Origin of the sequence: Microcoleus sp. A6-C6, assembly GCF_036705955.1 — a bacterium.
GTDB lineage: Bacteria > Cyanobacteriota > Cyanobacteriia > Cyanobacteriales > Microcoleaceae > Microcoleus.
On record NZ_JAUBVR010000011.1, the window covers coordinates 1 to 57,671 of the forward strand.

Sequence of the window (57,671 nt, forward strand, 5' to 3'; positions counted from 1 at the left end):
TATAATCTACCCATCCAGGGCAGACTTGATTGCCTCTTCTATCATACATTCCCCCCTGACAATTAATCCACCCTGCCTAGCCCCCCTTCAGAAGGGGGGGGCAAGATTCTGATCAAAGTCAACCCCTACTCCCTTCTTAAGGGGGATTTAGGGGGATCTAGACTTGGCAATCAGCGAGATTAATCAAAGGTTTTAGGTAATTGTTGAAACTACTGTCAACTGTCAACTGTCAACTGTCAACTGTCAACTGACTAATAACTACAAGATTTTTTCCAATCCGTAAACGAGCGATCGCAATTCCAGCACTTTACGTATAGATAACAGAACTCCCGGCATATAACAAGCGCGATCGCTCGTATCGTGTCGTAAAGTATAAACTTGACCTGCACCTCCAAAAATTACCTCTTGGTGAGCAATTAAACCGGGTAAACGGATGCTGTGAATCCGAATCCCTTCATCCGCCACAGATCCCCGTGCTCCGGGTATTTTTTCCGTTTCCTCAACTTCGGGGACATTGAAAGTTTTTCCCATTTCTGCTAACATTTGGGCAGTTTGAATCGCTGTGCCGCTGGGAGCGTCGGCTTTTTGATTGTGGTGCAACTCGATAATTTCTACGTGTTCAAAATACTGAGATGCCGTCACGGCGGCTTGTTGCAGCAAAACCATGCCGATCGAGAAATTGGGTATAATCAAACAGCCGATGCTGGCTTTGTCCGCGAATTCAGCTAAGTTTTCAATTTGCTTGCTGCTCAAGCCAGTAGTGCCGACTACCGGCCGTATACCATAAGCTATAGCCGATCGCACATTTTCATAAACCGACTTCGGGTGTGTAAAATCTACCATCACGCCTAACTGCTTTTCCTGAGCAGCCAATACCAGCATTCCTTGCAAGTCGTCAGTCACGGGAACTTCTAACGGGCCGCATCCGGCTAATTCCCCCGCATCGACGTGGAGGCACTCAGGAGAGCGGTCTACAGCCCCAAATAAGGTCATGTCATCAGCATTGGCGATCGCCTTAATTACTTCGCGGCCCATCTTGCCGCCAGCACCGTTAACAATCACCGGAATCGGAAGTTGATTCGTCATAATCTCAAATATATCCTGAAAGTTCGATCGACTAAATTTTAACGCTTCTGGGAATTTGGGGAAACAGGCGAATAAAAAACACGACTTGTCGGCAAATCTTCAACAAACCGGTTTCCCATCCAGAAATACTTGACAAAATCGAGTAATTAGCTTGAATAAACTCGGTTTCGGCACAACTTCTACATAAATTACTCAATATCATAATAAGCTCAATTCTGTAAGAACCGACTTGTCAGAAGCGAATTTGCACCCATATATTTTTTCTGTGACTGCCAAATTCTCTCGAAATCTTCGTTCTGTACTGTCTGTCGCCACTGGCCTCAACTTGAGTTCTCCAGGCCAGCGGGTCAGGATTTTGCCTGCTTTGTTGGCGGGCGTGACTGTAACGCTGCTGAATCTGGGAGTTCAGCGGTTGGGATGGCTGCAAAGCTGGGAATTGGGCAGTTTTGACTCGTTAGTGCGCTTGCAGCCCGATGCTGACCCCGATCCGCGACTGCTGATCGTGGGAATTTCCGAGGCAGATATTCAAGCTTTGGGGAGATTTCCGGTTTCCGATGGCGCGATCGCCCAAACCTTGACAAAACTGCAAAAATACCAGCCAAAAGTCATCGGTTTGGACTTATACCGGGATTTGCCTCAAGCACCGGGACACCAAGAATTGCTGACTCAACTGAAAGCGCCGAATGTGGTGGCGATCAACAAATTGAGCGATTCAGATAGTCCGGGAGTGCCTGCGCCTCCGGGGATACCGCCGGATCGGGTCGGTTTTAACGACTTCGTACTCGACACTGACGGCGTTGTGCGCCGCAATTTGCTCTCAGTCTCGCAACCAGACAAGAAAACTGCTTCCTCGTTTTCTTTGCAAGTAGCTTTGCTGTATCTCAAAGACAGAGTGCAGCAGAAAAATAGCCCTGTCAATCCCCACCAAATCAACTGGGGAAAAGCAGAATTTGTGCCTTTAAAATCTGACAGCGGCGGCTATGCAAATCTCGATACCAGAGGCTACCAAATTCTGCTCAAATACCGTTCTGGGAAACAGGTGGCGCGACAAGTCAGTATCACGCAGGTATTGAACGGGGAAATTGATCCAAGCTGGGTAAAGGACAAAATCGTGCTGATTGGGACGACGGCACAGAGTAGCAGAGACGTGTTTCTCACGCCCTACAGCCCAGTGAAAAAGCAAAGTCCGAAAATACCGGGGGTATTGCTGCACGCACAAATGCTCAGCCAAATATTGAGTGCGGTTTTGCAGGGGCGATCGCTCTTTTGGATGTGGCCACAATGGGCAGAAATTTTGTGGAACGGTGGTTGGGCGGTACTTGGCGGGGTTGTGGCTTGGCGGATTGTGCACCCGGCGAGGGCGGGATTGGTTGGGGGTGTGGCATTGATCGGGCTGTTCGGGATGAGTTTTGTGATTTTTATGGGCGGTGGATGGGTGCCACTGGTGTCGCCGGCTTTGGGTTTGGTGGTGACTGGTGTGGGTGTCAGCGCTTACAGGAAGCTTTACGATGCTTTTCACGACTCTCTGACGGGTTTGCCGAATCGGGATTTGTTTGTAGAGTCTTTGGGGCGGGCGATCGCCAATACTAAGGGCCGTCGCAGCTATCTGTTTGCGGTGCTATTTTTGGATTTAGACAGGTTTAAGGTGATTAATGATTCTTTGGGTCATTTGGTGGGGGATGAACTGCTGAGGGCAGTAGTGCTGCGGTTGAGGGCAAGTATTGGTCGTGCGGATACTGTGGCGCGGGTGGGGGGCGACGATTTTGCCATTTTGGCGAGGAATGTTGATGTTGAGAGTGCGGTGGATTTGACCGATCGCATTCACCAAGCTTTAATTGTGCCTTTTGAGTTAAGAGGGCAGGAAGTATTTGTCACCGCCAGCATCGGGATTGCGGTGGGTGGCGAACCAACTGCTGCCAGCCGGGAACAGCCGGAACACTTGCTCAGGGACGCTCACACGGCGATGTACCGGGCGAAGGCTTTGGGAACGGGAAGGTATCAGGTATTTAATGCTTCGATGCACGATTTGGCTGTGGAGAGGTTGCGGTTGGAGACGGATTTGCGGATGGCTGTCAAGCGTCGGGAGTTTTTGCTGTACTACCAGCCCTTTGTGTGTTTAGCCAGCGGGAGGATTATTGGATTTGAGGCTTTGGTGCGCTGGCAGCACCCGCAGCGGGGCTTGATTTCGCCGGTTAAGTTTATTCCCGTGGCTGAGGAAACGGGGGCAATTGTGCCACTGGGTGAGTGGGTGTTGGAGGAGGCTTGCCGGCAGTTGCGGCTGTGGGAGGGAATGTTTGATTTCGATCAACCTTTGATTATGAGTGTAAATTTATCTGGGAAGCAGTTTGCTCAACCGGATTTGGTCGATCGCATTCAGGCTATTTTGCGGGCAACGGGTTTGAGTGCCGAGAGTCTGAAGCTGGAGATTACTGAGAGTGTGGTGATGGATGATGTGGAGTCGGCGATCGCGGTTTTGAAGCAGATGAAAGCGTTAAATGTCAAGTTGGGAATTGATGATTTTGGCACTGGTTATTCGTCGTTGAGTTATTTGAGTCGGTTTCCTACGGATACTTTGAAGGTTGATAAGTCGTTTGTGGGGCTAATGGAGTTGGGCGAGGGAGAGAATGTGGCGATCGTGCGGACGATTGTGGCGCTGGCGCACGCTTTGGGGATGGATGTGATTGCTGAGGGTGTGGAGACGGCGGCACAATTAGCTCGGTTAAGGGCGATCGGCTGCGAGTACGGCCAAGGTTATTTTTTTGCTAAGCCCTTACCAAGCGAGGCTGCGACTGCCTTGATGGCTTCGGAGCCACAGTGGTAGTTATTGGTTATTAGTTATTGGTTATTGGTTGTTGGTTATTGGTTATTAGTCAATACCATCGCCCGCAAGCATTGTTATCGCAGACGATCGCACTTTTGATGCCAACCGTCATCGATCTATCCAGTGCGATCGGCTAGTTTTATGCGAAACGCGGCTTAATTCCAATAAAACTTTACGCAATCATGTAGTGTTGGGAGCGATCGCTCTTAGGGATCTCGCCATTCCCTGAAAAAAAGCAGTAAACGGATCTCGCCCTTACCTACCTCAGCTTAAACAGCAGTTGACAAAAATTGACAATATTTGCCATACTTGAATAGTTAGAGATGTAAAAGTTTACAAACTATGACAACACTCAACATATCGCTACCCGAATCGATGCGGGATTTTATCAGCGAACAGGTTGCCAAAGGTGGCTACAGTACCACCAGCGAATACATCCGACACTTGATTCGCCAAGAATTAGAACGAGTCGCAAAAATACAACTTGAGACATTACTATTGGAAGGTTTAGATAGCGGTGAATCTATTGAAATTACGGATGAGTGGTGGGAACAAAAACGCACTGAACTTGTTGAAAAAGTCCGCAAACAGAAGACATGACCAGACGAATTGTAATTAGACCAATGGCTAGTTTTGACATTGATGAACAGTTTGCCTATATCGCTACCAATAATTTTGATGCGGCATTGAGATTTTTTGATGCGGCCAGGCAAACTTTCTCCCAATTAGCACAAATGCCTGCTATTGGTAGCCTTTATAGTATTGAAAATCCGCGTCTGGTTGGTTTGCGGAAGTGGGCTGTCAGGGGATTTGACAAGCATCTAATTTTTTATGTAGAAAGGGATGAATATATTGAGATTGTGAGGCTACTCCATGCTGCGCGCGATCTTCCAGAGATTTTAGGAGAGGAAGAATAGTTATTAGAAATTGCGATCGACCTTTCGATACCAAAAAGTGTGATCGCCCTTCGCGCGTGAAAAAGTTGTCAAGGGCGATCGACCGGCACGATGAAAAAAGAGCGATCGCTCCTAATCTCAAAGATGCTATCATAGATGAACAGTTACTATGTCTTGATGGGTAAATGACATGAACGCTAAAGAATTGCTGCTTCAAGAAGTGGATAATATTCCAGATTTTATATTAGAAGAAGTTTGGGATTTTCTGCAATTTCTAAAAGTAAAATATGATAAAAACAAGTTAGAGTCAAGCCTGCTAAGTGAATCTGCTTTGCAAAAAGACTGGTTAAAGTCAGAGGAGGATGAAGCATGGCAGAATTTGTAAAAGGTGATGTGGTAGTTGTTCCATTCCCATTTTCAGATTTAACACAAGCCAAGCGCCGACCGGCTTTAGTTATAGCAACTTTGACAGGAGACGATCTAATTCTTTGTCAAATTACTAGCCAGAGAATAGCCGATCGCTATGCTATTACTCTTGAAAGTAGTGATTTTAGTGAGGGCCGACTTAAACCTTACGAGCAACATTAGACCTAATCGCTTGTTTACGGCTGACCGAGAAATTATACTTTATAAAGCTGGTAAGCTTAAGCCTGATAAGTTGAACGAGGCGATCGCTAAAATCGTTGAAATTATTCAGCAGTAATTGCCTGTTGTCAAGCGTTCCGTCTGTTCAAAATGCTGTTTGACTGCGTTGTGTTGTGCGATCGACCTTTCGATGTCAAAAAGAGCGATCGCCCGCCGCCCGTGAAAAAGTAGTAAAGGGCGATCGACCTTTGGATACTAAAAGAGCGTTAGCGAAGCCCTCGAAGAGGATCGCCCTTCGCCCGTGAAAAAGTAGTAAAAGGCGATCGACCTTTCGATGCTAAAAGTGCGATCGCCCTCCCATCCCAGAAAAGCGATATTAATGCTAAACTGGGAAATCGGGAAACTTAATTGATAATTATGTAAATGAAGTAAGAGCCTATATGCCAAGGAAAATTCGGGACTATAAGGCTGAATTGATTAGATTAGGGTTTGTGCAGCGGCGTGGGAAGGGGAGTCATCAGAACTGGAAGCATTCGCAACTACAACTGTTAATTACTATTGCCTTCAAAGACGGTGAAGATACACCGTTATATTTGGAGAAATTGTTAAAACAAGCAATTCAAGAGTTAGAAACAATTGCAGCAGAGGAATCAGAGGAATGAATTACCGCTATAGTTTATTAATTCAATGGTCACAAGAGGATCAACTGTATTTGGTAACACTACCAGAGTTTGCTAAACTGGCGATGCAGCCTTGCACTTATGGGAAAACTTATGAAGAAGCGATAGCCAATGCTCAAGAAGCGATCGCCAGCTACCTTGACTATTGCGAAGAAGAAGGTTTAGTACCTCCAAGTCGGATGACCGTTGCAGCTTAAATAAAAGGCGATCGCCCTTTCCATCCCAAAAAGCGATCACCCCTCCATCCCCAAAAAAGCGATCGCCCTTCGCGCGTGAAAAAGTAGTCAAGGGCGATCGACCGGCACGATGCAAAAAAGAGCGATCGCCCGTCGCCCGTGAAAAAGTTGTAAAGGGCGATCGACCGGCACGATACCAAAAGAGCGATCGCCCGCCGCCCGTGAAAAAGTCGTAAAGGGATCTCGACCTTTCGATGTCAAAAGTGCGATCGCTGGAAATTCCTTCTCTCTCAAGTGTCATTGTGCCCTTAGATTGGCTAAAATAATCCTCATATCGTCTAGAAAAGCTTTATGCCAGAAGTTGCACGATTTTACGGAATCATCATCAAAATTTTATTTCTAAACTAGACGAGTTTAGTGTTTTAGCTGATGTTTCGTATGAGTGTTACTATTATTCAAGTATCTTCACTATTAACGGGGACATAGTATGATGAATAGCGATCGCCTCGAAACCTTAAAGAACCAAGCTGAAAAACTCATACAGGCAGGTGATTATAAGGGAGCGATCGGCATATTCCAGGAAGCTTTGCAAATAGCTCCCAATAATACAGAATTTTTGAGAAAGTATGGTGAAGTATTGGGCAAAAATAAGCAATGTCAAGAAGCATTTAAAATCTTTGAAAAAGCTAAGAGGATTGACCCTACAAATGTAAAAATGTTAAGTTCCTATACTAAGGTATTAAAGGAGGGAGGTAGGCTAGATGAATGCTTAGAAAATTTGAAGATTCTAGTAGACATTGAGCCGAATAGACCGAGAACTCTCAGTAGTTATGCCAAGGAGTTGACTTTGGCTGGTCAGCATGAGAAGGCTTTACCATTTTTTAAGCGATCGCTAGAGAAGGATCCTAAGAATGTGAAAACATTATCTAGTTATGCCTATGCTTTGAATGGAACTGGCCAGCATGAAAAAGCTTTGGAAGTCTTGGAAAAATTAGTTGACCTTGAACCTGACAAGTTGATAACTATTAGGTATTATGCCCATACTTTAATTAAAATTAATCAGTATAAGAAAGCTTTTCAGTTCTTTGATAAAGCGCTTAAAATCAAATCTAATGATCATCTAATAACTCTAAATAATTATGCTAATGCTTTGACGGCAAATAATCAGTATGACAAGGCTTTTCAGTTGTTTGAGCAAGCACTTCAACTTGACCCGAAGGATCCGACAACTCTCAGTAATTATGCCAATACTTTGACGGCAACTAATCAGTATGATAAGGCTTTTCAGTTGTTTGACCGCTTGCTTAAAATTGAACCTAATCTGAAAAATATTAGTAGTTATACCCATGCTTTGACGGCAACGAATCAGTATGAGAAAGCTTTTCAGTTGTTTGAGCAAGCACTTCAACTTTACCCGAATAATCCGAGAACTATTAGTAGTTATACCCGTGCTCTCAATAGTTATGCCAAGAGTTTGATTTCGATGGGTCAGTATGAGAAAGCTTTACCCTTCTTTGAACAAGCCCTAAAAATTGGATTGCAAAATCCTAATACAAGAAACAATTTTATCTATTTTCAATACGCCCCTGCACTAGAAAGACTAGGTAAGTATCAAGAGGCAATCAACCAATTAGCAGCAATCAGAATGGAGGCGCTGAGTCAATATGAAGCCAATATAATTCTACTCAACTTAGGTAGGCTATACTACTTGATCAAGAAACCAGAGAAAGGTAATGAATATTTCGAGGCAGCAATTGCCAAATCGGATGACATAGAGAGAACGCTGCTTTACAGTGCTAGAAGTATTTTTGCTGAGAATCCCCACAACGAAACAGCCATTGCAATGCTACAAAAAATTGAAAAAGATTCTCCACGTTATGCTCAAGCAAAGGAAATGCTGACTCTTAACCTTAGTGGGGAAGACTACTTTGAAATGGTCAAAACTGATGTCCCAAGCGAATTAAGCGACACGGAAATGCTCAATCGGGCGATGTATCACAAAATCGCCAATGAGATCAGCATCCTTAAAGCAATTGCTTATCGAATTTCACATCGCTCCGATCGCGAAGATCCTTTATTAAACGGTATTATTCAAGCGATTGAAGATGTCTTCAAAGAGATTGACAAACGCAAGGAAGCACAAAAATCTGAGATTGAAACTATTTCTAATGACGACTATCGGAGGATTTTGACGGTCATTTCCAAAACTGCCCATGATATCTCTGACTTTGTGAATAACGAATTGGCTGTGATCAAGTCGAAGACTATACGATCCATCCGAAAGTTATCACCTAATGACGAGCATTACGCCCAGTTTGATAAATTGCTGACACAACTGGAACTAACCCAGAGTGCTCTCAATGACTTGAAAGCTATCAACGAAGGTATTTCGATCAAAAATCACCGTTTTCAGGTCAAGGAACTATTTGAAAAGTGGGAAATAACTTGCCATATTGATAATGCTTGGATTCTGCTAGACATAAGAAACGGTGACTCTCCGTTCTATGGAGATCAGGAAAAAATAAAGAGTGCATTGAATGAACTGGTCGAAAATTCTCTGAAGCACAATGCTGACCAGCCGAAATTGACCATTCGTATCACATCCCAAGATGTGGTCAACCCATCATCAGGAATTCGGGGAACGAATGTCCCTGGAGAGCAAAAATATCTGTTTCTTGAATTTGCTGATGATGGTAAGGGCGTTCCAGAGTATCATAAAGATTGGATCTTTCAACCCCTAAAAACCACTTCTCAGGAGGGTAAAGGTAGCGGATTAGGGCTGTTCATTATCCGTAAAACCCTGACCCAGATGAAGGGCTATATTCGGGAAACGGGACAAGATGGAGCTAGATTTGAAATTTATATTCCTTATCTTTAGGAAGAGGTGTAAGATAATATGCAAACTAAAAATGTTCATTTGCTGTTGGTAGAAGACAATCCTCGATATTTGAATGAGTTACTGGAATGGCTTGGGGACTATGGCTATGAGCAGATTGAAACGGCTACCAATGTTGCTCAAGCTAAAGAGAAGTTGGGAACTCCCTTTGACGTAATTATTGCAGATATGCGAATGGAGCAGGATGACAGTGGATTTGCTGTTATTGACGAAGTGAAAGCCCGAAATCTTTCTTCTGTAGTTATTATCTTGACAGCCAATGATACAGTTTCAGATTGCCGCAAAGTTTTCAAGATGGGCGCATGGGACTATATTTCTAAAACTATGCCAGGTAATATTTTCGATATACTTGATGAATCGATTCAGGATGCGATCGCCTATTTCAACCGTTGGGGTAACGTTCAGAATGAGCAGTGGATTAACGAGAATATAGAAACCTTGGATCAAACATATTTTGGTCAGTACATTGCCGTGATTAACAAAACGGTAATCGATGCAGCAGATACAGAAGAAATATTGAAAGGACGGATTGAGGCACGACAAATACGCCGCTTTTTAACAACGATCAGAAAAATTGGCGAACTGCGCCCAATTTCTGAGTTGATCAAACTCCCTGAAAGCGATCGCTTGGAATATAAGAGTACCTTTCAGTGGGATGTTCGGCGCGATTGTGAGAATAAAGACTTAAGATTTAGCACTCTTAAGACAATTGCTGCATTTCTTAATTCTGAAGGTGGAACTCTCATTATCGGCATCGAAGATAATGGTAATATTTTCGGGCTAGAAAAGGATTTATCTTTACTATCAAATGGAAATATAGATAAGCTAGAGCGGACAATTATTGATTCAATTTGTCAATATATTGGCAGCAACTTTACTCAGCAGATTAAAATTAGGTTTGAAAAAATTGATGGCAAAGATGTCTGCGCGATTGATATAAAAAAATCGGCGAAAAAAGCTTGGCTACAGAAAACGAACGAAAAGAAACTTGAATTTTATATTCGGATGTCGAACAGCTCTCAACCTCTTGATATTCCAGATATCTACGAACACCTATAATGGGACTATGCGGTACGTGAGAATAGCCTCATCGTTGGTAGTTGAAGATTTCTCGTTCTCACGCACCCTCCAAAGCTACTACGGTTAGCGCAGTTTATGAGTATGAACCTTTCGCTGCTGCTGATGCTGCTGTACCGGAACCGATGACGGCGATGGCTACAATGGTGGCTGCTGGAATGGGTTTGTTGTGGAAGAAAAGACGCACAAAAAGATAAGAAGACAGGGCGGTTAAAATTACGTTATTTTCTTCAGTCTGCGGAGGCAGACTTTGTTTGTGTAGACGCGGTTTCAACCGCCGTCTGCATCTCGCCCCGCCTAGATACCGCGTTTTTTACCGGGATTAAAGGCTATAGCCCAGTTTTGGCGAAAAAAACCCGGTTTCCCAGTCATCGACGCATTATGACGGTGTAGCAAGGCTTTGAGATTGCTTCACTACCTTCGCAATGACAGAAATACGTTAATCTAAAATCTAAAATCTAAAATCTAAAATCGGTTATCCCGTACAATAAACAAGCAATTGTTATATTTTGAGTTATCCTGTGAGTCCTACTGCCGAAGTCAGCAATAACGTAAATGCGGGCGCTCTGCCAACCGTTACCGCTACCCCAGCCCGCCGCGCTGTTTTTCCCTTCACCGCGATTGTTGGCCAGGAGGAGATGAAACTGGCGCTGCTGTTGAATGTCATCGATCCGAAAATTGGTGGCGTGATGATTATGGGCGATCGCGGTACGGGCAAATCTACCACAATCCGCGCCCTCACAGATTTACTGCCAGAAATTGAAGTGGTGGCTGACGATCCTTTTAACAGTCATCCCACCGATCCCGATTTGATGAGCGATGAAGTGCGCGATCGCACTTTGCATCACGGTACAATGCCGATCGCCCGCAAAAAAGTCCAAATGGTAGACTTGCCGCTCGGTGCCACCGAAGACCGAGTGTGCGGTACGATCGACATTGAGAAAGCTTTGTCCGAAGGTGTGAAAGCTTTTGAACCAGGCCTGTTAGCCAAAGCTAACCGCGGCATTCTTTACGTCGATGAAGTCAATTTGCTCGACGATCACTTAGTCGATGTTTTACTCGACTCCGCCGCCAGCGGTTGGAATACTGTCGAAAGAGAAGGCATTTCGATCCGCCACCCGGCTAAGTTTATTTTAATCGGTTCCGGCAATCCCGAAGAAGGAGAATTGCGGCCGCAATTGCTCGATAGATTCGGAATGCACGCCGAAATTCGGACTGTAAAAGACCCGAATCTGAGAGTAGAAATTGTTGAACAGCGATCGAGTTTCGATCAAAATCCCCCCGAATTTCTCGCCAAATATCAGCACGAACAAGATGATATGCAGCAGAAATTGGTGGAAGCCCAGGAAAGGCTGAAATCCGTAACTATCGATCGCGATTTGCGAGTCAAAATCTCCCAAGTCTGCGCCGAATTGGACGTAGACGGACTGCGGGGAGATTTAGTCACAAATCGGGCCGCCAAAGCTTTCACCGCCCTAGAATGCCGCACAGAAGTCACTGTGGACGACATTCGCAAGGTAATGACTCTGTGTTTGCGGCACCGATTGCGGAAAGACCCGTTAGAATCAATAGATTCCGGCTATAAAGTGACTAAAGTGTTCGATCGCGTATTCGGCCTAGAAACAACCGAAAGTTAGAGCCTAAATGGCCAAGAGCAGTATCTTCACAAATGGAACCTCTGCGAGTCGGCTTTAAAGTCTGATAAATCCGATCAACTGTTCCCCTCTTGGCCATAGGCTTGCCAAGCCAAATCCACCAAACCGTTAACAATCGCCACAGCCACCACCGCCGAGCCCTTGCGCCCCTCAATCCGAATATGAGGAACCATCGAATCGTGCAGTCGCGACTTAGCCACGTCAACCCCGACAAACCCAGAAGGTGTTCCAATCACCAAAGCCGGCCGAATTTCCTCAGTTTCAATCAAATCTACGATCGCCGACAAAGAAGTTTGAGCCTCGCCAACCACAAAAATCCCTTCAGGATAGCGCCTTGCCAAAGTTTCAATCCCCCAAGCAGCGCGCGTCCGTTCCTTTTGAGGGCGTGTCAAAGCGTCCATCGAACAGTAAACCGGATTCGCAAAGGTACTTTGGATCAGCGGCGTAATGCCCACCTGCACCATCGGCACATCTACCACGATCGTAGTTCGAGCAGCCAAAGCAGCCGCCCCGGCTTGCAAAGCCTGATCGGAAAAACTAATTAAAGACTTGTACTCAAAATCAGCAGTCGCATAGATCACACGGCGGACTATTTCGTACTCCGCCGCAGAAAAACTGTGATCGCCAATTTCGTTATCAATTAATCCCAGACTCTGGGCATCGCTTACGTGCCATTCCATTTGTTGGATAGCTGTCGCCTGTGAATTGTCAGGTATTAGCTTACCAGCTTTTAGTCATAACAGAAGGAAGAAGGAAGAAGGAAGAAGGAAGAAGGGAAGAAGGGAAGACGGAAGAAACAGTCTAATCAAGGGTTTCAGAAATTATCTATGGTGTCTAGAAACCAGGTTTTTTCACAAAAATACTTGATTGCAGCCCGCAGATTCGGAAAAAAGCCCGGTTTCTTTGAACTTGCGCGCGGGGCTGAGAAACCGGTTTTTTTCACAACAATACTTGATTGCAGCCCGCAGATTCTCGTGAAAAATCAGCTTTCTAAGAGTCGCCACCCGATCGCGAACTAAACCTAAACAGCCCGCCCTGACTACTGCCAACTGCCAACTGCTAACTGCCAACTGTCAACTGTCAACTGTCAACTGCTAACTGCCAACTGTCAACTGCTAACTGCCAACTGTCAACTGTCAACTGCCAACTGACTCTTAAAAAAACTAACTTTCCTCCGAAGGAGACTTGCCCAAAACCGGAGTCAAGAATGCCACCAAAGCCCCGATCGCAAAACCGGCCACATTCCGAGCCAAAGGCAACCAATCCGAAGTCCGACTCACCACAGGCCCGACTCCGAAAGCCAAAAACAGAATCCCCCACAGCGGCGAAAAAATCAGCGCCCACTGCCAAGCCACACCCTGTCCAGGTTTCCGCGGCTGAGCCGCAAACCCGCAGATTACACCGCCAACGATCGAACTAATTAGCGTCAGCACCCACTGTTCCCTCGGCAAACCGGGAACCACGCGGCATCCGCCCTGACGCAAACAGCCTTGTATCGACTCCAAAGATTCAATAATCGATCGATCTTCCCCATTGTCCCGCACAAAAAATTGATTACCATAGCGGGTTTGCAGTTCCACCCAAAAAGTACGCGGCAGCAGCGGATACAGCGAGTCGCCGACATTAAAATTGAGCAAATTGCCACCGCGGGGGTCAGCAACTAGCAATACACTCTTTTTATCTAAGCCCCAATAACTTTTGACAGCCAAACCGGGCGTGCGATCGTACTGAGTCAGCACTCGCAGCTTCCAACCGGTTTCGGCTTCAAAGGCGTTTAATTGTTTTGCTAAATCCTCTTCTTCAATATCCGTAAGGGCTTTAGCCAAATCAATGATTGGTGTCTGAACTTGGGGTAACAAATCGGGATTGTTGAAAGCGTGGGCCGCAGGTGCGATCGCCCACACCGACAAAGCCAGAAAAAAGGCAGCAGCAGATGCTAGGAATTTGCGCGGGAAAAGCTGTGACATAGGAACTTCTAATTCGGGTCTTAATTGTGAATGTTAGGTGGCGGTCTTAACCAGAGGATAAGATAAAACTCATTTTTCTTTACAATTATTTACTTTACAGGAAGCTGAGAGCAAGCGGAAGGCTTCAGAGAAGGAAAGTTGGGAATTGCGTTACATAATCCCTCTTCCGTCTTCCTTCTTCCGTCTTCCGTCTTCCTTCTTCCGTCTTCCTTCTTCCCTCTTCCTTCAGATTAAAACTGAGATTTTGCCGCCACCCCATCACAGAGACGCCGATCGCGCGAGCTCACATTAGGATTAGTTCTCAGATAATCCCCCACCCAATCGCAGCCCCGAACCAGCAAATCATCAAGATCCAAATTCCACAAAATCACCCGATTATCCTTGCTAGCAGAAGCCAGAATTTTCCCATCCGGGCTAAAACTCACACTCATCACACTATCCTTGTGACCAGTCAAAGTTTTCAGCAACGTCCCGCTGCGGCTCCACAACTTCACCTTATGATCATAACTACCCGAAGCAACCAACAAACCATCCGGGCTAAAACCCACGCTAGTCACGCTGTCACTAGAACCCTTCAGCAGCGTCGCCACCAAAGTCCCGTCCACCTTCCACAGTTTCACCGAATTATCGTAACCAGCCGAAGCCAGCATTTTGCTATCAGGGCTAAAAGCCACCCCCAACACAAAACTGTTGTGAGCCCCTTCAAAAGTCCTCAGCAAACGACCGTCCCGATTCCACACTTTGACAGTACCGTCATCACTTGCAGAAGCCAGCATCGAACCGTCAGGACTGAATGTCACCCCAGTCACCCAGCCTTTGTGTCCCGTCAAAGTCTTAATCAACCTGCCGTGTCTCGTCCAGAGTTTCACAGTTTTGTCCTTGCTAGCCGAAGCGACAATCTCGCTGTCGGGGCTAAAACTCACGCTCATCACGCTGTCGGCGTGCCCTTCGAGAGTGAACAGCACAGAAGGCGAACACGGGAATAGCGGCGCCGAAGGACAAGGAAGATTATTACTCATCCCATCTTCTTTCAGACTCCAGACTTTCACCGTTTTGTCGTAACTCCCAGAAGCAAGTAGCTGTCCGTCAGGGCTGAAACTGACGCTGGAGACTCTCTGAGTGTGTCCTTCCAAAGTTTCGAGCAAAACTCCCGTGCGGCTCCAGAGTTTGATAGTTTTGTCCGTAGAAGCAGAAGCCAGCTTTTGGCCGTCGGGGCTGAAAGTAACGCTTTGCACCCGGTTTTGGTGTCCGTCGAGGGTTTTGAGAGGCACATCATCGAGTCGCCAAAGTCTGACAGTTTTGTCAAAACTTGCCGAAGCCAGAGTTTTGCCATCCGGGCTAAAACTTACCTGAGTAACTCGATCGGCGTGTCCCTCAAAAGTTCTCAGCAAGCGACTTTCTGGTTTAATATTGCTAGCATCCGTTGGGCGTTTGTCGCCAATACCCGCCAGACTCCAGAGTTTGACAGTCCCGTCGGCGCTTCCAGAAGCAAGTGTTTTACCGTCGGGGGAGAAACTGACACCAAATACCCACTTGCTGTGTCCCCGCAAAGTTGTTAGCAGTTCGCCGTCCCGCGCCTTGGTTGAATTTTTTCGGGCTGGGTATTTTAGTGCAGCGATGCTCCAGATTTTGACTATTTTGTCTTCACCGGCACTGGCGAGTGTTTCACCGTCGGGGGAAAAACTGACCGTGTAAATTTTCAAGGGTTTTTTGTTTTCGCTGTGCCACAAATTAGCGATTAACCTGCCGTCAATACTCCACAGTTTCACAGTACCGTCATCGCTCGCCACGGCGATGATTTTACCGTCGCGGCTGAAGCTGAGCCAATTTATGGAAGCTTTTTGTGCGATCGTTCGCAGCAGCGTACCATCGGTTTTCCAAAGTTTAATCGTTTTGTCTGTAGATGCGCTGGCGATCGTTTGGCTATCGGGGCTAAAAGCAACGCTGCTCACGCTATTAGTATGGCCAGTTAAAGTAGCCAGCAAAGTGCCGTCAGGTTGCCAAATTTTGACAGTTTTATCTAAACTTGCCGAGGCGATCGTTTTATTGTCAGGACTAAACGCCACACAGGAAACGCTGTTAGTGTGTCCTTTAAAAGTAGCTAGCAAACTGCCATCGCGCCGCCAAAGTTTCACGGTTTTATCTACGCTGGCCGAAGCTATTGTTTGCCCGTCTGGACTGAAACTGAGACCCCAAACTACGTCACCGTGTCCCTCCAAGCGGTTCAGTTCTTTGACGCCATAAACTGCCTGCTGGAGGGCCGCAGAAATCAGAATTTCGGTATCCTTGAGAGTGTGCATTTCTTGGGAGTGTTCAATCTGTTTCCACTTTTTACCCGCTCTCAAACTTTCCATCATGGCGTCAAATTTGTTGTTTGAGAAATAAAGGGCTTCAGAAGCTGCGGTTAAGGTACTGATTTCGGCTCGCTGAGTTTGAGCGACAGCTAGCTGTTTTTGACCGACTGCCCGCCACCAAAAATTTACGGCGGCGATGGTGGAACTTGTTAACAGTAGTACGCCGATTACTGCTACTCCCAGCATCTGTTTGAGAAAAGTATTGGCTCGATAGAGCTGTGCTTGACTCATCTTTTTGTCAGCTTCTGCTTTGTGCAGTCTGGCTTCTAAGCCGAATCTTTGGCGGATCGGTCGCACTAAATAGTCGTGTACTAATTGATAGCGGTCTTCTGGCGCTTCCCGCAGCAGAAATAGCAAACCGTGACCGACTAAAATGTCTAAAATTAAGTCGAGGTTGTCGGTTTTCTTTTGTCCGCTTTCTGGTTCTTTCGCGAACTGTAGTTGTAGGGGAATTCTGCCAGTGCTGCCGATCGCCAATAATTCCTTTTCTGCGACATCTGCTGGTTGCTGACCTGTGACCAATGATAGTTCGTGTTTGGTTTTAATCAACCGAACGCCTCTTTCATCTGTCAGGGAAAACAAGATTTTCCAAGCTGCGTCTTCGTTAACCGGCCCGCAGTCAGAGATGACTCCTTCGAGCGATCGCTTGACTAACTCTGCTTTAGGATTGTCGCCCAATTGCTGGTATTGTGCTAGAGTCGTAATATCTTCTTCTTGAAGTTGCGCTCCCACTACCTGCAATTCGATCGGTCGCACTTCTTGCAGTTCGTCTGCTAAATCTTCCACAAAAGCATCAATCAGTGCCGGTTCTAAATAATATTCCGCCCGTTTCGTTAAGTGTCCGATCACAGCCCGCGCATCTTTAATCGAAAAACTCCGCAGTTGGTAGCGGATGCTTTTGTCGAGAATATTATTGTTAATAGCGTCGAGGTCGGGAAAGCGATCGCAGTCGAGCAAATAGTGCAAGTAATCTTCGCGCAAGCACAGAATTATCTTAACATAAGGCAGATTCAAAAACAAGCGCAAAAAATTATAAAAAACTTGTCTTTGTGCCACTGAAGTCGAAACAAAGAAAAACTCTTCAAATTGATCGAAAATCAGCACAGTCAACAAATTATTAGTGGCATTCTCGCGCAACTGCTCTATAATAAAAGAAGAAGTTTCCGAGCTGCTATCGGGGAGAATCGAGCAACTTTTTTTCTGGATTTCCTGTACTCCTTTGGCGATTAATTTCCTTTCCTCTTCGGCTTGTTTGTCGTACAGCGCGTCGTTCAAAGCATTTTCTAATTCCACCAGCCAGTCGGTGTAAACTTTGACTACTACGGACAATGTATCCCGCGCGCCCGGAGTAATATTTTTCAAAGCTGGCACTAAACCTGCGTTGACTAGAGAGCTTTTCCCGACTCCGCTGGGCCCGTGAATAATAGTTAATTTATGGTCGTCCCTGCTAATTCTTTCGAGCAATCTATTGATATCTTTTTGGCGGGAGTAAGCTGTCATTGACGCTGCGATCGCAGCTTGATTTTGGGCTGAGGGACTCGAAGGATTTACAGCTTGGCGCTGCTGCTGCAATTGGCTGGCTCCGATAAAAGCCCTAAATCCGTATTGATACTCGATCGATCGCTGGGTCTTTTTAATCCGAAAAGCTTTCAGATACTCTCCCTGATCGAAATAAACCGCTTGGAGTTCGGTCAAAATATCAATGTAAAGTCGGGGATCGTACTTCGGCTCACTTTGAGTTTGAGCCAACTCCAAAGAATGCACCGCCGCTTCCCACTGGCCCAGTTGCCGCAAACTTTGGGCTAATAGTAACAGATAGGAACTTCTGTCAGATTTGGGATGTTGGATTTTAGATCTGGGATCGTTACTTGACTCGTTAGTGCCCACAAATTCTGGATAATTTCCCGCAAATCCCAATCTCAAATCTTCAATCAGCAATCTCAAATCGTTAGGCGTTTGATCCAAAATCGCCAAAGCCAATTCGGCTAGCTGGCGGGCTTGACTCCACCTCGACTGTTGCAGGGCAACTTCAGCCAAAAAGCCGTAATCTTGAGCTAGTTGGCTGGGAGTACCGTAAGTGAAGTGCAACTGCAAAGAATTTTCCGCTAATGCTTGCAACTCTCCCCAAGCTTTCAGGCGTTGCAGCACTTGTCCCAGGTGTGCTGTCACCTCTGCTACCAATTCCGGGCGATCGGCAAGAGAGAAAGCATTTCTAGATTGTTCCAGGCTAATCCAAGCTTGTTCCCAGTGGTGGCGGTTGGCTACCGGGTTTCTGGCTGCTTGCAAGCGGTGACACAGGGCTATATGAAACAGCACTATGCCTTCTCTCTCTAAAAATAAGATGTTGGGGACAGGATTCAATAAGGATGAGGGGAGGGTTTGTCGATTTTCGGCATATTCCCAGTTAGCGAGTTCCCAGTTGCCGGTTTGCTGTTGCCAAAATATTAAGCTTTCTTGGTAGTGGATTAATGCTGTTTCGGTTTGGTCGCTGACATAGTAATCTCGACCGAGAACGAATTGCAGGCTGGCTTTCAGGGCGGGTTCTAATTCTTGACCGCGATTTTGTAAATCTCTTAAAGCTAATTCTAGTTCTCGGCGGGACAAAGAGCCGATCGCCAAATCGAGGGTATTGCCCGGACTCAAGGGCGAATAGGAGTGGACATCTGATTGTCGTCCGTTTTGGGGCCCTGAGTTAAAGGTGAGAAAGCGTTCTTCGGAGTTGATTTCACGCTCCAAGGCTGGTTTTTCCCAGTCGGTTTCGCAGCTACCAAAACCTGGTCTGGTGCCGGCGGTGCTGCTGCCGATTTCTTGATTGAGTTCGCCTACTTTAAATATCGTATCGGCCCGCCCAGCCAGAAAATCAATTAATTCGTCAACGGCCATTTCAAATTTTATCGTGGCGGCGGCCCAACTTTTGAAGTCCGGGGCCAGACGAATCATTTTGGTCACGATGTCATCTGTTACCCACAAAATCACCGGACAGGAAAAATTTTTGCGAAATTCGTCTCGCACTTGATTGGTAGAGGCCATCAGTTCGTCGATCGCCACTACTGTTTCTAAACCGAATACCATCAAAGCCGAGGCGGAACCGACAGCCGAAGACTCACTCTGGAGTGTGTTTGCCACCAGGTTAGTGTAGAGGGTTTTGACGGATGCTGGCAGAACAATATCTTGAATTGGCACTGGGGACATTTCTCGTAGCCGCTGCGCTATTTGCTTTCGCAACTGCTCGTAGTTGCAGCGCACCAAAATTAGCGAAAATTGCTGCTGAGACATGGCGATGGCTCTTACCAGAGTTTTGAGCGATCGCTCGTTGTAGCTAGCAGTTTCTTGTAGTTTAAGTAGATCGGTCATGCGTGCACCCCTGTTGCAGAAATCAATTACTTAACGATTGCCGATCGTGACTGAAACCGTATCTACTTAGAGATGCTCGTTCCTGTCTGGCGCTTTATATCTGTAGGAATACGTAGTTTTTCGTACTTCTTCTATGAAAACTTACACATTCTTTATGTTCTATCTAAACACATCATACATCTGTATCTCCGAGAATGCGAAACTTGACAGTAAAAATTCAAGTTAGCTTAATTTGATTTTTGTCGGCTACAGATAAACTACTACATACCGTAAATATCCCCCCTCAATTTATGAACAATACCGACGACTAATTATTAGCAAGCAACTCCGGTCTATCTGTAGCACGAATTTAGAAATAAAACCTATAAAAATTGTAGTCCGCGATGGGATTAGTTGCGACTAAGAGCAACAGATAAAAATAGATATAGGGGGTCTGGTCTTGCAGATATGAGAGTAGAGATTGGAGAAAGTCCTTGGTGGTGGTAATTGTTTTTGGATCGTTAAAGTCGTGACGCGCACCCAGCAATCAACAAAAATTAGCCAGTGGCACAAACCGCTGACTGGATGCTTTATTCAATTGCAAAAGTTGGGAGTTTTGAACGGTGAATGAGAAGTTAAAAACTTGATAAGCTGTTGTGCATTTAAATTGTATATTTCGACGATCAATCAAAAATCTTCTCCCTCTCTCCCCCTCTCCCTCTCTCCCCCTCTCCCTCTCTCCCCCTCTTCCCCTCAATCACCATACACAATTGGGATGCAAAACAGCTTAGCTCCCTCGCCGGGGAGGGCTTGGAGATTTGGGAAGCAATCTCCAAAATCCCAACTATGTTTGGCGATCGCGCTCCTGCCATTCTTGATATTTTCTGGTTTCTGCTAAGGCTGGATTGATGCCAAACCAACGACCTTCTTGATCGCGGTATTCAAAGACAAACATACTGCGCAACAAAATTTGAGATTCTTCTTCGCCGGTTACACTTTGTCGCTTGACGACTTGAAACAGCAGTTCCCATTCCATGTCATTGATGGCTCCCAAAAGATCATCGCGATATTCTTGAATAACGCTTTCGAGGCATTCGCGAGAGAAGGGGGGGTCTTCGTGCTGCAAACAGCTATACAAAAGCATCAGTAGATTGCGAACATGACCACCGCTAATCCGGCAGAGCCTGTCTAAAGTTTCGGGAGAGTCAAAGACTTTGGAAATTAAATCGATGCGTTGAAGGGGAGTAACTGTGGGGAAAGCTCTAGCTAATACTAGCTGCCGCAGTAGTGCCATTCCTTCGATGTGATCGTCGCCCGATCGCATTTGCACCGGTACCATCGGCATCACCTTGGGTTTGACTCCAAAGCGACTGGCGAGACGGCCAAAGTCGTTGGAAAATATCAAAGTCAGGGGAATTGTGTAGACGACATGACAATTGAGTTTTTTCAACTGTTCGCCGCGGTCTAAAAATAGGTATTCTGGCTGGGTGCGTCCGCTGGGTTTGAGAGATGCGTCGAGACGATCGAGGTTGTCAACGATGACTGCGAGACCTTTTTTGCCTTGTTGCTTGAGTTCGGCGTTAGCTCTGTCGAGGAGTTCTTCGTTGATCGACTGTAAGATGCTGTTGGTGCGGGGTTCGAGATATTGCCGAAGTTGCGATCGTAGTTTGGGAGAGTCTTTAGTTTTAGCAGTAACTCTAGCAATGCCTACAGATAACTCGGCTTCCGCTGACAAATCTATGGGAGTCTGCAAAAATTCTGCCACTTCTGCAAACAGATTGGTAAAATAGCTCGGTCTGAGTTTGATTTTGGCCGCTTCCATAGTTTCGCTAACTTGGCGGGCAATGCTGAGCAAAATATCGCTGATGTCTACATCGCCCATGTCTAAGTCTTGAGAAGACTCGAAGTAGACGACGCAAAAACCCTCTTGCTCTAGCTCAGCTTTGAGTCGAAACAATTCCGTAGATTTGCCACACCCGATATGTCCTGTAAATAGCTGACAAGTTGGCTCGTCGGGGGAGATGCGGGTGATGGTTCGCTGTAAAGATTCAATGATTTTGCCGCCCCGCACGGAACCAAAATCGATGTAGTATTGATAATCTCCAGGGTCTCCCGCAACAAGGGTCTTGCTCGGGTTGCAGGCTTTATAGAATCTGTCTAATTCGAGTGCGATCACAATTGAAGCCGAATAAAAGTTAAAAAAGTTAATCGAAAGTCTAAACTTTCTTGCCTTGAGTTTAGTTTGATTTGTCACCCTTTGCCCTGTGGGGTAATGCCCTAAATACCCAAAGAACCTTTATCTGCTAATCAACTTTCCCGACGCGGAAATTTGAAATTTTTAATTAAGAAATTTTAATTACCTAGCTGGATCAGTAATTTTACTGATCTTGGCAGGAGTCTGGGTAATTTTGCGGGGATCTGGTTAAATGGTAGGGAAGAAAGGGTCTGGGGTGTGCGAGATTAAACAGTTTTGAATTTGTGCTAATCCTTAATTATTAAATTGTCAAGAGGTAGATGGCTAGTTTTGGAGCGGTTTCTCAAACAGAGTTAGGGCGCAGACGTGAAGAGTTGCGGCGGCAGCGTCGTGCTCGATCGGCGGCTGTGCTGTGGCAAACAGTGGCAGCGAGCGCGATCGCTGGGGGTTTGCTGTGGTGGATTGCGCAGCCGGCTTGGTTGATTGTTCGATCGGAACAAGTGAAGGTGGAGGGCAATCAGTGGCTGTCGGACAAGGCGGTGCGCTCTTTGGTGCCGCTGTCTTACCCGCAGTCGCTGTGGGGAATTCAACCGCAGGCGCTGGCCGAAAAGCTGGAGTCAACGGGGCCGATCGCCAAAGCGAAGGTGACTCGCAACTTGTTTCCGCCTTCTTTGACTATAGAAGTGGCAGAACGGCTTCCTGTGGCGGTGGCGCAGCCGACTGCGGTGTTGAAATCTAGCGATAAGGAAAAGGTGGGGTGGCTGGATGCTCGCGGAGGTTGGATGCCGTCGGAGAGCTATACTGCGGTGCGATCGCAGAATAGTTCGATCGGGCAAAGCAGCACTCAGGGAACGCAGCCTCAGCATTCTTTGCCAACTTTAAAAGTCATCGGGCCTTTGGAACAGTATCGCACCTCTTGGCCGAAGTTTTACCAAGGACTCAGCGGCTTGACAGTGAAAGTATTTGAGATAGATTGGCAAGACCCAAATAACTTGATCTTGAAAACAGAGATCGGTACGGTACACTTAGGGCCGTACAGTTCCAAGACGGCTTCGCAACTTCAGGTTTTAGACCGAATGCGACAATTGCCAAAACAGCTAGATTCAAGCCTCATATCCTACATTGACTTAAAAAATCCTGCTGCGCCGATCGTTCATTTACCAGAACCCCCGCCTAGTTTGGAGAGTTCAACTCCCGCACCAACTCCGGCCCCGAATTGAGCCTGTGTATTGGTTAAGGTAGAAGGTATCGTCGATGGGCGAGCAGAATTTTCACCTCTAGGCATCAATACGCAAGACTGGAAATCAAGACTGTTTTTTGATACCGATCCGCATCGGCAAAAAAAACATAATTTTTCGATCTATCCGATGCGTTAGGTGCTATAATTCATTTTTTTCATTTTGCCTTGCGTAGAAATGCCTTCTGCACAAGCACCTAGATGGGGTATGCAAGCTATGGGCGAGCAACATCGGCCAAATTCGAGATTGCTAACATTGAGCCTCGACCAGTGTTAGTTTTTCGCGCAACATAGCCTATAGTGATTGTGAATTGGCGTTTAGTTAACAAGCTGTAATCTAATATCCCCGACTCTAATGAATCTTAATAATAGTCAGGGGTCTGACCAAAACAGTCCCCCTTCGGAAGTGAAAAATTTTCCGGTGGCCCTCGATTCCGCCAATCCGTTTAGACGCAAGTCTGATTATGTAAATGTAGACAGTATTGATATCGATCCTATGGTCAATCCCAAAGACATAATGCCCAGCAGTGCCGCGAGAATCAAAGTAATTGGCGTCGGCGGGGGTGGCGGCAACGCCGTTAACCGGATGATTGCTAGCGAGGTTTCTGGCGTAGAGTTTTGGTGCGTGAATACAGATTCCCAAGCTCTGGTGCTCTCAAATGCTCCGAAACGCTTGCAAGTCGGACAAAAGTTGACGCGCGGTTTGGGTGCGGGGGGCAATCCGGCGATCGGACAAAAGGCTGCCGAAGAGTCTCGCGACGAAGTTGCTAATGCTTTGAATCACGCCGATTTGGTGTTTATCACAGCCGGCATGGGTGGCGGTACAGGCACGGGCGCGGCTCCGATTGTCGCGGAAGTGGCGAAGGAAATGGGCGCTTTGACTGTGGGCATAGTAACGCGGCCTTTCACCTTTGAGGGACGGCGGCGCACTAGCCAAGCTGAAGAAGGAATCGCCGCTTTGCAAAGCCGGGTGGATACGCTGATCGTGATTCCTAACGACAAGCTGCTGTCGGTGATTTCGGAACAAATGCCGGTTCAAGAGGCTTTCCGAGTTGCTGATGATATCCTGCGCCAAGGGGTTCAGGGTATTTCTGACATTATTACGATTCCCGGTTTGGTGAATGTTGACTTTGCTGACGTGCGGGCTGTAATGGCAGATGCGGGTTCGGCTTTGATGGGCATCGGCGTGGGATCTGGCAAGTCGCGGGCTAGGGAAGCTGCAATGCAGGCGATTTCTTCGCCTCTGCTTGAGGCTTCATCGATCGAGGGCGCTAGAGGTGTGGTGTTTAACATCACTGGTGGTACTGACATGACGCTGCATGAAGTAAACGCGGCGGCTGAGACGATTTACGAAGTTGTCGATCCGAATGCCAATATTATTTTTGGAGCGGTGATTGACGAGCGACTTCAGGGCGAAATTAAGATTACTGTGATCGCCACTGGTTTTTCGGGGGAAATGATCTCATCGTCTCAGGCTTCGCGGACACAAAATGTGAATGCTCCTTGGCGGGCTGCAACTGTTCCTGTGACTCCTGCTCAACAAACCCAGGATACGAAAACGAAACCGCCACAGGATTTCGGATTGGATATTCCTGAGTTTCTGCGCAACCGTCGCCCACCCAAATAATTTTAGATTTGAGATTTTGGATTGGGGATTAAGTCTAAAATCTCAAATCTTAAATCTCAAATCTCTAGGGTTTCTCCGGGTTCGGGTTCGAGGAGTTGGGTGGATAGCCCCGATTTTGCGAGTAAATCTCGAAATTCGGGGATGCTGCCGATCGACTTGACGAACATTGGTAAAATACCAGTGGCTCGGATATCTCCTGTGGTTGTAGGTACAAAAAACTTAGGTTTCAGGGTTTGGGCAAGTTTCAGGGCTTCTTGTGGGCCCATGATGATTTGTCCGAGGAAAGGGAAGATTTGACCGATGACGGGGGCGATGGCTACGTCTACGGTGTCTATTTTCTGTTTGACTTTAGCTAATGGTGGCAGATGCGGTTCGTAATAAAGCGTCTCGCCGCTGTTTAAATCTTTGAGTAAATAGCCGTTTTCTTCCTGTCCGGGCTGGATTTCGGCTCCGGGTACGGCGGTGATTTGTAATATTTCTTTAAATTTAGACTCTTGCCAATTTGCTAAAGTTATGATATTGGTGTAGCCTAAACTGCTGAGGACTTTGGCGGCGGTGGGGGAGGCGATCGCGGGAATTGTCCGATCAAGCTTTTCGAGTGTTGGTCTGTGACAGTGGTCGTCTAAGCCTTGGGAAATGAGTAAAAGGTCGATCGGCGGTAAGGTACTGGGAGTAAAGGCGACAGGCGTGTTGTGGTAGGCGGTGAACAGCCAGGGTTGACCGTAAAATACGAGGGGATCGACTAACCAGGGATCGACGAGGATGGTTTGGCCGGCGATGTGGAAAATCCAGGAGTTGAGGTCGATTCGGGTGAGTTTCATAGTTGTTTGCAATAATTCTTTACATTTAGTTTAATCATAGCTTGTGCCAAGATAGCCGCCGAATGGAATTCGGGTCTACACAAACAAAGTCCGCCTTCGCGGACTGGAAGATTCCGAAGAATAACTACGCCAGAGGAATGTTATATTCAGAATAATTGAATCATTAACAATGCAAGCTGGAACATGGAAATTAACCTGAATCCGCTCGAATTTATAACGCTCAAAGTACAAGAAACTGTTGCCGAGATCCAAAATTTAGATAACGAAATATCAGGTAAAGTTCAAGAAAATGCAACCGCAGTAACGGCTTGGCTACAATCAGCACCAAGTTCAATTGTTAGTGCTGGGACGATCGCCGCTCAAGAAGCTTTCAAAGTCTCGCACAACATCCGTTTTGAAAACTTGCCAAAAAATCTGCAATTCAAATTTGCTAGGGCGGGCGTGCGTGACGGAATGCGAAATGTTTTAGAAACCGCAAAAGTATTTGAATCCATCCCCGCCCAAATTCGCGCGCGAGGCCCGGAAGCAGTTCGCGAATTTTGTCAAGATAAAGATTGGAGTCACATTCAAGCCCGCGTCAATGGAGGGGGAAACGAAGCTGCTAACGGGATTTTTGAATATTTTTGGGTGAATCGCGCCCGTGGTGGTAAAGACATGACGGCGCAAGAATTAGCAGCCGCCAAGCAAGTTTTAACGGCTGCTGCTTTTAAGGCGGCGGTTGCTGAAATCGTTGGGGCAGTAGCAAAAGGGGCGATCGCAGCAGCAGTAATTGAATTAGTATTTTCGATCTTAGAAAACTCGCTGTTGTGTGTTGAAGGCAAAATTACTCAGTCCCAATTAATCGAACAAGTGGCTGCTGATACTGCTAAAGCTGGTATTGCTGGCGGTGCAATTACGGGAATTTTGTTAGCGCTTTGCATGATATTTCCTCCCATTGCAGGAGTTTTAGGCGCTGCTGCGGTGCCGTTGGCAGTTGCTGGTATTGGTTTTATGGGAATTCGTGCTTGGGAAATTTTTTGTCATGGCGATCGCCTATTTGGGATAACTGAACAAGCACAAAAATTTCTGGGATTGACTGAGCCGGTAATTGAAATAAAACCGTAACAATAAAATCTGATTTAGGATTTCTATGGGTTGTTAATTTTTGAGATCATTATGCCGGAAATCAAGAAATCAAGAATACCAGTTGCAATGACGATCGCCGGATCTGACAGCGGCGGCGGGGCCGGGATTCAGGCAGATTTGCGGACTTTTGCGTTTCACTGCGTGCATGGTACGAGTGCTCTGACTTGCGTGACGGCTCAAAATACTTTGGGGGTGATGCGGGTCGATGCAATGGCTGCGGAGGCTGTGGCGGCTCAAATTGAGGCGGTGGTTGGGGATATTGGGGTGGATGCTGTGAAGACTGGGATGCTGCTGAACCGGGAAATTATGGCGGTGGTGGCTTCGCAGGTGGAGAGTTTGAAGATGGGGAATTTGGTTGTAGATCCGGTGATGGTTTCTCGATCGGGCGATCGACTGATTGACGACGGGGCGATCGCATTTTTGCGAAATAATTTGATTCCTTTGGCGGCTGTCGTGACTCCGAATCGGTTTGAGGCTCAGATTTTGAGCGGTTTAGAGATTTTTTCTCTAGACGATATGATGGCGGCGGCGCAACAGATTTATCGATCGGGCGCAAAGGCTGTTTTGGTAAAAGGTGGCGGGATGGCGGGAGATTTGCGGGGGATGGATGTTTGGTTTGACGGTACGCGGTTAGAGACTTTGAAGGTTGAGACAGTTGATACTACGAATACTCACGGGACTGGTTGTACTTTGAGTGCTGCGATCGCCGCTAATCTAGCATTAGGTAAAGATTTGTTTACATCGGTGACATTGGCTAAAAATTATGTTACTAATGCTCTGAAATATGCTTTAGAGATTGGGGAAGGACAAGGCCCAGTAGGGCATTTTTTCCCGCTGTTACTCAAGTAAGAAGTTATTTGTTACTTGTTTGAGGCTGCGAATAATATCAAATCCGCGCTTCATCAGAATTATTCATCTCTCTCTTCTCTTCCTCTGTGTTCTCTGCGTACTCTGTGGTTAAATCATTCCGATCCAACCGGAATTGATATAACCAATAACATTAGTCAACCGCAAACAGTTAACAGCGAGTTAATTTCTTAATTTTTCAGGCGAAAGAGCGATCGCCACCAAATCTTCAATTTTCTTAATATTCGGATCGCCAGCTAAATAGCCAATACCTCGATGCAAGTGTAGGCGAAACTGCTTAGCTAGAGTTTCTTTTTCCGTACCCAAATTGTCTTGGTAACACCGCTGTGTGAGGGCAATTATTAGGATATCAGCCATGTCACCACCAAAGACATCCCAGGTTAATTCGACATTGCTGTCGCTGGGAATTGGCACTGGGGATGGTATGCTGGGCTCGGCGAGCGATCGGCAAAATCCCCACCTGCATAGAATATTCCATTGATCGATTTTAGTCGATCGTTTGAGTTTTGATAGTTGGTCTTTGCCTGTTTGGGAGAGGCGGATGCGATCGACTGGTGGTTCCATAGGTTGAGAGTTTTGGATTTATTGTAAACAGTGTTAATATTTGGAAGGCTGAACCTCTAAATTTACGTTTTCTGACCGAGTTGGAAAACGAAAGTTAACAAATTTTTACAGGGCGCGGGCTTGATTAATTTAGCGGTTTTTGGTATTCTAATTCTAATAAGATATATCCTAGTATAATGGGATGGTTGCAAAAATAAAATTTTCGCAACCATCCCATTATGATATAGATCATACCGCAGCTCCCAGGCAAAAGTCAAGGGGGTTGCGGAAAATTTTGGCGCGATTTTTTAGTCCCAGAAATAGCCGGGTTCGACGGTGGTTTGCCGTTTGGCTGAGTCGTATTTCAGCAGGTAGCTGTGGGCGATCGCCTCTAATTCTTGGAGCTTATCATATTCTACTTTGCTAATCTCCGTGTCGGTAGAAAGCAGGATTACTTGGTGGCTGGCTGAGGGAAAATACCGTTCGACTAGGTTGTTTCTGTGGGATGAGTCGAGGCGGCCCAGGGGAGTGTCGATCGCCACTGGTAATTCTCTCCCTGATACTCTGGCTAATCCCCACAAAAAGGCGATCGCCAATAATTGTTTTTCGCCGGCAGAAAGTCTGTGTTTGGGTACTTGTTTCCCTTCGGAATCGTAAATGGAGAGGCTAAATGTTTGAGTGTCGATCGCAACTCTATGCACCAGGTCGGTTTTGTGCAACAGGTAGCGAAAACAGTCGGTAATTTGCATTTCTAGTTTGTTGAGTTTTTTGAGGGTAAGTTTTTCTTTAAATAGTTTGAGGGTTGCTTGGGCTTTGGCGATGGAAGTGATGACGTGTTGGCTGTTTCTGATGGTGATGTATTCGCTACTGTAGCTTTCTAGTTCTTTCTGGGTTTTGGCTAATTCTTTGTCTAATTCGTCGATTCGGCGATCGGTTGCTTCCAAGGCTGCGGCTGCGATTGCGACTGCTTTTTGAGCATTCCTGACCTCGGATTCTAGTTTCTCGTAGGCTTCGGGGGAAGCTGCGCCAGCGAGTTGTCTGTCTGTGAAGTCGATTTCTGTTTCGATGTTGGTGATTTCTGCTATTTGTTCGACTGCTAGAGTTTGCTGGGCTGGTATTTGGTATCCCAGCAGGTTTTCTAGTTGCTGGATGTTGTTGTGATCGGCGTTAATCCAGGGCGGGGTTTCGGTTCCGGCTTGCTGTTCAAGTTCTCGATCTTCTTGGCGGATGAAGTCTTGAATTTTATCTAGCTGTTGGGCATTTAATGAGATTTCGGCGATATAGTTGAGGAGGCGATCGCTTCTTTGTTTGACAACATTTTGGGCAATCTTTGCTTGCTGCTGGCTGGCCTCGGTTTCTGCTTGGGTTTTCGCAGCGCTTAGCAAGGGTGAAATAAGCGCTAGTGGCAGCATATTTGATGCTAGTTCCATCATTGATTGACGGGTTTTGTCTGCCTGATTTCTGTAGTCGTTTAGCTGTCTGTCTAGTTGACTGCGATCGGCCGCAATTTTCCCGCCTTGATAAATAAATTTGTCTGATGCTTGTCGCTGATTTGTTTCAGCTTTATCGAATTCATTTTTAAGGCTACCTCGTTTTTCCATCGCCAATTCTTTCTGATCAGTAATTTCCTGAAAAGTTTGTTCAATTTTTTCTAAAGCTGCCAAGTCTGTTTTGCCAGCAATTTCTTTGCGCTTGCGACCGGCTAATATTTCTAAATCGACGGCGAGGCGTTCTGCTAATTCTAAACCCAACAAAGATTTAATCGCGCCGACGACAAACTCCGGTGGTGTTTCGAGTTCTGCGAGTTCTTTTACTTGTTCACCATCAAACAGGAATAGGTTGGATATTCCGACTGGTAGCAGGGTTTCGATGTATTCGTCCCAGGTGTTAGTAATTGCTTTGTCTGACCACCAATCGCTGACAATATCGCTGTATATGAGAATGCTTAAGGTATCTTTGATTTCTGGTTTCTTCCAGTATCTAACTATTTTAAATTGACTTAATTTGTCGTCTTGGACTTGTTCAAAGGTTAGTTCGACGCGGGTTTCTTCTAATGGGGGAGTATGACGGTTGATGGATTGATTGAGGAAGTCGCTGTAGCTTAAATTGCCTCTGGTGGAACATTGGGCGCGGCCGCCGTAGAGGGCGAGGCGAATGGCGTCTAGGAGGGTGGTTTTGCCGCCGCCGTTCATGCCACCAAATAGGATGACTGGGCAGGGATTTCCGTCTTTTTCGGGGCGGAGATTGATGGTTTGGGTGCCTGCGTAGGGGCCGAAGTTTTTGAGGACGAGTTCGAGGAATTGCATTGTAGATGTTGTCGATGGTTGCTGATTAGTTTGGTAGGTGCGTCAGTGATTAGGCTATCAATTAGGTATAGAATAATGCTGGCTGACGCACGCTACGCAGGGGAAGTTTTGATTTAACAGATTTAATCTTTGGTATTTCCTTCTCCTACCTCTGGAGTAGAATATTTGATATCGGCCCAAGATAGCTGCTTACTTTGACTGCTGCTTTCAAGTTCTTCTTTGAGTTTGGCAATATCAACGGTATCGTTTTTTGCAGAACTGTTGGTTTGGGCGATCGCACTTTTGACTTGCTGAATGTTCTCAGTCGGATTTGCTTTAACAGCTTCCACCGCTGTTTTTAAGTTGCGTTGATAGTGGGCGTTACCAATGGCTTCATCCTGCGATCGCGAACTGGTTTCAAAACACTTGTCCAAATCCGCATAAATGCCTGTACGGCGGGGTTTTGTGTAGTATTGGCGTTCTGTGTCGAGGAGTTTTGCCATCAATTCCAGGTGCATTTCGTCCTCGCTGCAAATTTCTTCGATCGCAGTCCATTCGTCGCTACCTAGGAGTTTCCTTTCGGCGGCGGGACGGGAATCTTCAAACCGTTCGCCCGTGACTTCTTCATAAATCCGGGGTAAACTATCGTCAAATTCGTGCTTTTGTTCCAACCAAATGCGGCGGATTTCGCTAAGTTCTTCCGGGGTAATTAAGGTGATGTCGCGCATTTCTTCTGGTGCGGTTTTGCGGATGTGGGTTTGTGCTTCCAAGACTCGCCTCAGCCAGTGTTCTCGCCAGAATTTGGTGTAGGGGCCTGGGATGGGTTCGACGGAGGTTTTGTCGTCGCCCATGTTGCGTTCAAACAGTTCTACTCTACCGTAGATGCGGCGGAAGTCTCTTTTTGGGCGATCGTCTTCAACATCTAATTCGTTGCGAATATCGAGGAGAGGCTGCATCCATTCTTTTTCCTCATCATTTTGAATCATTGCCTCCATAGATTTATCTTGGCTTACCATTGTGCAAACCCAGCAGCCAAAGCGAGAATTTCCGCAACTAGGAGTAGAAGTATCAACAACTAAAGGACACTCATTGTCTGCTGTTGCACCTCGATACATACTGAGTAAATCTTTATTGTTATTTCCCCAAGGATTATCCCACTGCATCAAGTAAAGCCAAACTTCATCTGTTCGCCAGTCTTCAATGGGAAGGTAAATATAAGAGTTAGGGCGAGTGGGATTAGCATTGAGGCGTTCGCTTACCCGCCATTCCCTATGTTTTGCCATATTTGCGGCGCGTTTTGTACTTTCTGCTTTGCGAGTCCCTAGAACAAGAATTACCTCACCGCTAGTTCTAATTATTTCACGAATAAAAGAACCTGTTGGTTGTATTTTCAATCGTTCCGTACACCACCTAAATCGGTTTCTAGGTGCTGGGTATCCTTTGCCTATTAAGCATACCCAAAAGGTATCTTGAACGGCTGGATAAGTTAAGTGAGTTTCGATGGGCATTCCCTGTTCTAGGGCTGCAATTTTCATTCGTTTTAAAGAATTATGTACTCCAGCAGATACTATAGGGTTTTCTACCAGCGTATCGTTTGTAAGAACATGAATTTTTTTGTGGCGTTTCTCAATTGGAAGTTCTGCAATCGCATACCATATAAGCTGTAAGACTGCGGAACTATCTTTGCCACCACTCCAGCCGATTACAAGTGGGAGTTCGTCTTGACAATAAAGTTCTTGAATTTCTTTTTTTAAGATATCTATGTCTGCAATTAAATCGCCAATATTCCGTTGCGGAAATAGTGATGTTTGTTGTAGATCGTTCATTTTGTAGAGTTCCCTTTTGATTTCAAAGTAAACACATTTTTACGATGCCACTGAATGGCATCGATTCTCGGATAATGTTTGTTCAAGCTTGGCAAAAGAATCATTTCTCCGTCAAAGTCTTTCATAGATCTAGAGTCTCGTGGTGATTCCTCTTCTAAATCACTAGCAACTATAATTTGATAACGGTCGTCAATAGCAAACCATCCTCGATCGAATGCCCAATGATGATTTTTACAGAGTGAGAGTCCATTATCTATTCCATTATCATCATAAAACTGGGAGAAGGGCTTGATGTGTGCGCCATCTACAATAGTTTGACTAAGTGAACGTTTGACTTTCAATCGACAGAAAGCACATCGATAATCATACAAGTGCACGATTTTTTTACGAAACAAAGCCTCTCTAACCAAAGATTTTCTTAAATACACCTTTGGTTGTCTATCTGTATTACCAGATTCAATACTATCTAATTCATTCAAAGGAGAATCTTGGAGAGACTGGTTGATGGTTAAAATATCTTCTATTGGTTTTTGGTTAGATGAAAACCAGGTAGATATCAATACATCTATTAACTCTTTTGCTGCACCAGTATCTTGCAATAAATCAAATAGTTCATCGTCAAGTTTTACACTGTCAACATCTATTATTAAGGTATTGATTGTTTGAGCACGCCGTCCTGCATATTGTTCGCTAAATGTAACGTGCCAAAATTTAGTTTTATTTTTATTCAAATGAAAAAATGGTAGAGCAAAATTCTCCGGCTTCCAAGAATCAGAAGTCAAAGCCGACCAATTTTTTTTGAATGTATTAATTAATTCCTCGGAAATAGTAATGTGGTTGTCCTTAAGCAAACCTTGTGTAATTAAATCAATTACAGACAGTAACAGTATTGGCTGATTTGGGGAACGGTCTTGTGAATTCTTCTTATTGCCCACATTAAGATTTTCAAAACGTTGGCGATAATAAGCTAAATTTTTATTTTCATACTCTTCTCCCCTAGTCATTTCGTTCTCCAGTGATAATTAAATATAATCGACCTCATATCTTACACTATTTGCAACAGAGGGTTAAGCACCGCAAGGCACAATCATAACGCATAAACTAGACAATTTAAGCAGTGTCAGCAGAGTAAAAAGTAATTGTCTAGCCTAAATAGGAGATAATTATATCACTATTCGGGCTTATCCGCGTGCATCTGCGGCTTCCAAACCCAATCGATTTTTCAAATAATCAGTCATCCAACTAACACTAGCCCTCGACTTAGAAATCCCCCCTCTCAACAAAATCCCTCCCTCCCAATCAGGATTAGAAATCGACCAATCAACCTGCAGTAAAAAACTCAAACGTTCCTCCCAACTCTCAGGAAAAACCGACAACAAAGCGGCCCCAACTTCCCCCAAACTCTCCAACACAACACTGTGACAGTGCACGCAATTCCGGCGCATTTCCCCCGCCGCAACTTGCTTTTGCAGAACTAATTGCCAATCGGGCATAAAACTGCTAACCGCATTCCAATAATTAACCGCCTGTTGTATTTGTTCAGCAAGTTCTTCCTCTTTTTCCTGTTTTGTAGTGCGAGAATGAAAGGGTTTTGTTTGTTTGCTGCTGTGGATGTTGGACAGCAAAGCCATAATAGCACGATCGATCGCACTTAGCGTAAACAATTTGGGCGATCGCCCATTCAGACTTCCCTTCTCCATCTCCGTCAAACACCGGAACACCTCAACCTGCTTAACAACCGCTTTTAGCACCAAAGCCGAATCGCCCCGGTGATTGTAAAGTACCCTTAGCGACGACTCCAAAGGAACTTGAAAACCGTTCAAATCAGCAAACTTTTGCTGCGAATTTTCCAACCCAATATCCAGAAACAAAATCAGCGCCACCGTCTCGTATCCCAACTGCGGATTTTCCCTCAAAGCCATCTCAAAAGCAGCCCTGCGATGCTGTCCGTCATTAATCGTAAACTTAGCATCCATCGGCACTCGCAAGCGACCGATTTTGCGTTCCTCCGCCTCATTTCCCACCGCTTCAAAAGTAATATCCGCATCAATCGAAGCGGCGATTGCCCCACAAGTGTAATTTCCCGAATTCTTGACAAAATAATCAGCAATTTCGGGAATTCTAGCATGATTAAGCGCGCGTTTCGCCCGCAGAGACGGCGGCAATTCTTCAGAATCTAAGGGAAACAATTTCGGCAAAAAACGCACCGGACACATGGATACGTAATATTCGCGGCCCGCTTGAATTCCCCGGATCACGGGCAAAATGTATTCAAAGGAAGGAGTAGACATATTTTAGAATTGGGAATTGGGAATTGGGCATCGGGCATCGGGCATCGGGCATCGGGCATCGAGAATGGGAATTAAGATTTATTGACTTTTTGTTTGGCTTGTGGTATGTGTCCGGGCTATAGAAAGATAAGTCAAGTATTTCACAAATATTTTTAAAAAACAAGGCTTGACATCAATTTTAACTTATGATATTTTTGAAAAAATAGCCTAATTATATAAAAATCGCCAATGAATACTAACCCAGCGGCTGACCTCGCTAGCCAATTTTTGGAAAAAGAAAATCGCGAAAGACAGGAAATCGCACTCTTATTAGACAATTATTTAGGAAAGGACGATCGCATTTTCGTACAAAAAACCCAGATGGGAAACACCGAAGCCTACATCGGTTCTGTCACCCTAGAATGGTTAGATTCCCGCGTCCGTTTCGCCTCACAAATGCCGCTTTTCCGCCAAAAATTCGACCTCCAAACGAACAACATCGTCCGCGACGACGAAACCATTGACGAAATTATCCAGCGTCCCTTAGATTGGTCGCGCCAAGCCGCCCTCACTCAATATTTAGCCGCCCGAAAATCGCACAAATTCCCCGCAGTTTTAGTAGTCGTCAGTCCCCCCTGGGTAGACAATCCTCACGCGGAAGAATGGGATGAAAACGGCGTAGCAACTAAATCCGCCGCTGAATTTATATCCTTTGATAAAAACGGGAATTTAGGGCTGTTGGATGTTTCTCAAAAAGTCTCAATTTTTGCCTTAGACGGCCAGCATCGGCTGATGGGAGTTCAAGGTTTAATGAGTTTAATTAAAACCGGAATCCTGCAAAGATACAACAAAAATAAAAAACCTGTCGGCGCTGCAATTACTCTCGAAGATTTAGCGGAAGAGTATCAAATTGACCCCGAAACAGTGTATAAATTAGCTCACGAAAAAATCGGGATTGAGTTTATTCCGGCGGCTGTGGCGGGGGAAACTCGGCAGCAAGCACAACGGCGCGTGCGATCGATCTTTGTGCACGTTAACCTCATGGCGGTAACGCTGAGTCAGGGACAACTAGCATTATTGAACGAAGATAACGGATTTGCGATTTGCGCCCGCAAAATTGCCGTCACCCATCCCTTATTAAAAGAACAAGAAGATAGAAATCCCCGCGTCAATTGGGACAGCGCCACAGTCGCAGCAAAATCAACAGTGTTAACCACATTGCAAGCGCTGCAAGATATGTCGGAACGGTATTTAGAATACAAATTCCCCCATTGGAAGCCAGAAAAAAAAGGTTTAATTCCCATGCGTCCAGAAGATGAGGAACTGAAAGAGGGAATAGAAGAGTTTAATAAATTGTTCGATAATTTAGCAACTTTGCCCAGCTATCAAAGAATTGAAAGCGGCGAAGAAACAGCCGAATTGCGCCGATTTAGTTTTGAAAAGCCGGGGGGCGAGGGAAATATTTTGTTTCGTCCAGTCGGTCAAATTGCTTTAGCTAATGCTTTGGGAATTCTAGTATTTAGAAAGAAATTTTCGCTGAAATCTATTTTCGACAAACTCCGCAGGTACGATGTGGATGAAGGATTTAGCCACATGGACAATCCTGAGTCTGCGTGGTACGGGATTTTGTACGATCCGAACAAAAAGCGAATGCTAGTTTCTGGAAGGGATTTAGCCGCGAAGTTAATTGTATATTTGGTCGCGGGAATTAACGATGATATGGATCGGGCTCATTTGCGGCAAGCGGTGGCCCAAGCGAGGACTTTTGAGGATAAAGCTGTTAGTTTTAATAGCAGGTTTGTGCATCCGAAAGAGGTGGGATTACCGCCAGTTCTTACCTAGATAATGTCAAGATAGTATGCAACTGCTTGCAATTCAAGGCTATTGTTAGATAGCTAACTGCTACCATTTCTTGCAGCTTCTAACTTTTGCCGAATTGCGGCTTGAACTTTCTGATCAAAATCAGGATCGCCGGGACTTGCAATAATCCTCAGCGGATGCTGATTGATTCTGTCTAAGTACGCTTGAAATGCGGCTCTATCTCCTCGATGTCTAAGAAAATACATTTTCAATTCAGCATTCAACATTGCGTTAGAGTTAACTTGGCTCATCCGCAAACTCTCCTTTATTTTAACAAAATAAGTTCTGCTCCCACGGGCAAATGATCGGACTCGGTGGCCTCCAAAACCGAACTCGATTTAGCACCCCAATGCTTTGAATACCAAATATAATCAATCCGACAAACGGGATAATTTAATCTCAAATTCGAGCTTTTCAACAAGAACTTAAGTTCCCAACCGTGAGGCCAAGTAAAACCAAACCCAAACCCCGATTTTCGGAAAGAATCTTGCATAACTTTCTGCACATTATAGTAGTCTTGAGTTTCGTCTGTCATGTTAAAGTCGCCCGCGACAATTACGGGTAGAGTTTCTTGCTCAACTCGCTGGACTAAATCTTGAATTTCCGGCCCTCGTTGTCCATATTTGTAAACTGGAATTTTGAGAAAAGGCAAGATGTTATATCTCTTAAACCACGGCCCGGTAGCTTGCATATTATAAATCACTACTTCTTGTTCGTTAAATTTAATAATTGCTCGCTGCTGCGTTTCTGCATGACCGGCTAAGTGCAGTATTTCGCTGGAGACAATGGGATATTTACTGAGAATTCCTACCGGAGGAATCCCAATTTGATATGGGTAGTCTATTTTTAACCATGCGAAAGCTCTTTCGGTATGTTTTTTAACGATTTCTTGTAAAAAGATAATATCGGGTTTTTCGCGTTCAATTAGTTTAAATAAAGTTGGTGATTGTGTTGTATACCAGCCGACGTTATGGGATAATATTTTGAGGTGGGGTTGGGAATTTGTGATGTTGATTGGTGAGGGGTAAAAGTATTTTATGTGCAGCCAACTTATGAGGAGAATGCAGGATATCGCAGAAATAATCGAGAACCATCTTTTTTTGATAATTGAGAATCCGACGATGGGAAGTAGGAAAATTGGAAATAAAATTAATGGCAGAAAAGTGCTAATTAAAGCAATAATTGATATTCGCTCCCAAAAGATGAATCTGAGCAGGAAATAGCAGATAATAAATAGTGAGTAGCTGTAAGTGAGAATTGTTACAGATTTCAGGAAAACTCTTTTGATGATATCTGTTAGTTTGTGCTGCATTGGAAATTTATTAAAATAAGAACTTGCTTAAGTCGAATTCTTCGTTTGACTCATGTTTATTGTCCCTTTCGGAGATTAAAAACAACAAAAGGCGATCGGTATAATCAGCGGCACCCCGAAACTCTTCTCGCAAAATTTCCAGGCCGCCATTAGCATATTCTTCAAAAATTTGCAAGCGTTCTGCTTCCGATTTTTGATCAAGATGGGAGAGAATTTGAGGATTTTTGGTTTCGGCGATCGCAATTAACTTAATCGCCATATCATAACCCCTTGATACAAAAATATCAACATCAATCGCACCGGGTTCTCGCTTGGAAATTTCCCCCAAGGGCGATCGCTTTTTCCGCTTATTTCCCAAGGATGCAGCAAACACAATCACATCGGCGTAAGTCTGAAAAGGGCCGGAGTTGTTATCCGATAAAGTTAAGGATTTAACTAAATCAGCTTTGTCTTTAGCAATTCTAATTTTGTTAGCAGCCATTGGGATTAATATGTAATTTTTAATTTTATAGAACAACCGCAGATGTGAAGCAGATTAACACAGATTAACGCCGATAATTTTCAGAATGTCCGTAATAACATAATTTTTTGGGCAAAACTTCCTCTGACTTCCCGGCGCTTGGTTTTTTCGGCTAAAAGTCGATCGCCCGAAACGCCAAAACTCAGCATCAGCGCATCCATCACCTCAGACAAATCAGCCAATTCCGCCACCAAATCATCCTCATCAGCCGCCGCAGCTTCTGTCGCTTCCTCAATCAATTTCTGGCGCAAAGCTTGACGGTATTCGCGATCGGACAAAATGACAAACTCGCATTCATTGCCACTTTTGCGAATAATTTCAGGAATGCGATCGCGCACCAACTTATGATACTCTTTTTCCATGTCAAACTCCCTTCAACCTTGACTAAAAGTTTGAATCAACCAGCGAGTAATTTCGCCATCATCTTGAGTTTGACTCCGATTCAAAGCTTCCTCAACTAACGCAATTTCCAGCCCAGGTAAAACCCGCGACTCTTGAATTCTACCGCTACCACCGCCATTAATCGCAAAGGCAAAAACCTCCTGCCTATTCGCACGATCCACCCAATATTCGCTAATTCCTGCGTCTTCATAAAGCAACCGCTTGCTGCCTAAATCATCATCAAAAGAAGATGCACCAATTTCAATTACCAAATTCGGCGGATCATATTCATTTAAATCAACAGGTGAATTGCTGTCATTAGGAGGAACTCTCAAATCTGAACCAATGTAGTAAGCTAGATCGGGTTGAAACTCGTGAATACCTGTTTTCCGAAAACTGGCATTAATCAACTGCACTACTCGGATATTTTTCAATGTAGCAAACAGACTGACTACAGATGAAAGGATTGAATGTTGATGCCCGTGCAATGGCCCTACTGGTGACATTTCTACCCTTATTTGTTCTTGATAATAATAAAATTTTCCCTTTTCCCAAGTTACATCCTCAGCAAAGTTTAGAAACTCTTTCCATGTCGCCTTCACCCAAATATCCGTTTCCAAAACCTGCGTAATTACCGAACTAGAAGACATCATCCACCTCTACTATTTCTGTATATTCAAATTCATTCGGACTGCGCTTAACTAAAGGATAGCGCATCCCAGCCAGTTCGATCGCATCTTCTTCACAATCAGCCTTCGGAGAATTGTACACCAGCACGTATTCCTTACCGATGCAGCTTTCCATTTCTTGAGCAACTTCTCCGCGCCACTGAGTTTTCGTCACCAAAACTACCAATTGATTCGCCAATTTGGGCAGCTTATTCGCGATTTGCTTGCGATAAATCTCGTCCAAACTGCCAAAGGGAGAATCCATCACGATCGGAAAGGTACTGCTATCCGGGCCCATCAAAGTATTTTTTTGACTCCACTCGCGCACGCCCTCAATAATTCCGCCAATAAACGACAAACTAAGGATTTGATTTTCTCCCGTCGAAGCAGCGACTAAAGATTCTTTTCCCGACGTATTTTCTACTAGCGTGAGTTCGTATTTATCGCTCAATTTGGGGATGTAAGGAGTAAAAGAAATTTGGCTAAAAATATCTTGTACACGTTTTTCTAATTGAGAACAAAACTGTTTTTCTAAGCGCGATCGCACTTCCGTTAGGCGATCGATCGCATCCTGAGTCGCCGCAATCCGGCGCTGGGCCAAAACTTGCCTTTGCTCATTCAGTTGCTGCTTGTCGATTTGCTTATCCAAAGCCGCAACCTGGGCATTCAAACTCTCAATCTGCTGCTGGTTAGAGCCTGTTTCACGGTGCAACTCGCCAATTTTTGCCTCAATCTCATCCAAGCGCTTTTGCAAGCGGCTGACATCGCCGTCAGGGAAGTTTTTCAGCTTGCTGTGAATATCGTCTAACTGGGATTCCACGCGGGAAAGTTCGGCTCTAGCGCGGCTGACATTGCCTTGTTGGCGATCGATTTCGTCCCAAAAATCAGCAATTTGGCGATCGATTTCATTGATGCGATCACTGATCCGAATAGTAGTTTCTTCCACATCGCCAGCACCCGCTTTATTGATCCAACCGCTAACATTTTCGCAAGCTTCAGAACCCTCCACCAATTGGGCACCGCAAATACACCGCTGCTGCGCTAATAACTCTTCCAAAAACGGCCGTCCAATCCCCGAAAGCAACTCGCCTTTTTCCCGCAAATTCCCAAAAATCAAGTTAAATTCAGCCGCAGCATCCGAAAGAAATACCGTGTAAGCGCGCCCAGAAATTGCTCGTTTCATCGCATCAGAAGCCAAAGCAATTTGTTCCTTAAATAAAGTCCGCTGCTTTTCCAATTCGTCTCGTAATTTTTGCCACTCAGCAGCACCGCTTAGTTCCAAGAAATCACCGTTAACTACTTTTTTTAATTCACCTTGATTCGTCAATTCTTGCTCAATCTCTACTTGTCTTTGTGAAAGTAAATCTACCTCTTTTTGACAAGTTTGCTTGTTTTTTAAAAGTTTTTTGATTTCAGAACTACCAATCACGCTCAAATCTGTTTCTAGAGACTTTCTGGCATCTATCAAATGTTTAATCGATCGACTCAATACCTCTACTCCTAGCAATTCCTTAGTAGCTTCAGCAATTTCTGCTTTCTTGTCGTGGCGAACAATTTGCTCGATTCGTTCCCCATCAAAAAAGAAATATTGATGCAAACTTGCAGGCAATATCCGTCCGATAATATCATCGGGATGCTGCGCTGTCGCAATCCAGCGACCGTCATCTTTTGCTACTTGTAGGAACAATTCGTCTTTGATGTATTCTACAGTATTTGCATTTTTGTAAGCACGGCAAACACGCCTTGCTTGATAGCGCTTGCTGTCGTGTTCAAACACAAGTTCCGCCCAACAACCCACGGCTTTTCCCATTTCCGCCTCAGCAAGGGCGCGCTTGTTTACCAATTGTTCTTCCGCAGCAAAAGCAGGGCTAAATTTTCCGTAAAGTACCCACGTAAAGGCATTAATTAATGCTGTTTTTCCAGAACCGTTATTACCATGAATGACTGTGATATTATGCTCGCCACAGGCTAGCTTGATTTCGGGACTTTTGCCGTAAAATTGCCGAAAATTGCACAGAGTAATTGAAATTAACTTCATACAATTGCTTCCTTAATGATTTTCAAAATGTCATCGCTAATATAGCGGGGAGATTTCATGTAGAGTTTATCTTTTTCAATTTCTAATACCTGCTCGATAATTTGTCGGACTTCCGGCGGCGCGCTAGTAATTGGTTGCTGTACGTCGCTCAAATCTTTGTCCGTGTGATAACTAGAACGCTTTTCTGCTAAAGTGCCGATCGCTACAGGTGCGATCGCGCTATCTGCATATCTAAAAGCCATAACCAGATTTTCATTCAGATTTTTAGTCATAATTAGAAGGAAGAAGGGAGAAGGAAGAAGGAAGAAGGAAGAATGCTTATATAGTTAGCTTTTTAGTCATCTCTATTTGACGCTTAATTAAGTGGATTTACTTATTTTATTGCAAAAATCAAAAACTACAGGGTTACGTATGGGGTGAGAAACCGGGTTTCTACGAGTTTGGCTCTCGCGTCACGAGAAATCTACAAAGAAACCCGGTTTCTAGGATTTTTGTGACTAAAAACGAGAAATTTACGAAGAAACCGGGTTTCTGAGTTCGTAAGTGCGATCGCTAACGAAACTAGCAACTCAAACTGCAATAAAATAATTCTATCTTTTTAAGATAAACCGAACCTGAATAAATGTCAAATATCTAACAATCCGTAACGCCTCTGAATTTGCAGCAATTTCACCCTAGCTTCCCCAGCATTGTCAGCCAAATCAGCAAATTCCAAAAACCGCTTCAACTCTTTTCGCAGCAGATTGCGCTCAACTTCTAAGCTTTCTCGACCCAAATCTGGAGGTAAAACAATCATATCAAATAAAGTTGCCCTTTCCTTCCCCGGATGCGGCCGCAAAATACGTCCTCGGCGCTGAATAAACTGGCGCGGATTGCTGCTACTTGCTAAAATTACAGCATGGCGAATTGCTGGAATATCAACGCCTTCATCCAAACACCGAATCGCGACTAAACCTTGCAATTCTCCACTCTCAAATTGTTGGCGCAATCGTTCTCTTTCTGCTAAAGGAGTCGCCGCCGTATAAGTATTGACTCGATAGCCTAATTCTGAACCCAATAATTTCGCGGTTTCTGTTAGTTGGCGGTTGTTACTTCGGCGCACACCTGCTTCGATCGCACCATCGCCGCAGTAAAATAATGTATGGGCTGTGTCGAGACGGTGGATCATTAGTTCTCGCAAAGCTGTTAATTTATTAGCCGCCGCCCCAATTAACCTGGCCCGCTGCATTAATAAAGTTGTTAAAGCATCGTTTGGTTCTACTTTTTCATCGCCCCACAGCGCCCAGCCAATTTTTTTAGTTAAGTAGGAATATTTGCGGGTTTCTGATTCGGTTAATTCTACTAAAATCGGATAGTATAAATAATGTACTAATGCTTTTTGGCGGATGGCATCGGCTAAGGTGAGTTCGGGTTGCAACACTGGGCCGAAATAATCTAAAATAGACTCGGTTCCCTCTTCGTCAAAGTGTCTTTCTGGGGTAGCAGAAAGGGCGAGGCGTAGTCCAATATTCCGCGGCAAACTTTGTCCTAAACGGGGTGCACCTAAGTTGTGAACTTCGTCTCCAATAATTAGGGTTTTTTCTGGGAAATAGCGCAGTTGAGACTGCAAACTATCGGACATTAGTGTAGCGTTTGTAGTTATAATTGTCAGAAATATTCCCTCGCCCGCTCGCACTTTATACAAACCCCGATCCAGCTTATTTTGCCAACTACTGGCGTTTTCAAAAGCCAAAATAGGTTTCAAACAAAATTTTTCCGATTCGCGCGCCCACTGATTCACCAGGTGGCAGTAGGGGCAAATTACGAGGAGGACTTGCAGGTTAATTTTATTGTATAATTCAGTGGCGATCGCAAGTGCAGTAATCGTCTTGCCACTACCCGTCGCCATCTTCAGCGTACCGCGTCCCTGATTTGCAAACCAATTATCAACCGCCGCTTGCTGATACGGCCGCAATTGCAGCGATGGCGGTATCCTCGGAAACCCAAATTGCGAATTATTGGCTGTGGAGTGATTCACCTTTAAATGCCGTTAGATGCAAAATTACCCTGATTCAACTGTAACTCATATTCAACTAAAACTTAACAGCTCAAACAAATTTGCCGCCGACAATTGCAAACCAAACAACGCATCCAGCACTGGTAAAACATCTTCATTTTCTTTAATCTCAGGTTCCTGCTGCGGTTTAAAAACAATGACTAATCTTTCTTCCGGGTCAATCAGCCAACCCAATTTAGTCTTATTTTTGAGGCAAAATAGAATTTTATTAATCACGCGAGTTGAACTTTGATCCGGCGATAAAATCTCAATTATCCAATCGGGCGCAAGTTCAAACCTATTTTCTATTTCTCCCTGAGAATTTAGAGGAATGCGCTGCCACTCGAATACTGCGATATCTGGAACAATAGAACGTCCACCAAAAGAGCAGCGCAATTCTGGAAACGCATAAGCCAACTTCTGCGGTTTTCCAATTCGATTAATTACAGATGGGAACTCAAATTGTAATGTACTATGTTTTCCTTGCGGCATAGCTTTTTGATAAATTTGACCAGCAAAATACTCGCTAGCCGGCTTAGTTTCTGGAAGCAGCAGAAACTCTTCCAGAGAAATTTTTGACGGAGACTGAATTGACGTTAACATAAGCGATTAAACCCTCAAAAACTCTTATAAATTCACGTCGCTGTCACCTTCCCAATCCTGACAACTCTCCGATTCCACACCAGTAGGGTGCATCGCACAAACCAACAAATTTCCGCCGTAAACTTGACCGTGATAGTTAGTACAACCGCGACAAACCGGATGCTGAGTCGGCGAAGGGTCTACATAAGTCACCATCGACAAATCTATCTCATCAAACTCCGGGTCAAAGTCCCGGCAAATTTCAATTATCGGTTCGAGAAATTCATTTAAATAACCATCGAATTCATTTAAATAACCGTCAACTTCACTAATCAGGTTATTTTGTACTTGTTCTGTAAACTCTTCCGAAATATGAGCCAAAATGTCCAGCATTTCGACAAACTCTTCGCTCATGTCGGTGAAAAAATGCTCTACTTCAGAGACAGCATTTTCCATTACTTCAAAAAAATCTTTAGACCAATCTTCCATGAATTTGACAGCTTGCTATTACAAAATATTTTACAGACAGGTGCAGCCAGCCTCATGTGAAGTGCTTGCACCTACTCTCAATTCTATTACCTATTGCGGTATATCCGTCCACATCTGACAGAGGAGATATTCAAAAAGGGAACTCAAGAGTATTATCCTGAGTTCCCTTTGTGCTTTGCGAGCTTTTTGTAGCTTAATCTTGCTTCAGACGCCGCAATTCGTCTTGTAAATTCTGCACTTGTTCGCGGAGCTTGTCTACGCCACCAGTTTCTTTAGTTTCTTTTGCAGAAACATCTTCTTCCTCAGAAACAATTTCAATCCGCCGAGGTTCAGCCGGTTTTTCTTCCCTAGCCGATTCTACGGGTGGCTGCTGCTGAGCTTGTTGCACCATATCATCAACAAAGCGACGTGCTTCTTCCGTTGACATTTCGCCACGCTTGACTAATTCATCTGCCAGCTTTTGGGCTTCAGTGCGTAATTCAGTTAACTTGCTGCCTGCTTTTTCTCCAGCGTAGGAAGCTAGCCCGACACCAAGGTAAACTGCTTTCTGTAAAATATCTCCGAAACCAGGCATAGGAGCTATACCTCATAAAACTGGGTGAACCGGAGACCACGCCTATTACAAGCATCCCGTGTTGCTGCTACCTTCCGGTCCTGACAAAATTTGGGCGTTGGAATCGCGTGGGGCCAGTTCATTTATGAGTATAACACAGTTATTTATTCTTCAACCACACACCAGTGATAAATTTCATAAATAACGCAACCGTTCTTCACCAGCGGGTCTTCAGCGACGATCGCCTTTGCTTCATCCATAGAACCCGCCTCAAACATCAACATACCGCCGCCCCGCCTCGCCCAGTAGCCAGTTTTCGCTCGGTGTCCTTTAGAAATCAACTCTCGGACATAAGCTCTGTGAGCTGGCACATATTGGTCAAAGACAGGCTTTTCCACAATTCCTTGTTCAATTTTGACAAACCAAGGCATTTTTTATTTTGGATTTTAGATTTTAGATTTTAGATTGGGGATTGTAGATTGGGAATGGAGGTTTTGGTACCGAGCATTGAGCAAATACTCGATCGCCCGTACTCCGCCATTCCTTCCTCACTGCGATGTTATCCTATGAACCAGTCAAAACAGCGATTTTTTATTGCTTTAGTGCCACCTCTCGATATTGAACAGCAGATTACTGAGATCAAACTGTATTTTGCGGAACACTACAATACTCGCGGTGCATTGAATTCGCCACCCCACGTCACGCTGCAACCTCCTTTTGAATGGCTGGCGGCGGATGTACCGAAGTTGGAGGAAAGTTTAAAGGCCTTTGCTGCAAATCGGCTGCCAATTCTCGTTACTCTATCCGGTTTTGCGGCTTTCGATCCCCGCGTCATTTATGTTGATGTTGTCAAATCGCCGGCATTGCTGGAGATGCAACAAGATTTGATGAGTTATTTGGAGGCAAATTTGGGAATTGTCGATCGACTTTCTCAGACTCGCCCATTTGTACCGCACATGACTGTAGCATTTCGCGATTTAACTCAGGAGAATTTTCAAGCGGCTTGGTTGGAATTTGCAGGGCGTGAGATCCACTTTGAGTTTACCGCTGCGGCCTTAACTTTGTTGCTGCACGACGGCAGCCGCTGGAATATCAGAAGATCCGGCGGTTAGAAACCGCGTCTATAGAAACAAAACCCGGATGGTGCGCGGGTTAAATACCTGGCGGTTAATGTGTTATTTTTTTTAGTCCCTCGCTCGCTCGGACATCGTTTGACAAGAAGCGGTTGAAACCGTACGTCTTTTCTTACCAGAAAGAATTGGTTTAAAGCCGGAACCCCTAAAGGTGAGAAATTAAAATCAGACTATTCATTGCTTCAATCCTCGGACGTAAAGTAAAGTGCTGTCAACTGTCAACTGTCAACTGTCAACTGAATGAACGATCGCTCTTATTCGGACTTGCAAGTGCCACAGTTCCATAAACCGAAATTCCCGACTGTTTCAATATTTGAATTGCCGACTTCACGGTAGTACCGCTAGTGTAAATATCATCAACTAACAAAACTCGATCGCGCGGGAGACGGCGGCGAAAATCTTTGCCCAAACTTAAAGCATCTTTCATTTCAGCTTTTCGTTGCTGTGGTGTCAGAGCGAATAAAGCCTGAGTATTTTTCACACGCTCCAAACCGTGCCGCTGCAAAGGCAAACCAGTCAACTCGCAAAAACTTTCAGCCAAAAGTTCCGCCTGGTTAAAACCACGCTCCTTGAGCTTTTCTTTGTGCAGAGGAATTGGTACAACTGTTAAATTGTCAATAGCTAATTCGGGAAAACTTAGCCAAGATTCTGCCAGCCAGCCGCCGAGGGGTTTCGCTAATTGTGGATTACCGTCATATTTCAAAGCTGCGATCGCCCGTTTGAGAGTCCCGCCGTACTCGCCCCACACAAAAACCCGCTGCTCTGAATCCCAAAATCGACCTGGATCGGCTAACTGACATCGCTGAAGTTGCTTGTGGCAGTAGGGACAAAACTCTTCGGCAGCCGATCGCTGACAAAGAGGACAGTTAGCCTTAAGAAATAGATTGAGAAAAGATTTGACCAATCCCGTCCATTTTCGGTTGTTCATCCTAAAATTGTGGTAAGTGATTAATCGGAAAAACTATCAAAATTCAATCAGTTTCCAAGAACAGGATCGCAGCGTGACAAACCTCTACTGGCTAGACAAAATTCAACCTTCAGACCGAGATGCAGTGGGAGAAAAAGCATTTTACTTGAGCTGTTTGCTCGCCCAAAATCATCCAGTTGTACCGGGTTTTGTCGTGCCGGCTACAACATTTTGGCAGTTTTTAGAGTCGATCGACTGGCTAGAACCGCTGTTTGCCGACTGGCCCCACTCTTCGCTACACTTGAACGTCGATGAACCCAGACAACTGCAATCGATCGCCCGCAGCATCCGCCACCAAATCCTTACCACCAAACTGCCAGAGGCACTGCTCTCCAACCTAGAGTCTGCGGTTGGTACTCTCAACTCCCAAGCCTTGATTTTTCGCCCTTCCCTGACTTCCAGGAGCCCGAAAACAGCCGGAATCCTGGAATCTCACGCAGTACGCGCCGAACCAGAATCCATTGAGGCCGGACTAAAACGAGCCTGGGCAGAAATCTTCAGAGCCCGAAGTCTATTTTACTGGCAGCGGTGCGGCATGGAAATACAGCAAATCAATCCCGCAGTTTTGGTGCAGCCGCTTCAAGGAGCAATCGCCACAGGTGAGGTGAAAACTAATGCCGGCGCAGCATGGGAAATCCAAGCCACTAGCGGTTTGGGAATGTCCCTCGCTAGGGGAGAAACTATACCTGATTACTATGAAGTACAGTCAGAAACAGGTGCGGTTAAATTCCAGCGGCTCGGTTACAAAACATTAGCATATAATCTCAAAGCTGATGAAATCAAGCCGAGGGAAAAAACGCATATTGGGAATTTTGCTGCTTTTCCAATCCCCGATTCTCCATTTCTAATTCCTGATTTTGCTGACAGTTGCCTGGAAGTTTTGGCGCTGGGCGAGGAATCACAAGCTGAATATGTTTTAGAGGAATCGCAACTGCAAAAAATTATTAAATTGAGCAAAAAAGTTGTCGCAGGAGTTGACTCTGATTTAATTTTGCAGTGGACAATCAGCGAGACAGAAAACAATGACGAACCGCAGTTTTATTTTACTCAAGTTCGTCTTTTGAAAGCGGAAAAAATCGCGTCGGTACGGGAAAATGCGATCGCCCCAGCCAGAAATCCTGCGATTCTCAGAGGTTTGGGTGCAGCATCAGGAAAAGCCGAAGCAATTGCCCAAGTTATGACGAATTCTCACCCAGAAAACACCCAATTCTTAGCCGGAGGCATTTTGGTAGCCCGCACAATCGAGCCGCACTGGCTGCCTTGGCTGAAACTTGCTGCTGGGGTGGTTGTGGAACAAGGAGGCATGACAGGGCACGGCGCTATTTTAGCGAGAGAATTGGGGATTCCTGCCGTTGTGGGAGTTGCTGGGGCCACGAGGGCGATCGAGACTGGCGATTGGGTGTTGGTAGACGGCGATAGCGGACAGGTTTTTGCCACCGCCGAACCAGATGGCGATCGACTTCGGGAACTAGGAAAAAATCCAGAAAATTACACTACAGCAGCAGAAATGTCAATAGCTAATTACCAATTTTCAACATCAGATCGATCGTCCAATCCCGCGTCTAAATCTCGCCAGCCTGAGTCTGCCGAATCTGTTGCGCCAACGGGGACTCAACTGCTAGTTAATGTCAGCCAAACGAGTTCGATCGATCGCCTCAGAAATTTGCCCATCGACGGCATCGGATTATTGCGATCGGAATTGATGGCATTGGAAGCTTTGGACTGTCAAAACCCTAAAGTTTGGCTGCAAAACGGTCAAAAATCGGAATTTGTCTCGCGCATGGCGGATTGCCTCAGTTTATTTGCGGCTGCCGTTTCGCCGCGACCAATATTTTATCGATCTCTCGATTTGCGCGAATCAGGAACCGACGGCAGTTTCAGTTATACCTTTGAACCGGAGTTATTTGATTGGGAGTTGTCCGTACTTCAAAAAGTCTGCGAGTTAGGTCACACAAATCTCAATTTAATGTTGCCTTTCGTGCGCTCTGTGGACGAGTTTGTCTACTGCCGCCAGCGCTTAGAAACTATTTGGAAAAATCGACCGGCTCAGTTTCAAATTTGGATCATGGCGGAAGTTCCTTCGGTATTATTTTTATTGCCAGATTATGTAAAAGCAGGAGTTCAAGGAATTTCTATCGGTACCAATGATTTAGCCCAATTTTTGTTAGGGATTGACCGCAACTCCCAACAGGTAGCAGGTGGTTTCAACGGGCGCGATCGAGCAGTGATGAGGGCGATCGAGCAATTAATCCGACAGGCCAGGGCTGCGGGCATTCCTTGCTCGATCTGCGGGGACGCGACCGCATTGTATCCTGAGATAGTTGAATCCTTGGTGCGGTGGGGGATTTCGTCTATTTCGGTGAATGTCGATGCTGTAGAACAGACTTGGAGGGCGATCGCCCGTGCCGAACAGCGCCTGCTCCTAGAAGCCGCGCGATCGATCTTAACAGTTGACAGTTGACAGTTGACAGTTGACAGTTGACAGTTGACAGTTGACAGTTGACAGTTGACAGTTGACAGCGAAGTTTTTAGGCAGGGGCTTAAATCCCCAGCCTAAAAACAATCCACCTAAAGGCGGGGGCTTAAATCCCCTGTGACGCAGGTTAATAATAATTAAAAAAATCAGACGGCGGTTGAAACCGTGTCTACACAATCGAATTCTGGATGGTGCGCGGAATGAAGAAAATAACATAATTTTAACCGCCCGATCTTCTTCAACCCCGGCACTATCCGGGTTTTGTTTGTATAAATGCGGGTTCAACCGCCCGGTCTTCTAAATTAAAAATATCCGATTTTCAAGCTAAGATAGAAATATCACCAACACTTGACCCAAAGGTAAAAACAATGAAATCAAAAATCATTGCAACCGCAGCAATACTCGCCGCCCTCGGCTGTCTGCATCCTCATCCAGCATTATCTCAACCTGCAACTGACGGCGGTATGAAACCTGGATTCTGGCAACCTCAAGCACAGATTGACACTACTCGCAATATTACCCTCAGACTGTTAAATGAAACCGGATTAAACCTAGAATACGGTGAATCAGGTGTTGGCTTGTCATCCTTGCCCGTCGGAGCCAGCAAAAACATCATTGTTCGCGTCAGCAATCGCACCGCCGACATTGCAAATATTCCGATTAATGTCCAAGGAGGAAGCACAACTTTGAAATACGACTATAATGTTGATGCCAAGCAAAACCTTGTGACGGTTCGCATCACCAGATCAGATGGCCGCACTCAGCAAGATCGGTCAGTTTATATTGATGAAAAAGGGCGAATTTACTCTTTCTAAGACTGACGATTGTTAACCAGATTCCCGATCGTGGATCTTGGTTTTAGCAGCGAGATCTCCGGGGCGTTGCTGACTCGAAGTATGAATCCATCAGAGACGCCCTACGAGTGCGTCTCTACAAAGGTTTGGAGATCAGGTTAAATTATTTTCATCCCTAAAATCAGCAACGCCCGCTGTTACTTAGTCGATCGAGATTGACTGAGGCCCCGTGCTTTTACCGTTGGTTGGTTCGGCTGTGGGCGCAGTGTAGGAAGTTGAGCCGGCTTGTTCGTCAATCCAGCTTCTAACGGGATCTTCGTGAAGGTTGAGTCGCAGCAGGCCTGAAAAAAATCCGCCCGCAAAGGCAAGAGGCTGTTGCATCAATTCTTTAACTACTGGGATGAGTTCATCGAGGAACATTCAAGAGTCTCCTTGTTCTGCTGGGTTTCTACCTTTACTGTACCGTTTGTACTGCGATGCTGGCAGCGGCCGACAAAAAACCCTATTCTCAAACGCTGAAGATGGGCGATCCTGTTCAAGGGCTTCGCTAACCACCAATTTGGCGGCTAATGGCGTACAATGCTAATCAATTTGCTGTAAAAATTTTATGTGCCGTTTGCTTGGCTACCTGGGCGAGCCGATTTTACTCGATTCTATTCTGTACAAGCCGGAACATTCGCTAATTGTGCAGAGTTACCAGCCCCGCGAAATGACTTCGGGCCTGCTCAATGCTGACGGTTTTGGCATCGGTTGGTATCACCCGCACCTAGATACTGACCCGTTTACTTATAAAAATGTACAACCAATTTGGAGCGACATCAATCTGCCGAGTATTAGCCGGTACGTTGAATCAAAATGCGCGATCGCCTATGTTCGTAGTGCAACTTCGGGACAAGCTGTAGATTTGAGCAACTGTCAGCCCTTTGGGTACGATCGCCTATTGTTCGTACACAACGGCTTTGTGCAGAATTTTCGGAAAACTCTTTATAGACCAATTCGCGATCGGCTCAGCGATACCCTTTATCAATCAATTAACGGTACTACAGATTCAGAGCACATCTTCGGCTTATTTGTCAATGAATTAACAGCCGCAAATTTGACTCTAGAAGCTGCTTTGCAAAACTGCCTGAAAACCTTGGCTGAGCTAGCAAAACTTCACCAAGTAGAATTTTCAGCTAATATCATTATCAGCGACGGAAAGCAGCTCGTTGCCTCTCGCTTTGCTTTCCCAAAAGTCCCTCCTTCCCTTTATTGGGTGCGGGACGATCTAAATTTTCCAAATTCTGTCATCATTGCTTCTGAGCCTTTATTTGCTGGCAATTGGCACGAGTGTCCAGTCCAGAGCATTATCAGTACAGGAGTAGACGGTGATATTGAAATCTATCCAATCTTGTAGAGAGGCAATTTATCACGATTTGCAGCAGTGTCGCCGTGGCACTTTCAAACTATTTGCAGACATCGATCATGATACTTTTTGCAGTCAAGCTCATCCTGATTTCAGTCCGGTTGGCTGGCACTTAGGTCATATTGCTTATACTGAGGATTTGTGGCTGTTACAGCGATGTGCTGGATTGCCGCCACTATTTTCTAAGTATCATAAGCTCTTTGCTGCTGATATTTTGCCGAAAACACAACGGGTTTTTTTGCCTGCGTTTCCAGAGGTTGAATTTTATCTGGATGCGGTGCGAAAAAAGGTCTTAGATTATTTGGAAGTTGCGCCGATTGAACAGCAGGAACGTCTCTGGCGGTTTATGATTCAGCACGAAAGCCAGCACTGTGAAACAGTTGCCTTTGTGTTGCAAATGCAAAAGAAGGAAGAAGGAAGAAGGAAGAAGGAAGAAGGAAGAAGGAAGAAGGAAGAAGGAATATTAATGCCCAATTCCCGATGCCCAATGCCCAATGCCCAATGCCCAATGCCCAATTCAGCGATCGCAATTCCGGGCGGCGAATTTTATATGGGAAGCGATGCTGCTGAGGCTTTGGATAATGAGCGATCGCGCCACTTGTGTTATTTGGAAGCATACGCGATCGATCGCTATCCCGTCACTTGCGGTCAATACCGAGATTTTATGACATCCGGCGGCTATCAGAACCGCGATTGGTGGTCTGCTGAGGGCTGGGAATGGCAAAAAGTTCATTTAGTCGATCGCCCGCTTTACTGGTCCGAAAATCCAGCTTTCAGCAACCATCCAGTTTGTGGCGTCAGTTGGTACGAAGCCGAAGCTTACTGCAACTTCGCCGGCAAGCGTTTGCCATCGGAAGCCGAATGGGAAAAAGCAGCGAGTTGGGATGCCACAAATCAGACGAAACTTACCTATCCTTGGGGAGAAACACGGCCAAATGCCAGCCTGTGCAATCACGGCAATCATCTTGCCAATACCTCCCCCGTTGATGCCTTTCCAAAAGGAGCAAGTGCAGCAGGCTGTTGTGATATGTTGGGCAATGTCTGGGAGTGGACAGCTTCAACCTTTGACGCCTATCCAAAATTTGAGAGTTATCCTTACAAAGGATACTCTGAACTCTATTTTGATGGAGAACACCGGGTTTTGAAAGGCGGGAGTTGGGCGACTTTTCCTCAAGCAATGCGATCGACTTTTCGGAATTGGTACTATCCGGGCGTGCGCCAAATTATCGCAGGTTTTCGTTGCGCTAAGTAGTTTATTATCCAATTCTAACTGCAATATACAAGATTGCAAAATTCAGGAAATATCTTTGAATTATCTGCGTTTATCAGTGTTGATCTGCCTTGTATCTACGGTCGATATATATATCAATCAAATTTTCAAGCAAGAAGTCTCGAAAAATTGGACATTTTTTTACTAAATGTAGAAAAGTTCGCATTTCAAAATATTAAGTAAAAAAACTTGGGAAAATTATTTTTAAGTTTCAATTTGGGGAGCGATCGCCATCTGGTGAGAAAATAGATAACGGAGATCGGCATAAAAAATCAGGCTTAAGCGTGATATTTGGCAAGGTGACTGCGTGCTATACCAATTGTTGCATCTTAATTTTACTCTATGAAATCCCCAAGACTGTCCGACACGACAAACCCAGCCTCAACAAAGGAAAACCGGCTGCACTTAGAGCGGCTGGTGAGCGCTGTGGCACCGACAACCGCAGAAATCAATCCTGGCAGCGATGCAGTTAGCGGGTTGACTCAAAACCCCAAAACCCTTCCTCCCAAGTATTTCTACGACGATCGCGGCTCGAACCTGTTCGAGTTGATTTGTCAATTGCCGGAATACTACGTGACACGCACGGAGACGGCGATTTTGCAAGAGTGCGCAGGGGCGATCGCCCATTTGACGGGCCCGTGCGAAATCGTCGAACTCGGCAGCGGCAGTTCCACCAAAACCCGGATTCTCCTCGATGCTTACAGCAAATTGGAATATCCCCTGCACTATTTGCCGATCGACATCAGCCCTACCATCCTAGAAAGCAGCGCTTGTCAACTGTTGACAGATTATCCGTCGCTTCAAATTCACGGACTTGTCAGCACTTACGAATTAGCCTTAGCTAAAATTTCCCCGTCACCGTTGCCAACCCGAATGATTTGCTTTCTAGGCAGTACCCTCGGCAATCTCAACCCTCAAGAATGCGATCTATTCTTCTCGCAAATTGTCGGTGCATTGCAGCCTGGAGAGTATTTTTTACTGGGAATTGATTTGGATAAATCTAAAGATATTTTAGAGCCGGCCTACGATGACAGTCAAGGAGTGACAGCAGCATTTAACTTGAATATGCTGCGGCATTTAAATCGGAGGTATGAGGGAAATTTTGATTTAGCACAGTTTGAGCATTGGGCTTTTTACAATCAAGAGGAATGTCAAATTGAAATGCACTTGAAAAGTAAAAAAGCGCAAACCGTGAACTTACGTACTCTAAATTTAACGGTGGAATTGGCCGCAGGAGAAACTATCCGCAGCGAAATTTCGCGCAAGTTTAATCTCAATACTGTAAAGGCAGATCTTTCGCAGCGCGGTTTAAAGCCTGTACAAGTTTGGACAGATCCAAATCAGTGGTTTGGCTTGATGCTTTGTCAGTTGACAGTTGATAGTTGATAGTTGATAGTTAACAGTTGACAGTTAACAGTTAACAGTTAACAGTTAACAGTGGGCAGTTGTCATTAGTTAGTGTGAGGGAAAGAAACCGGGTTTATACGATTTTTGAGAACAGGAACGAGAAATATCGCAAGAAACCCGGTTTCTGAAATGGTGAGTGCATCCATTAACTTCTGAATTATTACTTTAGGATTCACGTATGAGGTCAACAAACTAAAGCTGTGTCTACTACGCCCCCTACTTCTCAACTGTCAACTATCAACTGTCAACTATCAACTGTCAACTATCAACTGACCAAGGACTACTGACTAATTAACAAATCGGCCGTTGTCCAGGTTTTACGGCGTGAATGTACTCGCTGCCCGATGTCGGCCATCCCCGCTTATAATAGGCTTCCTCCGGCTTCCCCCAGCCCAACTGCAACAAAATTTCCAGAAAATCCAACTTTTCCCACTTCGATAGACTCGCCCATTCTGTACGCTGGGTTAGAGCCTCTACATCAATTGGCTCGATCGATCTAAAATCCTTCCCGCTGTTAATACTCAAATACAAATCCATCCCCGCAGTTACCCGCTGCCAAAATTCCAACATCGCAATCTTAGCTGCTTTCAGAGTCATCAAATCGATCGGTAGAGCGATTAATTCGTCATTGACTGCCGGATAGCGTAGAGTATTGCCTTTAACCGTCATTTCCCGCCAGACAATCCCAGAAACTTGATGTTCCCTCTGGTATTCGTGCACGGCCGCCTTAAAATTTTGATAAGCAGTGAACTTTTGAACGCCCTCAGATTTGAGAAAGCGGTCAATTACGGGGTTCCCTGTAGCATCCGTTTCAGTCAAATTGAGACGCCGCCCGTGCAAGCAGGCTTGGCGCTCTTCTTCGAGGATTTTAATGAGTTGGGCCGTGCTGTAAACCTTGGGCATCTTTATTCAAGCAAAATCAATACATTTGCTGGTCTGGCTGATTTTCTAGGCTAATTTTCAGTAAAGATTGTTTTTTTTGAGCAATATCACTTTTGCGGTTATTGTAACTTTTCTTTGTGCTTAATTCTCGTTTGATAGTTTACAGGAGTTGAATTGAGAAATCCCGAAAGCTTCTTGAAAAAAGCAGTTAAGAAGATACTGAATCGCGAGTTAGGCTGGGAAGTGTGCCAAGGGCTTACCTGGCGGGATTTTTCGCCAAAAACAAAGCCCCCTCGAAGGAGGAGGCTAAACTGAGTTAAAGGTTTGGGAGTTTTATTTGGCGGATCGATCGCACAAACCGCTAAAAAATCAGCATTCGCACCTGCTGTCAACCACCAAAACTCAGATTTTCAGTCTCAAAGCTTAGTAGCGTCGTGAAGAGCGATCCTTGTCGCCCCAGCCGCCGCCGCCACCCGAAGAGCGTTTGTTGTCTTCGCGAGGTTTAGCTTTGTTGACTTTCAAGTCGCGGCCCATCCACTCAGCACCGTCTAGGGCTGCGATGGCTGCTGATTCTTCTGCTTCGCTTGCCATTTCAACAAAAGCAAAACCCCGCATCTTGCCTGTTTCCCTGTCCGTTGGCAGTTGAACCCGGCTAACGGTACCGTACTCGGCAAATACTTGGCTGAGGTCTTCTGATGATACCTCGTAGGAAAGATTACCAACGTAAATCGACATAAAATCTCCAGAATCATTAGGGTGCAGAGAGTTAGATTCGGAGAGACGCTTGTAAATAAATACCAACAAACTACGCAACCGAATTTAATTCTTGAAAAACTACTATAACATGAAGTCAGCAGAATCAGCAATTGCCTGTGCTAATTTTTAATTTAGGGTGCTGTCGGGCAATCTCCCACAGAAAGTATTCTTGATAACTGACATCTTGCACTATTGGCCCATCACCTTGTTTTTTTGCTGCGGGATCGAGCTGATGGCTGAAATTTTTCGTTGGTGATGGCAGCGGGGCCGAAAAAAGGCTGTCCACCTTGATTTACTTAGAAAGGATCGTGGATGCGCGATCGCATTTCGGCGATGATTTGGGTTTTGTTTAAAGCTGGCCAAAAGCTGAGCAGGTTCGAGCGTTCAAATTCGGAAATTGCCTGATCTGCCTGCTGTAGCGAATTTTCGCGTGGCTGTTGGGAAGTGGAACTCGCAACTGCGATCGAGTTGTCTGATTGTGTCATTTTTGTTGTCAGTTGGATCTGTTAATATTTGCCTATAATTAATCACTTCTGCGATCGCACTTGATCGGGATTGATTAACATTATTTTAGGGTTTAATTAGTTTTTTTATATACCGCAGAGGGCGCAGAGAACCCAGAGAAAGAGAGAAGAAGATATATCTTAGTAAGTTTTTCCTTATTCCTTCTTCCTTACTTCCTTAGGTGAACTGTCAACTGTCAACTGTCAACTGTCAACTCTTCCTTCTTCCTTCTTCCTTCTTCCTTCTTCCTTCTTCCTTCTTCCCCCTTACCATTTTCCTGGGATTGCGTCTTTGAGTCTCAATTCTTCTCGACTTACTAGAGCTTCGTAGTAATCTGGTTTGATTTCTAGGGCGACTCCGTAAGAACTAATTGCATCTTGAGTCCGCTGCAATTTTTGCAAAACGTCGCCCCGCTGCGCCCAAGCTTCCCAGTTGTCGGGCTTGAGTTGAATCACTTGGTCAAAAGCGACGAGTGCTTCGGAATAGCGCTGCATTTTCCCTAGCATCAAACCTCGCTGCACCCAGCCTTGATAGCTGTCTGGCCAGATAGTAATTGCTCGATCGTATGATGCTAGACTTTGCTCGTACTGCTGCAAATTTGACAGGGCGTTGCCACGTTTCAACCAAGCTTCAAAATTGTCTGGCACGTTTTTAATGACGCGGTTGTAAGCTGCGACGGCTTCTTCGTAACGCTGCAATTTTTCTAGCGCTGCGCCTTGCTGCAAGCCTACTTTTGATGTAATTTCTGCTTCTGAACTGAGAGAGATTACTTTATCATAACAGGTGATCGCTTCTTCGTATTGCTGCAATTTTTCGAGTGCTTCGCCTCGAAAATTCCAAGCTTCTAGAAAATTACCTTCAATTTGGAGGGCATTGCTGTAAGCGATGATCGCATCTTTGTAGCGTTCCATTTCTGCTAGGGCGATGCCTCTACCCAGCCATGCTTCGGGGAAATTCGGATTAATTTGAATCGCTTGGTCAAAAGCAGCGATCGCACCTTCATGATCTCTTGATTCTGACAGTGTTTGACCGCGCCCGATCCATGCTTCAGGATAAGCAGGATTCATTTGAATTGCGCGATCGAAACAAGCAATTGCCCCATCGCGCCACTGGTGTTTGAGGGCCATGCCTTTATACAACCAAGCTTCGCAGTCGTTGGGTTGGAGTTGCAGCACGCGATCGTAAGCTGTGACTGCTTCTCCATATTTGTGCAATTTTGCCGAAGCAATGCCCCGATTGAACCAAGCCAGACTGTTTTGTGGTTGCAGTTGAATGGCGCGATCGTAAGAAGTTACAGCTTCAGCGTAGCGTTCGGCCT

Annotated in this window: 53 protein-coding genes and 1 other RNA gene (1 of these 54 running past the window's edge); 22 read left to right on the top strand and 32 right to left on the bottom strand. The window is 45.3% G+C overall.

Annotated elements, in window-relative coordinates:
- Positions 1-258: 258 nt before the first annotated feature.
- On the bottom strand, positions 259-1,086 hold the full coding sequence (gene dapB / locus QUB52_RS06830) for a 4-hydroxy-tetrahydrodipicolinate reductase (RefSeq protein ID WP_332972614.1): 828 nt from the start codon (positions 1,084-1,086) through the stop codon (positions 259-261).
- 301 nt (positions 1,087-1,387) lie between these two features.
- Between dapB and QUB52_RS06835 the strand changes: the two genes are divergently transcribed.
- From QUB52_RS06835 to QUB52_RS06865, 7 genes are all read left to right on the top strand, one after another.
- Positions 1,388-3,907, top strand: a complete 2,520-nt coding sequence (locus QUB52_RS06835; RefSeq protein ID WP_332972675.1) for an EAL domain-containing protein — start codon at positions 1,388-1,390, stop codon at positions 3,905-3,907.
- A gap of 342 nt (positions 3,908-4,249) precedes the next feature.
- Complete coding sequence (locus QUB52_RS06840; protein WP_332970442.1) at positions 4,250-4,507, top strand: type II toxin-antitoxin system ParD family antitoxin; 258 nt, start codon at positions 4,250-4,252, stop codon at positions 4,505-4,507.
- Positions 4,504-4,824, top strand: a complete 321-nt coding sequence (locus tag QUB52_RS06845; RefSeq protein ID WP_265235636.1) for a type II toxin-antitoxin system RelE/ParE family toxin — start codon at positions 4,504-4,506, stop codon at positions 4,822-4,824. The genes QUB52_RS06840 and QUB52_RS06845 overlap by 4 nt, the downstream gene beginning before the upstream one ends.
- A gap of 169 nt (positions 4,825-4,993) precedes the next feature.
- Positions 4,994-5,188: a hypothetical protein gene (locus QUB52_RS06850; RefSeq protein WP_265235637.1), complete on the top strand. Its 195-nt coding sequence runs from the start codon at positions 4,994-4,996 to the stop codon at positions 5,186-5,188.
- The gene (locus tag QUB52_RS06855; RefSeq protein WP_265235638.1) at positions 5,173-5,391 is read left to right on the top strand and encodes a type II toxin-antitoxin system PemK/MazF family toxin; all 219 of its coding nucleotides are present in this window, start codon (positions 5,173-5,175) and stop codon (positions 5,389-5,391) included. Before QUB52_RS06850 ends, QUB52_RS06855 begins: the two co-directional genes overlap by 16 nt.
- Positions 5,392-5,828: 437 nt before the next feature.
- Positions 5,829-6,050 carry a type II toxin-antitoxin system HicA family toxin gene (locus tag QUB52_RS06860; protein ID WP_332972615.1) on the top strand — a complete coding sequence of 74 codons (222 nt, stop codon included), beginning with the start codon at positions 5,829-5,831 and terminating at the stop codon, positions 6,048-6,050.
- Positions 6,047-6,265: a type II toxin-antitoxin system HicB family antitoxin gene (locus tag QUB52_RS06865; RefSeq protein WP_265239081.1), complete on the top strand. Its 219-nt coding sequence runs from the start codon at positions 6,047-6,049 to the stop codon at positions 6,263-6,265. Before QUB52_RS06860 ends, QUB52_RS06865 begins: the two co-directional genes overlap by 4 nt.
- Before the next feature lie 87 nt (positions 6,266-6,352).
- Here QUB52_RS06865 and QUB52_RS06870 read toward each other — a convergent pair whose 3' ends face one another.
- Positions 6,353-6,538: a hypothetical protein gene (locus QUB52_RS06870; protein WP_332972616.1), complete on the bottom strand. Its 186-nt coding sequence runs from the start codon at positions 6,536-6,538 to the stop codon at positions 6,353-6,355.
- 193 nt (positions 6,539-6,731) lie between these two features.
- On the opposite strand from QUB52_RS06870, the gene QUB52_RS06875 reads away from it, so the two are divergent.
- From QUB52_RS06875 to bchI, 4 genes are all read left to right on the top strand, one after another.
- Positions 6,732-9,122 carry a tetratricopeptide repeat protein gene (locus tag QUB52_RS06875; protein WP_332972617.1) on the top strand — a complete coding sequence of 797 codons (2,391 nt, stop codon included), beginning with the start codon at positions 6,732-6,734 and terminating at the stop codon, positions 9,120-9,122.
- A gap of 18 nt (positions 9,123-9,140) precedes the next feature.
- On the top strand, positions 9,141-10,199 hold the full coding sequence (locus QUB52_RS06880) for an RNA-binding domain-containing protein (protein ID WP_332972619.1): 1,059 nt from the start codon (positions 9,141-9,143) through the stop codon (positions 10,197-10,199).
- Between the two features lie 41 nt (positions 10,200-10,240).
- A complete protein-coding gene (locus tag QUB52_RS06885; RefSeq protein ID WP_332972620.1) occupies positions 10,241-10,414 on the top strand; it encodes a PEP-CTERM sorting domain-containing protein in 174 nt (57 codons plus the stop codon).
- 324 nt (positions 10,415-10,738) lie between these two features.
- Positions 10,739-11,854, top strand: a complete 1,116-nt coding sequence (bchI, locus tag QUB52_RS06890; RefSeq protein ID WP_442923168.1) for a magnesium chelatase ATPase subunit I — start codon at positions 10,739-10,741, stop codon at positions 11,852-11,854.
- 74 nt (positions 11,855-11,928) lie between these two features.
- Here bchI and QUB52_RS06895 read toward each other — a convergent pair whose 3' ends face one another.
- The 5 genes from QUB52_RS06895 to QUB52_RS06915 all read right to left on the bottom strand — a co-directional run bounded on the left by QUB52_RS06895 (position 11,929) and on the right by QUB52_RS06915 (position 21,702).
- Positions 11,929-12,552, bottom strand: a complete 624-nt coding sequence (locus QUB52_RS06895; protein ID WP_265239086.1) for a precorrin-8X methylmutase — start codon at positions 12,550-12,552, stop codon at positions 11,929-11,931.
- 483 nt (positions 12,553-13,035) lie between these two features.
- Positions 13,036-13,839: a TPM domain-containing protein gene (locus QUB52_RS06900; protein ID WP_265239087.1), complete on the bottom strand. Its 804-nt coding sequence runs from the start codon at positions 13,837-13,839 to the stop codon at positions 13,036-13,038.
- 124 nt (positions 13,840-13,963) lie between these two features.
- Positions 13,964-14,098 carry a hypothetical protein gene (locus QUB52_RS06905; RefSeq protein WP_332972622.1) on the bottom strand — a complete coding sequence of 45 codons (135 nt, stop codon included), beginning with the start codon at positions 14,096-14,098 and terminating at the stop codon, positions 13,964-13,966.
- Positions 14,070-19,547 (bottom strand): nSTAND1 domain-containing NTPase, encoded by a 5,478-nt coding sequence (locus tag QUB52_RS06910; protein WP_332972624.1) that lies wholly within the window; start codon positions 19,545-19,547, stop codon positions 14,070-14,072. The genes QUB52_RS06905 and QUB52_RS06910 overlap by 29 nt, the downstream gene beginning before the upstream one ends.
- Positions 19,548-20,370: 823 nt before the next feature.
- Positions 20,371-21,702, bottom strand: coding sequence for an ATP-binding protein (locus QUB52_RS06915; RefSeq protein WP_332969304.1), 1,332 nt, complete (start codon positions 21,700-21,702; stop codon positions 20,371-20,373).
- A 338-nt stretch (positions 21,703-22,040) separates the two neighbouring features.
- Here QUB52_RS06915 and QUB52_RS06920 point away from each other — a divergent pair, with 338 nt between their 5' ends.
- Entirely contained in the window at positions 22,041-22,940 is a 900-nt protein-coding gene (locus QUB52_RS06920; protein WP_332972625.1) for a cell division protein FtsQ/DivIB, read from the top strand.
- 372 nt (positions 22,941-23,312) lie between these two features.
- Complete coding sequence (gene ftsZ, locus QUB52_RS06925; protein WP_265239091.1) at positions 23,313-24,584, top strand: cell division protein FtsZ; 1,272 nt, start codon at positions 23,313-23,315, stop codon at positions 24,582-24,584.
- A 56-nt stretch (positions 24,585-24,640) separates the two neighbouring features.
- On the opposite strand, the gene QUB52_RS06930 is transcribed toward ftsZ, so the two are convergent.
- A complete protein-coding gene (locus tag QUB52_RS06930) occupies positions 24,641-25,405 on the bottom strand; it encodes an MBL fold metallo-hydrolase (protein ID WP_265239092.1) in 765 nt (254 codons plus the stop codon).
- 183 nt (positions 25,406-25,588) lie between these two features.
- On the opposite strand from QUB52_RS06930, the gene QUB52_RS06935 reads away from it, so the two are divergent.
- Both QUB52_RS06935 and thiD read left to right on the top strand, forming a co-directional pair.
- Positions 25,589-26,509: a hypothetical protein gene (locus tag QUB52_RS06935; protein ID WP_332969286.1), complete on the top strand. Its 921-nt coding sequence runs from the start codon at positions 25,589-25,591 to the stop codon at positions 26,507-26,509.
- 51 nt (positions 26,510-26,560) lie between these two features.
- A complete protein-coding gene (gene thiD / locus QUB52_RS06940) occupies positions 26,561-27,379 on the top strand; it encodes a bifunctional hydroxymethylpyrimidine kinase/phosphomethylpyrimidine kinase (RefSeq protein WP_332972626.1) in 819 nt (272 codons plus the stop codon).
- A gap of 180 nt (positions 27,380-27,559) precedes the next feature.
- Here thiD and dndE read toward each other — a convergent pair whose 3' ends face one another.
- The 5 genes from dndE to dndB form a co-directional block, all read right to left on the bottom strand.
- On the bottom strand, positions 27,560-27,961 hold the full coding sequence (gene dndE / locus QUB52_RS06945; RefSeq protein WP_265234350.1) for a DNA sulfur modification protein DndE: 402 nt from the start codon (positions 27,959-27,961) through the stop codon (positions 27,560-27,562).
- A gap of 287 nt (positions 27,962-28,248) precedes the next feature.
- Complete coding sequence (gene dndD / locus QUB52_RS06950) at positions 28,249-30,246, bottom strand: DNA sulfur modification protein DndD (protein ID WP_265234349.1); 1,998 nt, start codon at positions 30,244-30,246, stop codon at positions 28,249-28,251.
- Between the two features lie 122 nt (positions 30,247-30,368).
- The gene (dndC, locus tag QUB52_RS06955; RefSeq protein ID WP_332972628.1) at positions 30,369-32,051 is read right to left on the bottom strand and encodes a DNA phosphorothioation system sulfurtransferase DndC; all 1,683 of its coding nucleotides are present in this window, start codon (positions 32,049-32,051) and stop codon (positions 30,369-30,371) included.
- Entirely contained in the window at positions 32,048-33,055 is a 1,008-nt protein-coding gene (locus QUB52_RS06960) for an HNH endonuclease (protein ID WP_332972629.1), read from the bottom strand. The genes dndC and QUB52_RS06960 overlap by 4 nt, the downstream gene beginning before the upstream one ends.
- 177 nt (positions 33,056-33,232) lie before the next feature.
- Positions 33,233-34,342: a DNA sulfur modification protein DndB gene (dndB, locus tag QUB52_RS06965; protein ID WP_332972630.1), complete on the bottom strand. Its 1,110-nt coding sequence runs from the start codon at positions 34,340-34,342 to the stop codon at positions 33,233-33,235.
- 228 nt (positions 34,343-34,570) lie between these two features.
- Here dndB and QUB52_RS06970 point away from each other — a divergent pair, with 228 nt between their 5' ends.
- The gene (locus QUB52_RS06970; RefSeq protein WP_332972631.1) at positions 34,571-36,163 is read left to right on the top strand and encodes a DGQHR domain-containing protein; all 1,593 of its coding nucleotides are present in this window, start codon (positions 34,571-34,573) and stop codon (positions 36,161-36,163) included.
- Positions 36,164-36,216: 53 nt separating this feature from the next.
- On the opposite strand, the gene QUB52_RS06975 is transcribed toward QUB52_RS06970, so the two are convergent.
- From QUB52_RS06975 to QUB52_RS07035, 13 genes are all read right to left on the bottom strand, one after another.
- A complete protein-coding gene (locus QUB52_RS06975) occupies positions 36,217-36,432 on the bottom strand; it encodes a DUF6887 family protein (protein ID WP_332972632.1) in 216 nt (71 codons plus the stop codon).
- A 14-nt stretch (positions 36,433-36,446) separates the two neighbouring features.
- Positions 36,447-37,493, bottom strand: a complete 1,047-nt coding sequence (locus QUB52_RS06980; RefSeq protein ID WP_332972633.1) for an endonuclease/exonuclease/phosphatase family protein — start codon at positions 37,491-37,493, stop codon at positions 36,447-36,449.
- A gap of 10 nt (positions 37,494-37,503) precedes the next feature.
- A complete protein-coding gene (locus QUB52_RS06985) occupies positions 37,504-37,974 on the bottom strand; it encodes a DNA phosphorothioation-associated protein 4 (RefSeq protein WP_265234342.1) in 471 nt (156 codons plus the stop codon).
- A gap of 80 nt (positions 37,975-38,054) precedes the next feature.
- A complete protein-coding gene (locus QUB52_RS06990) occupies positions 38,055-38,375 on the bottom strand; it encodes a nucleoside triphosphate pyrophosphohydrolase (RefSeq protein WP_265234341.1) in 321 nt (106 codons plus the stop codon).
- Positions 38,376-38,387: 12 nt separating this feature from the next.
- Positions 38,388-39,047: a Uma2 family endonuclease gene (locus QUB52_RS06995; RefSeq protein WP_332972634.1), complete on the bottom strand. Its 660-nt coding sequence runs from the start codon at positions 39,045-39,047 to the stop codon at positions 38,388-38,390.
- Positions 39,034-41,100, bottom strand: a complete 2,067-nt coding sequence (locus tag QUB52_RS07000; RefSeq protein ID WP_265234339.1) for an AAA family ATPase — start codon at positions 41,098-41,100, stop codon at positions 39,034-39,036. Before QUB52_RS07000 ends, QUB52_RS06995 begins: the two co-directional genes overlap by 14 nt.
- Positions 41,097-41,342, bottom strand: a complete 246-nt coding sequence (locus QUB52_RS07005; protein WP_265234338.1) for a hypothetical protein — start codon at positions 41,340-41,342, stop codon at positions 41,097-41,099. Before QUB52_RS07005 ends, QUB52_RS07000 begins: the two co-directional genes overlap by 4 nt.
- A 383-nt stretch (positions 41,343-41,725) precedes the next feature.
- Positions 41,726-43,117: a DNA phosphorothioation system restriction enzyme gene (locus QUB52_RS07010; protein WP_265234337.1), complete on the bottom strand. Its 1,392-nt coding sequence runs from the start codon at positions 43,115-43,117 to the stop codon at positions 41,726-41,728.
- A 51-nt stretch (positions 43,118-43,168) separates the two neighbouring features.
- Entirely contained in the window at positions 43,169-43,738 is a 570-nt protein-coding gene (locus QUB52_RS07015; RefSeq protein ID WP_332972635.1) for a Uma2 family endonuclease, read from the bottom strand.
- Positions 43,739-43,762: 24 nt separating this feature from the next.
- The gene (locus QUB52_RS07020) at positions 43,763-44,206 is read right to left on the bottom strand and encodes a hypothetical protein (RefSeq protein WP_265234335.1); all 444 of its coding nucleotides are present in this window, start codon (positions 44,204-44,206) and stop codon (positions 43,763-43,765) included.
- 193 nt (positions 44,207-44,399) lie between these two features.
- On the bottom strand, positions 44,400-44,780 hold the full coding sequence (locus tag QUB52_RS07025; RefSeq protein WP_265234334.1) for a phasin family protein: 381 nt from the start codon (positions 44,778-44,780) through the stop codon (positions 44,400-44,402).
- Positions 44,781-44,803: 23 nt separating this feature from the next.
- Positions 44,804-44,900, bottom strand: an RNA gene (ffs, locus tag QUB52_RS07030) — signal recognition particle sRNA small type.
- A gap of 23 nt (positions 44,901-44,923) precedes the next feature.
- Positions 44,924-45,190, bottom strand: coding sequence for a YciI family protein (locus tag QUB52_RS07035; RefSeq protein WP_265234333.1), 267 nt, complete (start codon positions 45,188-45,190; stop codon positions 44,924-44,926).
- A gap of 54 nt (positions 45,191-45,244) precedes the next feature.
- Here QUB52_RS07035 and QUB52_RS07040 point away from each other — a divergent pair, with 54 nt between their 5' ends.
- Positions 45,245-45,871 (top strand): 2'-5' RNA ligase family protein, encoded by a 627-nt coding sequence (locus QUB52_RS07040; protein ID WP_442923169.1) that lies wholly within the window; start codon positions 45,245-45,247, stop codon positions 45,869-45,871.
- A 253-nt stretch (positions 45,872-46,124) separates the two neighbouring features.
- Here QUB52_RS07040 and QUB52_RS07045 read toward each other — a convergent pair whose 3' ends face one another.
- Positions 46,125-46,820, bottom strand: coding sequence for a ComF family protein (locus tag QUB52_RS07045; protein ID WP_265234332.1), 696 nt, complete (start codon positions 46,818-46,820; stop codon positions 46,125-46,127).
- 16 nt (positions 46,821-46,836) lie between these two features.
- Here QUB52_RS07045 and QUB52_RS07050 point away from each other — a divergent pair, with 16 nt between their 5' ends.
- Both QUB52_RS07050 and QUB52_RS07055 read left to right on the top strand, forming a co-directional pair.
- Positions 46,837-49,320 carry a putative PEP-binding protein gene (locus QUB52_RS07050; protein WP_265234331.1) on the top strand — a complete coding sequence of 828 codons (2,484 nt, stop codon included), beginning with the start codon at positions 46,837-46,839 and terminating at the stop codon, positions 49,318-49,320.
- A 383-nt stretch (positions 49,321-49,703) separates the two neighbouring features.
- A complete protein-coding gene (locus QUB52_RS07055; RefSeq protein WP_265234330.1) occupies positions 49,704-50,150 on the top strand; it encodes a hypothetical protein in 447 nt (148 codons plus the stop codon).
- 180 nt (positions 50,151-50,330) lie between these two features.
- On the opposite strand, the gene QUB52_RS07060 is transcribed toward QUB52_RS07055, so the two are convergent.
- Positions 50,331-50,549 carry a hypothetical protein gene (locus tag QUB52_RS07060; protein WP_332969274.1) on the bottom strand — a complete coding sequence of 73 codons (219 nt, stop codon included), beginning with the start codon at positions 50,547-50,549 and terminating at the stop codon, positions 50,331-50,333.
- Positions 50,550-50,736: 187 nt separating this feature from the next.
- Here QUB52_RS07060 and egtC point away from each other — a divergent pair, with 187 nt between their 5' ends.
- The 3 genes from egtC to egtD all read left to right on the top strand — a co-directional run bounded on the left by egtC (position 50,737) and on the right by egtD (position 54,190).
- On the top strand, positions 50,737-51,525 hold the full coding sequence (egtC, locus tag QUB52_RS07065) for an ergothioneine biosynthesis protein EgtC (protein ID WP_332972636.1): 789 nt from the start codon (positions 50,737-50,739) through the stop codon (positions 51,523-51,525).
- Positions 51,497-52,786 (top strand): SUMF1/EgtB/PvdO family nonheme iron enzyme, encoded by a 1,290-nt coding sequence (locus QUB52_RS07070; RefSeq protein WP_332972637.1) that lies wholly within the window; start codon positions 51,497-51,499, stop codon positions 52,784-52,786. Before egtC ends, QUB52_RS07070 begins: the two co-directional genes overlap by 29 nt.
- Before the next feature lie 360 nt (positions 52,787-53,146).
- The gene (gene egtD / locus QUB52_RS07075) at positions 53,147-54,190 is read left to right on the top strand and encodes an L-histidine N(alpha)-methyltransferase (protein WP_332972639.1); all 1,044 of its coding nucleotides are present in this window, start codon (positions 53,147-53,149) and stop codon (positions 54,188-54,190) included.
- A 312-nt stretch (positions 54,191-54,502) separates the two neighbouring features.
- Here the strand turns inward: egtD and QUB52_RS07080 are convergent, their stop codons facing one another.
- The 4 genes from QUB52_RS07080 to QUB52_RS07095 form a co-directional block, all read right to left on the bottom strand.
- Positions 54,503-55,114, bottom strand: coding sequence for a hypothetical protein (locus QUB52_RS07080; protein WP_265234324.1), 612 nt, complete (start codon positions 55,112-55,114; stop codon positions 54,503-54,505).
- Positions 55,115-55,516: 402 nt separating this feature from the next.
- On the bottom strand, positions 55,517-55,828 hold the full coding sequence (locus QUB52_RS07085; RefSeq protein WP_265234323.1) for an RNA recognition motif domain-containing protein: 312 nt from the start codon (positions 55,826-55,828) through the stop codon (positions 55,517-55,519).
- A 317-nt stretch (positions 55,829-56,145) separates the two neighbouring features.
- The gene (locus QUB52_RS07090; RefSeq protein ID WP_265234321.1) at positions 56,146-56,334 is read right to left on the bottom strand and encodes a hypothetical protein; all 189 of its coding nucleotides are present in this window, start codon (positions 56,332-56,334) and stop codon (positions 56,146-56,148) included.
- Positions 56,335-56,619: 285 nt separating this feature from the next.
- Positions 56,620-57,671 carry the 3' portion of a tetratricopeptide repeat protein gene (locus QUB52_RS07095; RefSeq protein ID WP_265234320.1) on the bottom strand. It continues 631 nt past the right edge of the window, so the window shows 1,052 of its 1,683 coding nt (coding positions 632-1,683); its start codon lies off the right edge, out of view — the gene reads right to left on this strand; its stop codon occupies positions 56,620-56,622.

Excerpts from the sequence above, each read along its gene's own strand:
- QUB52_RS07040 (WP_442923169.1), top strand. The coding sequence starts at position 45,245 with ATGGAGGTTTTGGTACCGAGCATTGAGCAAATACTCGATCGCCCGTAC.
- QUB52_RS06850 (WP_265235637.1), top strand. The coding sequence starts at position 4,994 with ATGAACGCTAAAGAATTGCTGCTTCAAGAAGTGGATAATATTCCAGAT.
- QUB52_RS06910 (WP_332972624.1), bottom strand. The coding sequence starts at position 19,547 with ATGACCGATCTACTTAAACTACAAGAAACTGCTAGCTACAACGAGCGA.
- QUB52_RS06930 (WP_265239092.1), bottom strand. The coding sequence starts at position 25,405 with ATGAAACTCACCCGAATCGACCTCAACTCCTGGATTTTCCACATCGCC.
- QUB52_RS06865 (WP_265239081.1), top strand. The coding sequence starts at position 6,047 with ATGAATTACCGCTATAGTTTATTAATTCAATGGTCACAAGAGGATCAA.
- QUB52_RS07035 (WP_265234333.1), bottom strand. The coding sequence starts at position 45,190 with ATGCCTTGGTTTGTCAAAATTGAACAAGGAATTGTGGAAAAGCCTGTC.
- QUB52_RS06900 (WP_265239087.1), bottom strand. The coding sequence starts at position 13,839 with ATGTCACAGCTTTTCCCGCGCAAATTCCTAGCATCTGCTGCTGCCTTT.
- QUB52_RS06975 (WP_332972632.1), bottom strand. The coding sequence starts at position 36,432 with ATGAGCCAAGTTAACTCTAACGCAATGTTGAATGCTGAATTGAAAATG.
- QUB52_RS06935 (WP_332969286.1), top strand. The coding sequence starts at position 25,589 with ATGGAAATTAACCTGAATCCGCTCGAATTTATAACGCTCAAAGTACAA.
- QUB52_RS07015 (WP_332972635.1), bottom strand. The coding sequence starts at position 43,738 with ATGTTAACGTCAATTCAGTCTCCGTCAAAAATTTCTCTGGAAGAGTTT.
- egtC (WP_332972636.1), top strand. The coding sequence starts at position 50,737 with ATGTGCCGTTTGCTTGGCTACCTGGGCGAGCCGATTTTACTCGATTCT.
- QUB52_RS07080 (WP_265234324.1), bottom strand. The coding sequence starts at position 55,114 with ATGCCCAAGGTTTACAGCACGGCCCAACTCATTAAAATCCTCGAAGAA.
- QUB52_RS06905 (WP_332972622.1), bottom strand. The coding sequence starts at position 14,098 with ATGGGGTGGCGGCAAAATCTCAGTTTTAATCTGAAGGAAGAGGGAAGA.
- QUB52_RS06995 (WP_332972634.1), bottom strand. The coding sequence starts at position 39,047 with ATGATGTCTTCTAGTTCGGTAATTACGCAGGTTTTGGAAACGGATATT.
- QUB52_RS07045 (WP_265234332.1), bottom strand. The coding sequence starts at position 46,820 with ATGAACAACCGAAAATGGACGGGATTGGTCAAATCTTTTCTCAATCTA.
- QUB52_RS06880 (WP_332972619.1), top strand. The coding sequence starts at position 9,141 with ATGCAAACTAAAAATGTTCATTTGCTGTTGGTAGAAGACAATCCTCGA.
- egtD (WP_332972639.1), top strand. The coding sequence starts at position 53,147 with ATGAAATCCCCAAGACTGTCCGACACGACAAACCCAGCCTCAACAAAG.
- QUB52_RS06895 (WP_265239086.1), bottom strand. The coding sequence starts at position 12,552 with ATGGAATGGCACGTAAGCGATGCCCAGAGTCTGGGATTAATTGATAAC.
- QUB52_RS06860 (WP_332972615.1), top strand. The coding sequence starts at position 5,829 with ATGCCAAGGAAAATTCGGGACTATAAGGCTGAATTGATTAGATTAGGG.
- QUB52_RS06985 (WP_265234342.1), bottom strand. The coding sequence starts at position 37,974 with ATGGCTGCTAACAAAATTAGAATTGCTAAAGACAAAGCTGATTTAGTT.
- QUB52_RS06875 (WP_332972617.1), top strand. The coding sequence starts at position 6,732 with ATGATGAATAGCGATCGCCTCGAAACCTTAAAGAACCAAGCTGAAAAA.
- dndC (WP_332972628.1), bottom strand. The coding sequence starts at position 32,051 with ATGAACGATCTACAACAAACATCACTATTTCCGCAACGGAATATTGGC.
- ftsZ (WP_265239091.1), top strand. The coding sequence starts at position 23,313 with ATGAATCTTAATAATAGTCAGGGGTCTGACCAAAACAGTCCCCCTTCG.
- QUB52_RS06840 (WP_332970442.1), top strand. The coding sequence starts at position 4,250 with ATGACAACACTCAACATATCGCTACCCGAATCGATGCGGGATTTTATC.
- QUB52_RS06920 (WP_332972625.1), top strand. The coding sequence starts at position 22,041 with ATGGCTAGTTTTGGAGCGGTTTCTCAAACAGAGTTAGGGCGCAGACGT.
- dndD (WP_265234349.1), bottom strand. The coding sequence starts at position 30,246 with ATGCAATTCCTCGAACTCGTCCTCAAAAACTTCGGCCCCTACGCAGGC.
- dapB (WP_332972614.1), bottom strand. The coding sequence starts at position 1,086 with ATGACGAATCAACTTCCGATTCCGGTGATTGTTAACGGTGCTGGCGGC.
- dndB (WP_332972630.1), bottom strand. The coding sequence starts at position 34,342 with ATGTCTACTCCTTCCTTTGAATACATTTTGCCCGTGATCCGGGGAATT.
- QUB52_RS07060 (WP_332969274.1), bottom strand. The coding sequence starts at position 50,549 with ATGTTCCTCGATGAACTCATCCCAGTAGTTAAAGAATTGATGCAACAG.
- QUB52_RS07055 (WP_265234330.1), top strand. The coding sequence starts at position 49,704 with ATGAAATCAAAAATCATTGCAACCGCAGCAATACTCGCCGCCCTCGGC.
- QUB52_RS07090 (WP_265234321.1), bottom strand. The coding sequence starts at position 56,334 with ATGACACAATCAGACAACTCGATCGCAGTTGCGAGTTCCACTTCCCAA.
- QUB52_RS07020 (WP_265234335.1), bottom strand. The coding sequence starts at position 44,206 with ATGGAAGATTGGTCTAAAGATTTTTTTGAAGTAATGGAAAATGCTGTC.
- QUB52_RS06980 (WP_332972633.1), bottom strand. The coding sequence starts at position 37,493 with ATGCAGCACAAACTAACAGATATCATCAAAAGAGTTTTCCTGAAATCT.
- QUB52_RS07000 (WP_265234339.1), bottom strand. The coding sequence starts at position 41,100 with ATGAAGTTAATTTCAATTACTCTGTGCAATTTTCGGCAATTTTACGGC.
- QUB52_RS06960 (WP_332972629.1), bottom strand. The coding sequence starts at position 33,055 with ATGACTAGGGGAGAAGAGTATGAAAATAAAAATTTAGCTTATTATCGC.
- QUB52_RS06855 (WP_265235638.1), top strand. The coding sequence starts at position 5,173 with ATGGCAGAATTTGTAAAAGGTGATGTGGTAGTTGTTCCATTCCCATTT.
- QUB52_RS06970 (WP_332972631.1), top strand. The coding sequence starts at position 34,571 with ATGAATACTAACCCAGCGGCTGACCTCGCTAGCCAATTTTTGGAAAAA.
- QUB52_RS06990 (WP_265234341.1), bottom strand. The coding sequence starts at position 38,375 with ATGGAAAAAGAGTATCATAAGTTGGTGCGCGATCGCATTCCTGAAATT.
- QUB52_RS07085 (WP_265234323.1), bottom strand. The coding sequence starts at position 55,828 with ATGTCGATTTACGTTGGTAATCTTTCCTACGAGGTATCATCAGAAGAC.
- QUB52_RS07005 (WP_265234338.1), bottom strand. The coding sequence starts at position 41,342 with ATGGCTTTTAGATATGCAGATAGCGCGATCGCACCTGTAGCGATCGGC.
- thiD (WP_332972626.1), top strand. The coding sequence starts at position 26,561 with ATGCCGGAAATCAAGAAATCAAGAATACCAGTTGCAATGACGATCGCC.
- dndE (WP_265234350.1), bottom strand. The coding sequence starts at position 27,961 with ATGGAACCACCAGTCGATCGCATCCGCCTCTCCCAAACAGGCAAAGAC.
- QUB52_RS07025 (WP_265234334.1), bottom strand. The coding sequence starts at position 44,780 with ATGCCTGGTTTCGGAGATATTTTACAGAAAGCAGTTTACCTTGGTGTC.
- QUB52_RS06845 (WP_265235636.1), top strand. The coding sequence starts at position 4,504 with ATGACCAGACGAATTGTAATTAGACCAATGGCTAGTTTTGACATTGAT.